The organism is Glutamicibacter sp. Je.9.36 (assembly GCF_051129975.1).
Taxonomy (GTDB): domain Bacteria; phylum Actinomycetota; class Actinomycetes; order Actinomycetales; family Micrococcaceae; genus Glutamicibacter.
Map to the genome: position 1 here is coordinate 228,648 of NZ_JBCPSN010000006.1, position 55,813 is coordinate 284,460.

Sequence of the window (55,813 nt, forward strand, 5' to 3'; positions counted from 1 at the left end):
CACCAGGTGTACCTTGATGCGCGGGCCGTGGAAGAAACGCGCGGCGCAGGATTCCTCGCTCGCCGTTTCCCATCGATCACCGCCAAGCTCGCGAATTGCACCGTGGGCGGCGCCGGCCTGGACATGGCTCATGACCTGATTCCGGTGGTAGCGGCCCAGCACTACTTCATGGGCGGGATCTACACCGACACGTCAGGACGAACCTCTGTCCCCTGTCTTTATGCGGCCGGCGAATGCGCCAACACGACAGTTCACGGTGCCAACCGCCTAGCCAGCAATTCCTTGCTGGAGGCCATGGTTTTTGCGCGGAACGCCATTGCCGCCATGGCCGGCGAAGCTCCCGACACCGGGTGCGATATCAGCAGGCTGGTGGTCCAGGAGATCAGCGCGCCAACTCCACAAGCACCCCTGGATCTTGACCAGTTGCAAACGGCAGCCAGCAGCAAACTTGGCGTCTACCGGACCGGCGTGCAGCTCGAAGAAATAGTCCAGCTGCTAGCAACGAGCGCGCCTGTAGCTGCCACTGCGCGCGAGCAATCGGAACTGCGCAACCTGTGGATCACCGCACGGATCATCGCCGCAGGTTCCATGGCACGCACCAAAAGCCTGGGTGCGCACCATCGCTTGGATTCAACCGAATTCACCAGCAGCCAGCCAGATGAGGGCGTGCGCTATGGCTGGACTCTGCACCCAAGCGAGCTGGACAATGACAACCTTTTGAGCAAGGAATTGAACGCGTGAACACTTCGACCCATCCGGTACCGAACGCCGCCATGGACCGCATCATCGAGCTGGCGCTCGCCGAGGACAATCCGCGCGGCGACATCACCGCGCTGACCATCGTTCCCGAAGGTGCGACAGCGACTGCTGTGGTGCAGGCCCGCCAGCCAGGCGTACTCTCCGGAGGTGCGGTATTCACCCGGACAATGCAGCTAGTGGATCTGCAGCTGGAGGTAGAGCAGGTGATTGCCGACGGAAACACGTTTGCCGCCGGTGACAGCCTGCTCAAGGTCACCGGGCCGGCGGCGAGCTTGCTGACCGCTGAACGCGTGGGGCTCAATCTCCTGCAGCGCATGAGTGCCGTCGCCACGGCGACCGCTGAGCTCGTCGGCCTGGTTGCGCATACCAAAGCCCGCATCGTCGATACCCGGAAAACTACGCCAGGCCTTCGCGTCCTTGAACGCTACGCAGTGCGCTGCGGTGGAGGAGTCAACCACCGGGACAACCTGTCGGATGCTTTCATGGCCAAGGACAACCACCTGGCTTTGCTGGATAACGGAGAGCAGCTTACCGCTGCCCTGAAGTCGGTACGTGCGCGGCTGGGGCACACCACGTCGATGGAAGTTGAAGTGGATTCAATTGCGCAGATTCCAGCAGTGCTCTCCGCCGGCGTGGATATCATCATGCTGGATAACTTCGATCCGGCGGACATTCCCGCAGCCATTGAACTGATCAACGGGCAAGCGGTGGTCGAAGCCAGCGGAAATATCAACGCCGCAACAGTCGTGGCTGTCGCTGAAGCTGGTGTTGATGTCATTTCCTCGGGGGCCATTACGCACTCGGTGAAAGCGATTGACCTTGGACTGGATATGGTTATTGCATGATCTACATGGATGCCGCATCCACTGCGCCGCCTCGCCAAGACGTTCTCGACATGCTCAATCCGTTGCTGACCAAAGATTTCGGCAATCCGGCATCTTTGCATGAAGCAGGGCAGCAGGCCAAGCGGGCTAACGACTGGGCAAGAACCCAGGTGGCTAGCCAGCTGGGCGTGGCAGCAGAGGAAGTCTATTTCACTTCCGGCGGCACCGAGGGGGCCAATGCTGCCGTGATCGGGGCGGCCTTGGCCAACCCCCGCGGACGCGTGGTGGTCTCCAGTTCCATTGAGCATCCAGCGGTACTGGAAGCCTGCAAGTACCTTGTTGAATTCCACGGATTCGAACACCGCATCATCCCGGTATCGGCCACGGGGCTGGTCGATCTGGATGCGGCCGGCGCGCTGATCGATGCAGCTGTTGCCGTGGTTTCGGTGATGGCAGTGAACAATGAAGTGGGCACCATTCAACCGGTTGTGCAGGTTGCCCAGCTGGCCCGCAACGCTGGGGCGATCATGCATACGGACGCCGTGCAGGCTGCCGGCTGGATCGATCTCAAGCCGTTGTGCGCCGCTGTGGACGCATTGAGCATTTCCGGGCACAAGGTCGGTAGCCTCAAGGGCAGTGGAGCACTGTACCTGTCCGCCAAGCATCGCTTTGTGCCGCTGCTGCACGGTGGCGGACAGCAGGGCGGAATGCGTTCGGGAACCGAGAACCCGGCCGCTGCCGTGGGCATAGCTGTGGCATTGCAGGCAGCGAGCGCACAGCGCGAAGCAGGACTGGGCGCGAGCTTTGGCCCGTACTTGGTTGAACGGATTCTCAAGGAGCTCAATGCCAAGCATCCGGGCAGCGTCCAGCTGACAGGGGATCCGGAACATCGTGTTGGAGGCATAGTCTCCTTCGTTTTCCCGAAGACCGCGGGCGAAACTGTGCTGATTGAATTGGCCCGCAGGGGAGTCCTATGCTCTTCAGGTTCTGCTTGCGCAGCAGGCTCGACCGATCCTTCGGCGGTACTCACTGCGATGGGCTATGAAGAAGAACTGGCCCATACAGCTGTCCGTCTTTCGTTCACGCGCACCGCGAAAGAAAATGAGATCAGCCAGGTGGCCTCGGCTGTAGTTTCCTGCGTCTCCGGGCTCTTGAAGTAGCCAATTCGATAATCTCTGCAGGCTCGATTAATTCTGCGAGCCGCAGCAAATATGCCGCGAGTACTCTTCGCATATGGTCGTGCACTAGTGCTTCGGGAACGGAATATTCCCCAAAAACTGTGAAGGCAAGTTCCAACTAATGGGGAATATCCGAGTTCGCCTGATTAGCAGTCGTCTGTCTCCGGCTGATCGCCGGTGGTGGCTGCGGGTAGTGCCCGGTGGCGTTCGGCGCGCTTCAATCCTGCCATTCGTCCGCTAGCGGCACCGGCCAGTGAAGAGCCGAGATTCTTCGCTTTGGATACGCCAGCTGATGCCCCGGACAGGCTGCCTTTCACCAAGTTGCTATCGCGCACGGAGCCCGCCACTTTTTGCGCCTTGTCGAGGGCGGACGCGCCTGCTGAGGTCAGTGTCGTGGAAAGGCCGTGTTCAGCCTCGGCCGCGTCCAAATCATGCAGCGCAGCCAAGTACTCTGCCGCGTCAACCAGCGGTGGCGGGAGTTCGCGCAGATGCTGCTTGAGCCTACTGGACTGCACCTTGAGCGTGACAAAAGTCAGCCCACCAGAGACCACTCCGCCAACGACGGGAACAATCTTGCTGACACTCTTGGCGAAGCTTTGCTTGGTGACATTAACGCCAATCAACTTCAGCGTTTGTTTCATCGGGCCGTACCATGCTGTTTTGGTTAGAGCCTGTTTCGCGAGATTCTTCTGGATAGCCGGTCCAGCTACCTGGAAAGCAAACCGGCCGACCGTGGTAGACGCACCGCTGACTCCCATCATCACGCCGAGGAAACCGGCGAGTTTTCCCAGCGTTTCATCGTCGATGTGTTCCACGTCGTCCAGGAAGGATTGCCAGCCGTAGGTGTAGGCGATCTTCTGCATGACCCTGAATGCATGGATGTAGAACTGGGTGATGTCCGCCGGGATCGTACCGAACATGAAAAGCCCACCAGGCAATCCACTGGCAAATGACAAGGCAGTGGACTTGCGAGTTTCGAAATCAATGGAATTGGAAGCAATATCGTCAAGGATCTCTGGCCCGATCCCGGCTGCAGCTGGGTTGGTCGAGACTGCGCGTTCTATCTGCTCGCGGCTCAATCCCCTTTTGTGGAGCTCTGCAGTGAGAAAGTGCTCGCGGTCGATTTTCACACCCCTGAGCCGGATAACTTTCTTGAGGAAAACGGTAGCGAATTGCTCGGCATCCAGATTTTGATCCTTGAGCATGCTGGCAAGGGTCTCGTCAGCATCTGGACCAGACTGCGTAGCACTTGGATCAGCAGTGCCTAGCTCGGCCTCCTGCTGGCTGGCAAGATCCGGCTTCTCATTCGTATTCTCCTGCAATCTATTTCCCCCAAATGTATGTGCTGGAAACCAGCGGTGCGAAGTGTAGGCGAGTCGCTCACAGCTTATCCAATACGCGCCAGAAAGCAGGATCCTAGAGGAACCATGAAGCGGCGAAACCACCTGCGAATTGGTGATCAGTGAACCTGTCGTTGTTCGACACAACAGATGGAGGCCCGCACTTAAGAGTGGTGTTGCTGCACCACAGCCCAAGAAAACGGTAAAAGAGAGATAGACGATTCATTCGAAAATGAATCGTCTATCTCTCAATCTGCGGATGCGCTGGTGTGGTCCAACCAGCTAGCGCAAGTACGTGCCGGAGACCCAGCCGTTCTTCCCGGCATACTTCACCGGGTACCAGCCGGACTTCTTCGAGCCGCGGATGGTCACCGTCTTTCCTTTGGGAATAGTGAGGATGACACGCTTGCTTGTTCCCGCACCACTGCGCATGTTCAGGTTCGCGATGGTCTTCTTAGACGAGGACTTTGAGCTCTTGGGCTTGGTGGCCTTCGGTGCAGTCCCGGAGGAGGAGAAATTGCTCAGGTAGGTGCCCGAGACCCAGCCATTCTTCCCTGCGTACTTCACCGGGTACCAGCCGGACTTCTTTGCGCCGCGAATGGCGAGCTTCTTGCCATTCGGAATAGTCAGCACGACGCGATGGCTGGTGCCTGCCCCGGCACGCATATTCAAGTTCGCAGTGGTCTTGGCAGACTTGGCATTGCTGGTGCTCTTCTGAGGCGAGCTCTTCTTCGAATCCTTCTTCGGTGCTGCCGGCATCGAGATGTTCTTCAGGTACTTGCCCGATACCCAACCGGTTTTCGAGCTGTAGCGAACCTGGTACCAACCGGACTTCTTGGATCCGGTCAGTTGGACGCTCTTGCCTTTCGGGATGGTCAGCAACAGGCGGTTCCCGGCGCCTGCCCCGGTGCGCATATTCAGATTCGCGGTGGTCCGCGCCGTGCCCTTGGTCTGCTTGGGAGTGCTCTTGGCTTTCTTGCCAGAAACCCCATAGTAGGATTCGAGGCTCTTGGCGCCAGAGTTCTTCACGCTCTTGGCCAAGGAGGTACCCAGGTAGCGGAAGTGCCACGGCTCGTAGGAGTAGCCCGTGACGGATTCCTGGCCCTTCTGGTAGCGCATGATGAAGCCGTACTTGTGTGCGTTCTTGCCGACCCACTTGCCCACGGGAGTGTTGGCGAAGCAGGCCTGCAAACCGCAAGCGCCGTTGGCATTTCCCACGTCAATGGCCAGGCCAGTCTGGTGCTCGCTGGTGCCCGGTACAGCGGAGATGCGTGATGCGTAGCTCTTGCCATAGATGCGGGTGTAGTAGTTGAACAGCTCAGCCTGGCGGTTGTATGAACGATAACCGCTGACAGCCCGGATCTTGACGCCGTCCTTCGCAGCTGCCTTGGCCATCTTGCTGTAGGCCTTGGCCGCCGAGGACTTCAGCCGGACATTGGTGCCCTTGACCGCTACCGTCTTCGGTGCGTACTTAACGGGACTGAGCGGGTACTTCTTGTTGACGAAGACGTCATCCTTGCTCGGATTGCGCTGGATTTTCTTGGCGGCAATCTGCAGTCCGCTATCAACTGCCAGTGCCTGAGCCTGTACCGCTGAAGTTGCTGGAGCAGGGGCTGCGGCTAGTGCCGGGGTTGCCGGAAGCACTGTTGCCAGCAGTGCGGCCGACAGGACGGCAGCCATTGAAGTCTTGAACGCCCGAGGCAGTTTCATGGAACTCTCCGATAGAGGTGACAAGCGATGCGACCATCATTCCATCATCTATCCATGACTCGTTCAAGACGTTACTGCAAACGTTAGAGAAGGAATAGTCTCGTTGGACCCATCTTTTGAATCAACTAGCGGGGCAGTTCCGCCCTTGGCGCCAGAGGCCGGCAACCAGTGGCTGCTGGCGGTGCGGAGATGGATAAACGGCCTCCCACTTGAGGCACCGCAAGTTTTTCCGGGGCCATGACAGCAGGGTCTTCGCAACTGGGTTTTCCAGTCGGCCAGGCGCGCCGCAAGGAGCACGGCCTGGGAAAATGCTCGCTGAACATTGCTTGCAAGAAGTCGCAATCCTCACGCCAGCCGCCAGGAAAATGCCCCGTTCATGGAGTCAAGTTGGTGGAAGAACACGAAGGGCCAATTTTTCTAGCTCGGCGAGATTTGGTAGGTTTGCGTGCATGCGTATCCGTCCAGAAGTCTTCGATGACCGAGCTGCGGTGTATGCAATAACCCATGCTGCGTTCTCCGGCATCGATCCGATGGTTGAGCCTGAGGAAGTCGGACTGCTGCAGCGTCTATTCGACTGCGACCAGTACGATAACCGTTTCTCAATCGTTGCCCTGGATGACACAACGGTCATTGGGCACGTCATCGCTACATGGGGAGAAGTGGACGGGGAACCCTTGCTGGGACTCGGCCCGCTAGCAGTCGCCCCGGAATACCAGCACCGAGGTGTCGGGTCGATCCTGATGCAAGAAATTCACGACAAGGCCGAGCAAGAAAGCATCAGCGGTATCGTTCTGCTGGGCGCCCCTGGCTACTACCGCCGCTTCGGCTACGAAGCGGCGCAAGGTCGCGGGATCCTGCCCACGCGCACCTCATGGGGCGAGCACTTCATGGTGCGGGTCTTCGACGATAACCGCCTGCCGCGAGGCAACTACCGCTATGCCAAGCCGTTTGGCGTCTAAGCGCTAATTTTCGCTGGGAATTTTCCCATATCTATTGTCACTAGTGCTCTTCGGGCGTAAACCTGTCTTATGGAACCACATGAAGAGCTTCGCGAACTGTCCTTCACCGTGTCGGGAATCATTTCCAAATCGATCAGGCAAGTATACGAAGCTGTGGCTGATCCAGAACAGCTTTCCCATTACTTCACTACCGGCGGAGCAGTCGGGCACATGGAAAACGGTGCTACCGTAACCTGGGACTTCCATGATTTCCCCGGCCCGTTCCCGGTCAAGATCGTGGAAGTGGAAGAGCCAAAGCGCATTGTCCTGCAATGGGGCGGCCAGCAATCCACCGCTGCCGATGGCATGAATACCGTGACGTTCGAATTCGCTTCTCTGGAAGACAGCACCCGAACCAAGGTGACCATCAGCGAGGCCAGCTGGGTGGCGACCTCCGAAGGAGCCAAGGCCGCCTTTGGGAATTGCGAGGGCTGGACCGGGATGCTGGCCGCGATGAAGGCGTGGCTGGAATACGGGATCAACCTCCGCGAGGGGTTCTACAAATAGCCGGGATCGGCAGCTAGCGGCGGCGCTGGTAGTAGACGTGCGTGGCAAGCGTCGTCTCGCGACGCGACACGCGGTCCATATGCGTTTCTATATCTTCAATGCTGATCGGTTCGCCATGCCCAAGGCGGATGGGCGCGATATGCAGCCGCAGCTCGTCGATGAGGCCGGCTCGCAAGAACTGCACAATGGTGTTTGCCCCACCGGCGATGGCCACTGGATTCTCTCCCGCCGCTTCCTGGGCTTCGGCGAGGGCTTCCTCAATCCCATCGGGGACGAATTGGAAGCTGGTCCCGCCCTCCAGGCAGAGCATCGGCTTGGGGTGGTGGCTGAGCACGAAGACCGGGGCATGGTACGGAGGGGTCTCTCCCCACCACCCGATCCAGTCGGCGTCTTCCACCCCGGCTGGAGGGCCGAACATCTTGCTCCCCATGATGAAAGCCGAGGCCTGGGTAATAGCGGAAATTTCCGCCTGGTTCTCTTCGAGGCGCTCAAACTGCCAGCGGTGCAGGGCTTCGGCTCCCTCGCCCAGCGGATTATCCATGCTCTGATGGGGTCCAGCGCAGAATCCGTCCAGGGAGACGGTGACATCGCAAACTACCGAGCCCATGGCAAATGCCTCGATTCAACCTGTATGCCGGAGGGAGAGTGGCTACTCCTACAATGAACCTGCCCGGAGGCAGAATCAAGCCCAGACTCGAGACAATGCAGCCGGACGCCTAGCTCTCCACGTCTTTTGGCACACCGGCAACATTCCACAGCGACAAGTGGTATTTCCGGATCAGCGCTGCTTCCAGGAGCAGGGCCGCCTTGCGGTGGATGCAGGTGACCCATCGGCCTTCAAGATTCAAGCGGTCGATGGCCAGGCGTGCCACTTGCTGGATTGAGCGGGATTCACCGCGGTCCGCCTCGATTGCCAAGTCCCGCAGCCACTGGGGATCCGCTAGTCCTTCGTCAAAAGCGTATTTGCCCATGCCGGAGGTCGCGCCCTTGCCGCTGGAATAGATCTTCAGTCTTCCGCGAAGTCCCTTTCCGCTGCGTTCGCCAGCCTGGCCCACGTAGATTGGCTCATGGTCCGAGGCGCCCGCGCGGCGGAACATGTAGACGCCCGGGGCCACTGGAGCCGAGTCCGCGGTGGCTTCAAAGGAATCCCACGGCGACCAGTCCAGGGATTCAATGACCTGGTCGTCAATGGGCGTGAGGGAAATTTCCAGCCCCGGCGCGCCGGCGAACTGAAGCTGGGTCTGCAAAGCGGCGGAGACATGCCAATTGCCACCTGGCTGAGGCGGCTTCTGGATGGCTCCCTTGGGACGATGCTGGCGCAGATAGCTGCGCAACTCCTTGGTTTCTACGCCAAGGGTGCTGGCAGCTTCTTCCAAGCTGAATAGCTTTTCGTCCTTCAAGAGTGTTCTGCCTTCTGTGCGCCGTGATTGAACAGTTGATGCTGAATCAATTTAATCCCATGGAATGCCCGGGAGCCCTGAAGGAGCTGCCTATGGCATGTCCTTCCGGGCGGGGGCAAACGCTACTGCACCGCTTCACGCAGTTTGGTGCTCAAGCGTTCCAACTCATGGAATTCTTCTTCGGTCAGTGCGGTGCCCAGCAAATTGTGCAGATGCTTGACGTGCTCCCTTCCGATTTCCTGCTGGAGCTTGCGGCCTGCTTCGGTCAGCGAGAGCTGCATGGCACGGTGGTCATCCGGGTCGGCCTCGCGAACTACCAGCCCCTGGTCTTCCAATCGGGTGACCATGCGGCTGAGGCTGGGCTGCGAAATCAGCAACTGCTTGTTCAGGTCGACCATCCGGCTTTTGCCGCCGGGGCAGGTGCGCAAGTTGAACAGCACGTCGTACTCGCGCATGGACAGCTTGCCGAACTCCGGCATTGCGGTGATCTGGCGCATGACCGCCACCTGTGCCCGGAAAAGCGCTTCCCAGGCATCGGTGGCGACCTTCAATGAGGCTGCTGGATTACTGGTCCCGGTCACTTGCTACAGGCTCCTTGGTGTTTGCTTGCTCAGCTTCCAGTTTAGCGTCGCGAGCAGCAACCAATCCCGCATGGGTAGGAGCCGGGGTAAGGTCCTTCGGTGCCCGGGAATCCATTTCCTTGCGCAGTTCAGGCAGCACGTACTCGCCGAACAGGTCCAGCTGGTTCAGCACGGTCTTCAGCGGCAGGCCGGCATGGTCGATGAGGAACAGCTGGCGCTGGTAGCTGCCGAAGTACTCCTGGAAGGACAGCGTCTTCTCCAGCACCTGCTGCGGGGAGCCAACGGTCAGCGGGGTCTGGGAGGTAAAGTCTTCCAGCGACGGGCCGTGGCCGTAGACCGGGGCGTTATCGAAGTACGGGCGGAATTCCTTGACTGCCTGCTGGGAATCCTTGGCCATGTAGAACTGGCCGCCCAGGCCAACCACGGCCTGGTCGGCGCGTCCGTGCCCATAGTGCTCGTAGCGCTCGCGGTACAGGTTGATCAGCTGCTGGTAGTGCTCCTTTGGCCAGAAGATGTTGTTGGCGAAGAAGCCGTCACCGTAGTAGGCGGCGATTTCTGCTACCTGCGGGGTGCGGATCGAGCCGTGCCAGACGAATGGTGCCACGTCATCGAGCGGGCGCGGGGTGGAGGTGAAGTTCTGCAGCGGGGTGCGGAACTTGCCTTCCCAGTTCACCACGTCCTCATCCCACAGGCGGCGCAGCAGGTGGTAGTTCTCCACGGTCAGGTTGACCGAGTCCTGCATGTTCTTGCCGAACCATGGGTAGACCGGCCCGGTGTTGCCGCGGCCCAGAGCCAGGTCCACTCGGCCATCTGCCAGGTGCTGGAGCATGGCGAAGTCCTCGGCGATCTTCACCGGGTCATTGGTGGTGATCAGCGTGGTCGTGGTGGAAAGGATGATGCGCTCGGTCTGGGCGGCAATGTAGGCCAGTGTGGTGGTAGGGGAGGAGGAGAAGAACGGGCGGTTGTGGTGCTCGCCGATGGCGTAGACGTCCATGCCGATTTCTTCGACCTTCTTGGCGATCGCCACCGATGCGTCGATGCGCTCTTTTTCGGTAGGGATGCGGCCGGTAGTCGGGTCGCGGGTGATGTCGCTGACTGAGAATACTCCGAATTGCATGTCCACTCCTGTTTTCCTGGTGCAAGCGTTATGTCCTGCCACCAATTTATATGCGTATGCATGTAATAACAAGTTGATGCGTCAAATATTCCCGGGCCCCTCGGAGATGTTTCTTCCTGGGGTGCACCGGCTGCCTGGTGCCCGCCGCGCTCCCGGCAACGTGCAATGAGTCACTGAGCAACGCGCCAATGAGCCAATGAGCCAATGAGCAATGAGTCAACGGCGGGTGGGGATGAAACCGCCGCCCCAGAACAAGTTGCCTTGCTCGTGGGCCGGTTCCAAGGAGGGCTGCCCTGGCGCGCACTGGCAGTTGCGTCTGTGCTTGCGCAACTGGCGCAAAGCCCGTCGCAGCTGGCGCGCAGTCAGCGTGGACCCGGTATCCGTACCGGACTGCTGCTCCTGGATGCGAGCGAACAGGATGGTGCATGTCGGAATCTGGGTTGCGTTCATGAGTTGGCCTTTCGTAGAAGTTCGTACGACAGCCAACAGGCTCCAGCTAACTTGAGGTCAAGCGGCCGGACCTGAATAATTCCTCATATGACATCCTCCAGCGACTCCGCAGTTCCAACAAGGAAAAGCCAATTAGGCATCGGGGATCTCGCTCGGCGCGCGGGAGTATCAGTGGCCGCGATCAGGTACTACGAGTCGCGGAACCTGATTTTCTCCACGCGGACCAACGGGAACATGCGCGTGTTCCCCAAGCACACGCTGCGCAGGCTGGCGATTATCGCTGCTGGCCAGCGCGTGGGCCTGACCCTGGCTGAAATCGCCGGCACGTTGGGCGAGCTGCCCGAAGACCGGGCGCCGCGGCAGAGCGAATGGGAGCAGCTCAGCACGCATTGGAAGCAGATCATCGATCGCCGCATGCTCCAGCTCGAATCGCTGCGGGATTCGCTGGATGGATGCATCGGCTGCGGATGCCTGTCGATCAAGAATTGCTCGCTGGTCAACCCCGGAGACGAGGCTGCCGCGGAAGGCGAAGGCTCTCGCTGGATCCGCAAACTCGATGCGAACTCCAGCCACGGGGTTACCGGCGCCGTGGAGTGACGATTCCGCCCTGATAGGCGATCAGCGCGGCCTCCACGCGGTTGCGCGCACCGAGCTTGAGCAGGATCGCGGTCATATGCCCCTTGACTGTCGCCTCGGTGAGCACCAGCCGGGCGGCAATCTCCGCATTGGACAGGCTCTGGCCCACCAGCGCCAAGACCTCGCGTTCTCGCACGGTCAAGCCATGGACCAGGGCACGGGCCCGGGCCTGCGCGGCGGTGTCGATCCCGCGCACCTTGTCGATCACCCTCCGGGCAATGCGCGGGGAGAGCGCCGCGGCGCCTTCGGCCACCGCATGGATGGCGCCAAGCAGTTCCTCGGGTCCCGAGCTCTTGAGCATGAATCCGCAGGCTCCGCCGGACATGGCCCGGTCGATGTATTCCTCCTCGCCGAAGGTGGTCAGGACCAGCACCTTGGTTTCCGGAACCTGGCCCAGGATGGCTTCCATGGCTCCCAGTCCGTCGAGCTGCGGCATGCGGATATCCATCAGGATCACCGAGGGGTCCAGGCGCGCGGCCAGCTCGATGGCGCGCACCCCGTTCTCCGCTTCCCCGGCAATGACGATGCCCGGGTCGCTGGACAGGATCGCGCGCAGCCCGGCGCGGATCAGCGCATCGTCATCCACCAGCAGGACGCTGACGGGGGTATCCATGCTCATCTGCAGTTCCTTTGGCTAGCCGGCGGGGTAGAGGTGGTCGGTGGAAACCAGTACGTTATCGGCGAAGCACAAGCGGAACATCTCGCTGCCCAGATCCAGCAGCCCGGTCCGGGCCGCAAAGTAGCGGCACTGCGCATCCCCTGGCCGTGCCGGCTCGTCGATCACGGGAAGCGGCTCATCCAGGCCCGGGGCGTGGACCAGCGAAGCAACCTGCCGTGCGTCCATGCCCACCGAGAGCTTCTGGAAGTCCGAGGGGTGCAGGGCGGTGGCCTGGTAGGTGGCATGCTGCAACAGCAGCAGGGCCGCGGCAATCACCGTGACGGCGAGGACCGGCATCAGCACCAGCATCGAGGTGCTCGTGCGCTTCACCGGCGGCTGCACCCCGGCAGGCGCCGGGTGCGGGGATGCCTGGGCAATGGAAGCGCGCAGTTCGAAACGCTCCTTGGTGCGGTGCACCGCCAGCGAGCCTCCGGCAGCTTCGAGGGTGCCGCGCAGCGAAGCTATCCCGGTGGCCCCAACCCGGCTGGGAGGCAGGGGGCCATGCAGCGGATTGGAAATGCTCAGCACCGCCTGCTCCGAACGCGTATCGAGATCGAGGTCCACCTCGGCGTGCGGCGCGTACTTCGCCGCATTGGTCAACGCCTCCTGGGCCACCTGGTGCAGCACCGCGGCCCACCGGATGGATCCGGGGGCCTGGGGCGAGGGGCCCTTCCGGGAGAAATTGATCGTCATGCCCTTGGCCCGGGCCTGTTCGACCAGCTGCTCCAGCGATGAACCTGCCGGGCCCAGCGGCGCTTGTTCGCCGTCCTCGTGCAGCACCCCGATGATCTGGTGCAGATGCTCAATGGACTCATCGGCCTGCTCGCGGATCCGCTTTGCCTGTTCGTAGGCCGGCGTGCCCTTTTCCAAGGACACCTGCAGCCCGCCGGTGGACAGCGCCAGCAGCGCCAGATCGTGGCCCAGCTGGTCATGCATGGCTTCGGCAATGCGCGCCCTTTCCCGCAGCTCGGCTTGCACCACCACATGCCGGCGCTCCTGGCTGCGGAACAGCACCGCATTGCGCCGCGCCCGGCCCGCCCACCAGGGCAGCAGTGCAAAGAGCACCAGGCCGGTAAGGATATTCAGTGCGAAGGCCAGCAGGCTCAGGTGCGAGGACCATGCCAGCGTCACCCCGGAGGCCAGCGTTCCTGCCCCGAGGGCCAGCAATCCATGGGCCAGCGCGGACACATGCCGTCCGGCCAGGTAGCTGCAGGCCGCGGCCAGGGGAGCGAGCACAACCCAGGCCCCGTTCGTGGAGAGGGGAACCAGATAGGCGCACAGAGCCAGCAGCAGCAACAGGACCGGCTGCTTCCACGAGGTAGTCATGATCAACATGCTACGCAGAAACGGCGCAGCCAGACACCGACCAAGGTAGGGGTTGGGGCCGCGCGTTGGCCGACTTCCAGCCGGTGCGCGGCGGCCCGGGCGAATCCTAGGGTTGAGCGCAGAACCAAAGGAGCACACCATGATCGCACTTGAAGCGCTGAGCAAGGACTTCGGCGCCACCCGCGCAGTCAATGCGCTGACCGCCACCATAGAACCCGGGCAGGTGACCGGATTCCTCGGACCCAACGGGGCCGGCAAATCGACCACCATGCGGATGATCCTCGGACTGGACGCGCCAAGCAGCGGGCGGGCACTGGTCAATTCGGTTCCCTACGCGCAGCTGCGCTACCCGCTGCAGGTTCTCGGAGCGCACATCTGCGGCACGGCGGGGCACCCGGGGCACACCCCGCGCACCTTCCTCGCATCCCTGGCGCAAAGCAACCGGATCCCGGCAACCCGGGTGGATGAGGTGCTGGCCGACGTCGGGCTGCAGTCCGTGGGCGCCCAGCGGATCGGCGGATTCTCGCTGGGCATGCGCCAGCGCCTGGGCATTGCCGCGGCGCTGCTGGGCGACCCCGAGATCCTGGTCCTGGACGAGCCGATGAACGGGCTGGATGCCGAAGGGATCGTCTGGATCAGGCAGCTGCTGCGCGCCCGGGCGGATCGCGGCGGGACCGTCTTCGTCTCCAGTCACCTGATGAGCGAGGTGCAGCAGGTCGCGGACCAGCTGATCCTGATAGGCCGTGGAGAGCTGATCGCCCAAGCCCCCACCAGGGAGCTGATCAGGCAATTCACCCAGCAGGTCATTACGGTGCGCTCGCCGCAGCTCGCGGCGCTCGCCGGGCTCCTGCAGCGACCGGGCATCGAGCTGAATGCTGCCGAGGACCGGCTGGAGGTCATCGGCCTGCCGCTGGAAAATGTCGGTGGGCTGGCCTTCGCCCATGGCATCGAGCTGCATGAACTGAGCGTTGCCCACGGATCGCTGGAAAACGCCTACAACCAATTGACGCATGGCATGGTGGAGTACTCCGCCGAATCAGCTAGGGGAGCGGGAAGCAAATGAGCACGCTGCAGATCAAAGAATCCGCATCCGGATACCTGGGCGCAGGGCTGCTGGCGGCGGCCCGCGCCGAGGCCGCTAAATTCTTCGGGCTGCGGTCGCTGCTCTGGCTTTATGGCTCGGGAATCACGCTGGTCATCGCCCTGGGGTGGCTGCTGGGTGCCAGCGCGAAAGCCAGCGGGGACAATGGCTTCGACACGGCGATGCCCGCCCCGCTGATGGTTTTCGCAACCCTGCAATTCGGCCAGCTGTTTTTCGCTGCCGCCGCGGCCCTGCACATCACCAGCGAGTACTCCAGCAGCACCATCACCACCTCCTTGCAAGCGGTACCGCGCCGCGGGCTGCTGCTGGCAGCGAAGTCGCTGCTGCTCGCCGGGCTCGGTTTCGCTGCCGGGGTGGCGTTGATCGGAGTGGGCACCATTCCGGCAGCGCTCAGCGCGGGGCCGTACGGGGCATTCGACGTCTCCGATCTGGTTTCGGCCTGCCTGGGCGCCGGAACCTACCTGGCGCTGCTGAGCTTGATGGTGCTCGGGCTCGGGTTGCTGTGCCGGAACTCGGCCGGGGCAATCGTCTCGGCGATCATGCTGGTCATCGGGCTGCCGCAGATCCTGCAGCTGATTCCATTCCAGTGGGTGCAGACGGTGGCTGACTACCTGCCCAGCAATGCGGCGACGTTCATGGCCACCGGCGCCACCGAACCCTACGGGCCGACGGTGGCGCTGCTGGTGCTGGCAGGCTGGGCCGTGGCCCTGCTCGGAGCCGGATATGTTTCGCTGAAGCGGCGCGACGCCTAGCCGCAGGCAGCGCACAGCGGGGTATCGGGCGTGATGCCCGATACCCCGCTGTACGCACTTTTCTGGCGTTGCTAGGTCTTGGGCCGAAGCTGGGCCCGGTCCCGCCATGCGGCGGTGCTCCACAGGGCGAGCGCCACCAGCGCTGGCTGGAAGAAGAGCCGGGCAAGCCGTTTCCCGTCGGTGTCCAGGCCGAACGCGTCGCGTCCCTCCTGCCACTGGGCGAGATTGCCGGGGAACACCGCGACGAAGAAGAGCGCCGCGATCCAGCCCACGGCGACCCGCTTCTTGAGCAGCGCCAGCAAGGAAAGTCCCAGGCCGATTTCGGCGACACCGGAAAGGATGACCGTCAGGTCCGGATCCAGCGGGACGAAGTCAGGGACCTGCGCGCGGAATTCCTCGCGGGCAAAGCTCAGGTGGCTGACCCCGGCGAAGACCAGGAATGCCCCGAGCGCACTCCGTGCGCCGTGCCGGGCAAATCCCAGGGGTTTCGCCGCGGGAGACCTAGTCATCGCTGACGCTGACCAGGACATCGATGTTGCCGCGGGTGGCATTGGAGTAGGGGCAGACCTGGTGGGCCGCGTCGGCCAGTTCCTGGGCCAGCGCAGGTTCCATGCCGGGAATGATGACTTCCAGCTCAACCGAGAGCTTGAATCCGTTCTCTCCGTCGCGGTTCAGGTGGACTCGGCCGCCGACGCTGGAGTCCTCGATCTTGACCTTGCGGCCGCGCGCCACCATATTCAATGCCGAGTGGAAGCAGGCGGCGTAGCCCGCTGCGAACAGCTGTTCCGGGTTGGTGCCGGCTCCCGAGCCGCCCAGCTCTGCCGGGGAGGCCAGGGCCAGATCGAGCTTGCCGTCCGGGGTCTGGACGCGGCCTTCGCGGCCTTGGCCGGTGGACAGGGATTCAGCGGTGTACAGGGTTTCCATGAAACTGCCTTTCGATGAGGGGGAAATCTGGTAGCTATTTTCCGGAGGGTTGGTCCGGAGCAGGGATTTGCTGCATGGAGGCGGTGATGCGGTGCAGGGATGCCAGCAGCGCTTTGGCGCTTTCCATATCCGGCAACCCGGTGCCGCAGGCAATCTGCGCCGGGATATGCGCCAGTTCCTTGCGCAGGGATAAGCCAGCGGGGGTCAGGCGGACGTTGACGACGCGGCTGTCCTGGTCATCGCGCTGGCGTTCGATGAAGTCCTTTTGTTCCAGCCGGCGCAGCAGCGGGGACAGGGTCCCGGAGTCCAGCTGGAGCATCTCGCCGATTTCACGCACCGGCTTATCGCCTTCGGACCACAGCGCAACGAGCACCAGGTACTGGGTGTAGGTCAGCTGCCAGGGGGCGAGCAGCTCGGTATATGCGCGGGTGGTGGCCCGGCTGGCCGAGTAGAGGGAGAAGCACACCATGTCGTCAACTATTGCCATGGAATAATGATTGCACGCAATTCAATTGTGCGCAACTTAAATTATTGATTCGCCAGGCACGGCGCTGCGCGGACCGCAGAACGGGGGCTTGGAATCGGATTTGGAATTGGAGCCGGGCCGGCACTGGAATCGGGGAAAACGACGGGTCGGAGCACCGGCAGGGATCTTGTCCCGCCGGCTGATGGGGTCATGTTTCGCGCCCTTGCAGTGGCGTCGCTAAGCTGGGAGCCATGAGCATCGGCAACTACCTGGCGAAGGCCGGAGGGCGCACCTGCCCCCGCCTGGCGGTAGTCCGCTCGCTGCTGCTGATCAGCGCGGTGCTTTTCGGCTTGTTCTCGATGCATGTGATGCATCATGGAGCCTCGGCGCAATCCCCGGCCACGGCCACGGTCCCGGCCCCGGTCGCGCAGGCGTATCCGGCTCACACCCAGCCCGCGCACCATGCTCCGCCAGCCGATGCAGGCGGCGGAGAGCAGGGCTGCACCGACTGCCCGATGGGCCATGAGATGGCCGCCGCCGGTTGCGTCTTGGCGCTGCTGGCCATGCTGCTGTTCCTGCGGCCGCCGCAGACCGTAGCCGTTCTCCGGACGGTGTTCCCGCGGACCTTGTGCGCGGCACCGGAACTGCGGGGGATCGCACCGGATAAACCCGATCTGGTTGCGTTGGGGATCTGCCGAACGTGAGAGCTTGGCCGGTCGATGCACTGGCCTCCAGCTAGTTCCGGCGCCGCCGCAGGCGGGCGCCGCTCACGTTCCAGATCCACCAGGAGAATCACCATGAACAAGCAGACCCTCATTTCCAGCGCCCTCGTACTGGGTGCAACGCTCGCCCTCGCCGGATGCGCAGGGGAACCATCAAGCACCGAGGCGCCCAGCGCCTCGGCCTCCGGTTCGCATTCCGGGCATTCCATGGACCAGTCCGCATCGGCCAACGACGCCGATATGGCCTTCGCCGCGGGCATGAAGGTGCACCACGAACAGGCGATAGAGATGTCCGGCATCCTGCTGGGCAAATCCGGGATTCCCGCCGAGGTGGCATCCCTGGCCGAAAGGATCCAGGCTGCGCAAGCCCCGGAGATCGAACGCATGGACCGCTGGCTTTCCGAGTGGAATATGCCCGGCGGGATGGATCACGGGGGCATGGACCACGGCGACGGGATGGTCCCGGAGGAGGGCATCAAGGCGCTGGAAGACGCGACCGGCTCCGACGCTGCCCGGCTCTTTCTCGAGCAGATGATCATGCACCACGAAGGCGCCGTGGAGATGTCCAAGACCGAGATCAGCGAGGGAAGCTACCCGGCGGCCATCGACCTGGCCCAGCAGATCGTTGATTCCCAGACCAGGGAAATCACTGAGATGAAGCAGCTGCTTGAGACGCTGTAGCCCGGAATTGGAGACAGGAAGATTGGGAGTGGCCATGTCCGAGAAACTTGCCGGCGGCAAGAGCTACCGTGCCCGCATTGCGGCCAGGGGCGCCGGTTCGCTGCTCGCGCTGGCCGTGCTGGCCGGATGCAGCACCGCCACGGCACCCGTCGCGCAGCCCGAGCCTACAGTAGTTGCAGCCGAGGACACCGGTCAGTTCCTCGCCGAACTGGGACTGGAAGGACTCGACGCCAAGGCGGCCATCGACCGGCTCGATCGCTTGCCGCAGGAGCAGCGGCCGGAGAACTTCACTGCCATGGTGCAGCCAACGCAGCTGGTGCTGGCCGATGCGTCGGGACGCACCGCGAACCTGCCGCTGCCGGAAGGCCAGTACTATCTTTCGGCCGCGCCCTATGTGGACCAAACGCACAGCTGCCATTTCCATAGCCTCACCACCTGCCTTGGGCAGCTGCAAGGCAAGGAGATGGAGGTCAAGGCCGTGAACGCCGAGACCGGCGAGATGCTGGTGGACCAGGGCATGGAAACCTTCGACAACGGATTCATCGGCCTCTGGGTTCCGCGGGGAATCACGCTGGACCTTGAATTCACCTACCAGGGGAAGAGCGCCAAGACCACGGTGTCTACCGCCGGGCAGTCCAGCGCAACCTGCCTGACGGAGCTGCGGCTGGTCTAGGGCCAGCCGCCGCGGACAGCGCGCAAACGGACTCGGGCCTGCAACCACGAAGGTGGTTGCAGGCCCGAGTCATGGCGTCGCCAAAGCCTAGTCGTTGGGCTTGGGCGGTGCCTGCTTCATCAGCTCTTCGAAGGCCCGGCGTTCCTTGCGCGAGACCGGGATCTGGCCGGTCAACGGGTTGACGACCTGGCCAGCGGCTTCGGCAGGCGCGGGGGCAGCCGCAGGGCTCTTCCCGGCATCCGCGGTCCTCGGAGTTTCCCCGGCCGCGGCTTCTGGCGCAGCGCCCGGAACGATCTTGGCGCTGGCGCTGTCCATCGCCCGGGACAGGTCCTGGGCAGCGGTATGCTGCTGCGCCGAATGCTTGCGCGCGCGGCGGGCCTTGGCGTTCTTCTCCTTGCGGGACTCGACCAAGCGGTAGAGCACCGGCACCAGGATCAAGGTGAGCACGGTGGACGAGACCAGGCCGCCGATCACCACCACTGCCAGTGGCTGGGAGATGAATCCGGACTGGCCGGTCAGGCCCAGGCCCATCGGCACCAGCGCGAAGATGGTAGCCAGGGCGGTCATCAGGATCGGGCGCAGGCGCTGGCGGGCGCCGTGCATGATGGCATCCTCCAGGGACATCGCCGGACGCTCGGCGCTGTCCTGGCGGTACTGGTTGATCAGGTCGATTAGCACAATCGCGTTGGTCACCACGATGCCCACCAGCATCAGCATGCCGATCAGCGAAGGCAAGCCCAGCGGGATCCCCGAGATCAGCAGCAGGCCGATAGCGCCGGTCGCCGCGAAGGGAATCGACACCAGCAGGATCAGCGGCTGGATCAGCGACTTGAAGGTGGCCACCATGATCACGTAGACAATCGCGATGGCCGCCAGCAGCGCCAGGTACAGCTGGTTGAAGGACTCGGCCTGCTCGGTCGCGGCGCCGCCGATCTCCGCGGTGGCGCCCTCGGGCAGCTGCACCGAGTCCAGGCTCGTGGCGACGTCCTTGGACACCTCTCCGAGCATGTTCTCCACCGGAGCCAGGGTGACCGTAGCGATACGCTCGCCGTTGGAGGTGGTGACCTGCTGGACCACCTTGGCACGCTCAACGGTGGCCAGATCCTGCAGTTCCCTGATGCCGGCGGCGGTAGGGATCTGCAGCTCGCGCAGCTTCTCCAGGCTGTCCAGGTCCATCCCCTCGCCGATCTGCACCGTCATGTCGGTGTAGTCCAGGCGCAAGGTGCCTGCAGGAACAGGGGAAACCTGCGAAGCGACCATGCCAGCGAGCTGGGTCTCGGTCAATCCCGCCTCGGCAGCCTTCTGCGCATCGATATCGATGGACACCTGCTCGCGCTCGGCAGAAAGGTTATCGGAGATTTCGGTGACGTTCGCGGTACCTTCCAGTGCTTCGCGCATCGTGGAGGTCGCCTCGCGCAGGATCCCCTCGTCCGGGGCCTTGATCTCGATGGTGACATCGCTGGACATCATGGCCGAGGAGTTCGAGCCGAAGCTCAGGTCCAGGTCCTCGGCCAGGTCCAGGCCTTCCACCTGCTCGCGCACCGTGTTCGTCAGCGCTTCCTGGTCGGCATCGGCATCGGTGATCACGGTGAAGCTTGCGGTATCCGAGCCGGAGGAGAACATGGCAGCCATGCCGCTGGCGGTGCCCACGGTCAGCTGGACATCTTCGATTCCCTCGATATCAGCGAGCCCGGTCTCGATCTTTGCCGCTTGCTTTTCGGTGGTTTCCATGGAGGTGCCCGAAGGCATCTTGGCGGTGATGGAAATGGAGTTCTCGCCGGTGGAACCCAGCAGATTGGTGTTCAGCAGCGGGGTCATGGCCACGGTGCCGGCAAGGACCAGCACCGAGGCCAGCAAGGTGATGACCGGGTGCTTCTGGGTCCCCTCCAGCACCGGAATGTAGGCACGCTGCAACCACGACTTGTCTTCGGCCACATGCACGGTATGGGTTTCGCCGCTGCCCGGGCGGTGCGGCAGGAACCAGTACGCCAGTACCGGAACAATGGTCAGCGATACCAGCAGCGACGCCAGCAGTGCGATGGTCATGGTCAGCGCGAACGGGCTGAACAGTTCGCCGGCCATGCCGCCCACCAGGGCGATCGGCAAGAAGACCGCCACGGTGGTCAGGGTCGCCGCGGTAATGGCGCCGGCCACTTCCTTGACCGCCAGCAGGATCGACTGCGCCTTGGATTCGCCATGGGACAGGTGGCGCTTGATGTTCTCGATCACCACAATCGAGTCATCCACCACGCGGCCAATGGAAATGGTCAAGGCGCCCAAGGTGAGCATGTTCAGCGTGTATCCGAAGGCATTCATCCCGATGAAGGTGGCCATCAGGGACAGCGGAATGGAGATCGCGGTGACCAGGGTGGAGCGTACCGAGAACAGGAACACCAAGATGATGATCACCGCGAAGCCCAGGCCCAGGGCGCCTTCCAGCGCCAGGTGCTTGATCGAGTCCTCGATGAAGGGCGCCTGGTCGAAGATCGTGGTCAAGGTGGCCTTGTGGCCCAGCTCGGACTCCAGCTCGGCAAGCATTGCGGTGACCGCGTGCGAAATGGCTACCGTATCGCCATCGGGAGTCTTGGTGACCTGGATGGACAGGGTCTCCTCGCCGTTGGTGCGGGTAATGCTGGTGGCCTCATCGGCCTTGACCGAGACCTCGGCGACGTCCTTGAGCAGCACCGGACCGCCATCGGTGACCAGCGGAATCTCCTTGATGGCCTCCAAGCTGTCCGGGGTGGAGCCGGCAATGACCGGCAGTTCCAGGCCATCGACGTCCATGTTGCCAATGGGCATGGGGGAGCCGGCGTTCTCGATGCCGTCCTTCAGATCCGTAACGGCCAAGCCGGCATCGCGCATCTGGTCGTCTTTCGGGATCACCGCAATGTGCTGGGAGGCGCCACCGGAGACCGAGGCCTCGCGGACCCCCTCGATCTTCTGCAGCTTGGGCAGCGTCAGGCGCTCCACGTCGTCGTTGAGCTCTTCCAGCGACTGGTCCGAGGAGACGGCCAGGGCCAGGACCGGGAAGTCCGCGATGGAGCCGGCGAAGGCGGTGGGCTCGACATCCTCGGGAAGCTGGGCCTTGGAATTGGCAATGGCCCGTTCCACCTGGGTCCGGGCACGATCCATGTCCGTGCCGTATTCGAAGGTCAGCGAGATGCGGGTGAAGCCGGTCTGCGAGGTAGCGGTGGAGGATTCCAGGCCCTCAACTGCCTGCAAAGCGGTTTCCAGCGGCTCGGCCACCTGCTCGTCGATCACCTCGGGGCTGGAGCCCATTTGGGTTGCCATGACCGAGATCTGGGGGAATTCCAGGGCGGGGATCAGCTCCTGCTTGAGCGATCCCATGGAAATCACGCCGAAGACGGCGGCGAAAACCGTGATGAGCGCAATGAGCGCCCGGTTTTTCAATGACAAGATGGCCAAGCGCTGCATGCGGGTGTGGTCCTAGCTGTGTCGCAGTGGGAAGGGCTGATCTCAACTTTAGTTGGTTGCCATTGCTCAACAGTCACCGGGAGATGTAAAGCACGCAAAATCATCCCAATGGATTACCCCGAAGCGGCCTGGGGCAGCCCCGCCCGCACGTGCCAATGCTGCCGATGCCGCGGCGCGCGCAGTGGTGCTGGAGCGCCTGCCCGATTCTTAAGGGAAGGCGGCGGCTGGTGGCCGCATGGAATACTGGGGACATGAGTCTGCAGATGCCGATTGCGGTGCAAGCCACCGCACAGCAAGGGATCCGGCGGCTGATCAGGATCCGCTACCGCTATTTCAGCTACGCCCTGCGCTACGCCGACGGGCGGGAAGTCTCCGGCCTGGGCTGGGCCGAGGCCGATAAATTGCTGCAAGGGCACCGGTATCCCGCTGACGCCTCGTGCACGCGCCACGGCGCCGAACGCCATTGCCCCGACCTTGGCGCTGGTGCTTGGGTGGACTACCCCTACGGCGAGCCGCTGGACCGGCCATAGCCCGACCAGTGCCCGGATACGCGAGAACCGCCCACCAATGCTGGTGGGCGGTTCTCGTTGTGCTTGGTGCCTACAGTCCCAGGGACTTGTCGGTGGCTGCCTTGACCTCAGCGTAGAGTGCTGGGTTCTCGTTCAGCTTCTGGCCGTAGGAAGGAATCATGTCCTTGAGCTTCGACTCCCAGCCTGCGAACTGCTTGGGGAAGCAGCGCGACAGCAGCCCGACCATGATCGGGGTAGCGGTCGAAGCGCCTGGCGAAGCGCCGAGCAGGCCGGAGATCGAGCCGTCCGAGGAGGTGATGACCTCGGTGCCGAACTGCAGCACGCCGCCCTTCTTGGCATCCTTCTTGATGACCTGCACGCGCTGGCCAGCGGTGATCAGCTCCCACTTGGAACCATCTGCATCCGGGAAGTACTCGGCCAGCGCCTCGTCCTTCTTGGAGCGGGACTTGAGAACTTCCTTGATCAGGTAAGTGGTCAGATCCAGGTTGTCCTTGCCTACAGCCAGCATCGGGATGATGTTGTGCGGACGCAGGGACAACGGGAGATCCAGCTGGCCGGTGGACTTCAGGAAGTTCATCGAGAAGCCGGCGTAGGGGCCGAACATCAGCGAGCGCTTGCCGTCGACAAAGCGGGTATCCAGGTGCGGTACCGACATTGGAGGAGCGCCCACCGAAGCCTGGCCGTAGACCTTGGCGTGGTGCTGGTTGATGACGGTCTCATCGGTGCAGCGCAGGAACTGACCGGAGACCGGGAAGCCGCCGAAGCCCTTGATCTCGTCGATGCCAGCCTTCTGCAGCAGTGGCAGTGCGCCACCGCCGGCACCGACGAACACGAACTTGGCCTTGACGTTCTTGACTGCGCCCGAAGCGTTGTCCTTGACGCTCAATTCCCAGCCGGCGCCCGAACGCTTGATGCCCTTGACCTTGTGGCCGTAGTTCACCGAGGCGCCAGCGGCGCCCAGCGAGTCGGTCAGGTCGCGGGTCAGGCGGCCGAAGTCGACATCGGTACCGGAGACAACGCGGGATGCGGCAACCTTCTGCGAGGCATCGCGGCCCTTGGCCACCAGCGGGGTCCACTGGTTGATGGTGTCCAGGTCGTTGGTGATTTCCAGTTCCTCGAACAACGCATTGGGCTTCAGTGCCTCGTAGCGGGTCTGCAGGTACTTGGAGTGGTCCTCGCCGATGACGAAGGACATATGCGGCAGGGCGCTGATGAAGCTGTTGTCGGCAACGCGGTTGTTCTCGACGGCCCACGAGTAGAACTGGCGGGAAACCTGGAACTGCTCGTTGATGCCAATGGCCTTGGCCGGATCGACCGATCCGTCAGCCTTGGCAGCGGTGTAGTTCAGTTCGCACAGTGCCGAGTGGCCGGTACCTGCGTTGTTCCAAGGGGAGGAGGATTCCTGCCCGGCCTTGTCCAGGTTCTCGAAAAGACCAATGGACCAGGTTGGTTCCAGCTGGTTGATCATGGTGCCAAGGGTGGCACTCATGATGCCGGCACCGATTAGTACTACGTCAAAAGATTCGGTTGACGTTTCAGAAGGCACGAGGATCTCCATCGACAGTGATACTTTGCTCTCTCCCAGAGTAGACCTATATCCCCGGGGGTTAGAAATCGTTAACTGGGTTAACGGTCACTAACTTGAGATAGACGGCGAGTTTGCCATCTGCACATCCGCGTAGCACTCATTGAGCATCGGCGAGGGAGGATAGAAGGTGACGTTGCCGTTAAACGCCAGCGCAGAGATCGGAAAGACTAGTGGGAGCGCGGGCAGATCCGCGTTCAGGGTCTTGAGGATATCGGCATAGGCGGCGGTCCGTTCCTCCCCGGAAGGGATGGAACGGGCCAGCATGATCTGTGAGTCAAGTAACGTCGAGGTGTATCCGAACTCATTCTCCTTGGCCGCCAAAATGCCGGAAAGGAAGTCGTCTGCCGAACGGTAGCCGCCGGAGAAGCCCAGCAGGTGCAGTCCCTCGAAGTCCTTGGACTGCACGGTCTGCACGTAGCCGTCGGTCCATGCAATCGGGCGCGGCTTGATGCGGATCCCCACTGCGGCGAGGTCCTCGGCGATCTGCGCGAAGGTGCGTTCAGGCAGTGGCAGGTAGTTGCGCGAAACCTGCAGCGGGTAGGCGAACTCGATCTGTTCGCCCTTGTAACCCAACTCGGCCAGCAAGGTCTTGGCCTTCGACGCATCGTGGTTCGGCGTATCTTCCGGTGCCGGAATGCTCAAGGCAGAGGGCAAGAGGGTCGAAGCGTGCTTGGACCCTTGCAGGAACAGCTTCTCAGCCAGCGAGCTGCGGTTGACCGCGTGCGCAATGGCCATGCGGAATTCCGGCTTGGCCAGCCACTTATTGCGCTGGTTCATGCCGAGGTAGAGCACGGAGAAGGGATCGCGCTGGACAACCACCTTGGCATTGCGAACCAGGGTGCGCATGATGTCCACCGAGACCATGTCGAAGCCGTCGATTTCATCGGCCAGCAGCGCGCCTTCGCGGTTGTAGGGCGAAGGAACAGCGGAGATCAGCGCAACTTCGGGATGCGCGGTGTTATTGGACAGCCGCGGTTGATTCCAATAGTCCTTGAAGATCTCCAGGCGCACCACATTGTCCTCATGGGAAACGAAAGTGTATGGCCCGGTACCCACCGGGTGGGTGGAGAGCGACTCGGCCGGGTTCTGCCCGGGTCCGCCGGTCAACGCGCTGGGCGCGGCGATGGCCATGCCCGGCAAGGTCAGCGCTTCGATCAGCCCTGGCAGCCGGCGGCGCAGGTTCAAGGCGACCAGGTACTTGCCGGTTGCCTTGACCGATTCGAAATAGCTTGCGGAACCGGCTGCGGACTTGCCCTCGAAGAGCTTGGTGTCGAACTTCTTGGTCAGCTCTTCAAGCTGCTTGGTGCGCAGCTGCTGGGTGGCCAGTTCCTCTTCGCTGGCGTCGGCAGCGCTCTTGAACTCTTCTTCGAGTTCCTTGGCGGTTGGAAGCTTGGGGATGTCGCTGTCGAAGTGGAAAACATTGGCAAAGCCCTGGCTGGAAGAAGCGCGCAGCTGCGGGGACAAGTTTTCCCAGCGGTTGAAGTTGGCGACAACTGCTTCTGCGGTCAATTCGGTGCCGTCGTGGAAGAGCACGCCTTCGCGCAGGGTGAAGGTGTAGCGCAAGCCATCAGGGCTTTCGGTCCAGGATTCGGCCAGGCCGGCTACGGCGCCACCGGTATCGGGATCGATATCGACCAGCGTCTCGTACACCTGGCGGGTGATCCGGAAGGATTCGTTATCTGCCACGATGGCCGGATCCAGCTTGACCGGGGGAGCGGCTGCTGCCAGGCGCAGGGTCCGGGGAATGCGCGGTGCGCTGGCCGAGGCTGTGGGCGAAGCGGAGGACGCGGGCCCCGGGTTTCCGGTGCAGGCGGTCAGTGCCAGTGCGGTAGTCGCCAATGTACCGGTCAGCAATGCGCGTCGTGATACGAGTTTCAATGGCAATTCGGGCACTGGGGTGACTCATCTTCCTATGGCAGGCGGTACTGCTTCGCGCAGGGAACAAGCAAGTAAATGTGCGCAAAGGTATTTATCAAAGATAGCGCACCACGGCCACGGCTCCGGGAGCCAAAACTCCCGGAGCCGTCAACTGTCGCTAAATTGTTAGCTGCGGTGCACGAGGTTCTCGCCGTCGTTGCCCGCGGCCCAGGCCTGCACCTGCTTCTTGAGCAACTTCACCATGCGCGGGAAGAACGCCTTGGTGTTGCCGCCGTTGTGGGGAATGACCAAGGCATTGGGGTGCTGCCACAATGGGTGATCGGCCGGCAGGGGTTCTGGATCGAATACATCCGATGCCATATTCAAGCGGCCCGAAGCGACTTCTGCCACGATTGCCTCGGTATCCACCACCGGGCCGCGCGCGACGTTGACCACGGTTGCACCGTCGGGAAGCTTAGCCAGCAGATCAGCGTCAACCAGATGATGGGTGGAATCGTTGAGCGGCACGATCAGGATCAGCACTTCGATCTGCGCCGCGCGCGCTGCGAGATCCGAAGTTGCGAAGACCTCGCCATGCTCATCGGTGCGGGCCGTGGAGCCGAAGCGCAGGAGATTGACCTCGAAGGGCTCCAGGCGCTTGCGGATCTCTTCGCCGATGCCGCCCACGCCAACCAATGCCACCGTCCGATCAGCCAAGCCGGGCCACTGCTGGGGATTCCATCGGCCTTGTTGCTGGTCTCGGACCGCGTGCGGGTAGCCGCGCAGGGATGCGATGGCCAGGCCGATGGCCATCTCGGCGGTAGCCGCCGCGTGGACGCCGGCCGCGGTATTGATATTTGCGCGATCGCCAATCAGGTCAACCATTCCGTCGAAGCCGGTGGTCTGCGTCTGGACGATCTTGACGTTCGGTGCCTTGCGGATGTTCTTCAGCGTCTGGGGATTCGACATATAGGGAAGGATGGCAATGTCGATTTCTTCCAGCGCAGTTCCGGGGGTGCTCTCCAGGTCCCAGAGCACAGCTTTGAGGTTTTCCGGGATCGGACCGACCGCATCAATCAGATCTTGTGTCGGGAATGAAATCGTTCGTTGGGTGCTCATGGAAACACTGTACAAACCCGATCCGCGCTTTGGTAGTAACCCCTAGTCATGTCCTGTAATGAAGGTCACCGCAGAATACTGGCCCCCGAATTTGCGCTGAGGGAAATTGCTGGTAAAGTTTTATCTCGTTGCGAAAGCGCGAAGCCCGAAAAGCTTCTAGAACATCGCAGCGGGCGCCTCTAGCTCAATTGGCAGAGCAAATGACTCTTAATCATTAGGTTCCGGGTTCAAGTCCCGGGGGGCGCACGAACAATTTGTTCGGTTCACCAGACAACTTGTTTGCATAAATAAATACGCGCTTTTAGCTCAATTGGTAGAGCAAATGACTCTTAATCATTAGGTTCCGGGTTCGAGTCCCGGAGGGCGCACAAAACAAAGGTCAGGCTTCGGTCTGGCCTTTTTGTTTATCCCGGTGGTTCTTCTTCACGTTCAGGACGGCGCTCGGCAAGGACAAGGGGCCATGGTCTCCAGGCAACCACGGTGTTCGCATCCGAAGCTCGGGCGTTGATCGCACTCTTCAAGATATGAACATCAAGTGAGTTCAGCACGTCGATAGCGTTCGAGCAGGCTCATGACTCCCTCGCATGAACACAGCCACGATAGATGGCTTCGACTCATTAGCTGGCTCGATGATTGGCTTAACTTCGACCTCGATAGCCTCAGGGGTCACCCACTAGGGCGAGGGAATCCAGCGCAACCAGAGCTGTTACTGTCTTTTTGACCTAGTCCTGCGAGGTTTTTGCCGCCACGGTTTCGACCACCACATTGTTGTCGGTCTTCACGGTGACGCTTGTGAGTTCAGGGGATTCGTGGCCAACCGTGATCAAGACCAGATTCGCATAGGCCTCCAGGTCTTCTGAAGACCAACCATCCTCTACGGTAATCACAAGCTTGCCTTCGGACGGCGAGCTCCAACGGATCGTGTCACCTTGCGCGCTACCAGGGAAAGCGTCGAAACTATGAGCACCATTTCCATCTAGGTACTGGGTTATTTTTTCATCTGCCCATTCCTGGCTGACTTCGCTCATCGTCTTTGGCGTACTTTGGGTGTTGGCTGTCGACCGTGGGGTAGGGCTCGGCGTGTTCAGCGCCTGAACAATAGGGGTTCCGGCATTTGCTTCAGCAGTAAGCTTCGCGTCGTTCTTCAGCAACGTGGGGCTAGTCGCTGAAACCACGAGTACGGCCACAAGTGCGACAAGTACAACAAATACAGAGACGTTCCCGAGAATTCGTTTGGCCGAGCGCGACATGATTCCTCCAAGTGATGGTTGATAAAAGCCTAGCCTCAACTGACGACACTATGAACCTAGTAGCTTTCGCCGGCCATGGTCACTAGGGCGGGCACTGTTGACAGTCTGCAATCGACTGCATGCTTCGCTGGTGTTTGCCGTTCGATGCCTGGATAGGTTGCCATGCCGTCGCGATAGTAAGTGGACAATCATTCCATTGCTTTCACCACCCGGATGGTGAGAGCCGAACCCATGCCAAGACTGCCTGCATTTCAGTGCTCGACGACTACTGCAGAACAAGATGTCATGTGTGTTTTAGATTACTTTCAAGCCGGACAAATAGTGATATTATGAATCTGACTTGGACTTTTATGTTCTCAGGTCGGGTATTGGCCGATTTTTGCTTTTGCACCATTTCTGCCTATGATTGTCTACGTCGCAAAGACGAGTTCTGAAAAAGAACTAGTCAGAGCGAGGAAGCGCTTTTAGCTCAATTGGTAGAGCAAATGACTCTTAATCATTAGGTTCCGGGTTCGAGTCCCGGAGGGCGCACAGTAGATCCGATCTGATTCGTCAGGTCGGATTTTTTGTATACCGCAAAGAAAAGAGGATCAGCTCATGAGTACTTCCGAAAAGACTAACCGTCTGTCCATCGGTGACCAGGCCCCTGATTTCACCTTGCAGGACGCTGCTGGCAAGTCTGTTGCCTTGGCTGATTACCGCGGCAAGAAGACCATCGTGTACTTCTACCCAGCCGCATCCACCCCGGGCTGCACGAAGCAGGCCTGCGATTTCCGCGATTCACTCGAATCCTTGCAGTCCCTGGGTTACGCAGTTCTGGGTATTTCCCCGGACAAGACCGCCAAGCTGGAAAAGTTTGCCGCCAAGGAAGAACTGAACTTCCCGCTGCTCTCCGACGAGGACCACGCAGTGGCTGAAGCCTACGGCGCCTGGGGAGAAAAGAAGAACTACGGCAAGGTCTACGAGGGGCTGATCCGCTCCACTATCGTGCTCGATGAAGAGGGCAAAATCGCGCTGGCGCAGTACAACGTTCGTGCCACCGGCCATGTGGCCAAGCTGCGCCGTGACTTGGGCATTGATCCCAAGTAGACCCCTTGTTTGGCTGATTTCATATCAGGCAGAACTTCCGCTACACTAAATGAGGTCGCCTTCGAGGAAACAGTGTTTCCGGTGTAGCGCTAGCGAGTATGGCGGAATTGGTAGACGCGCTGGATTTAGGTTCCAGTGTCTTCGGACGTGAGAGTTCAAGTCTCTCTACTCGCACCAACTGAACCCTGCGGTCTGATTCCATCGGCCGCAGGGTTTTTGCATGCATCCGCAGCGGTTGACCAAGCGTATGATCCAAATAAGGCAAGCGGCCGCGATCCGAGGAGGAGGGGCACCATGGCAGCCAAGGAACTGCCCACCATGTATGGGCTTTCTGAATCCGATCCTGGCCAGGACCTGATCAAGCGGGCAGGCATCGCCCCAGCCAATCTGGAGCAAATCGACCGCATCATGGCTGAAATGGGCCGGATGCGCCAAATCGAACGCCGCATCATGCGCAGCTCCCAGCAATTCATGAAACTGAACGAAACCGACATGCGGGCGATCCGCAAGATGATCTCTGCCAAGCATGCGGGCCAATCCGTCACCCCGGGTGCGCTGAGCCAGTATCTGGGAATTTCCAGCGCATCGGTCACCAAGATGATTGACCGCTTGGAAGCCCACGGCCATGTGCGGCGCACCAGGCATCCAACCGACCGGCGTTCGCAATGCGTCGAGGTCACCGAGGAAACCCACCTGGCAGCACGGGAGCAAGTGGGGCGGCACCATGCCAAGAGATTCGAAGTGGCCAACGCGATGAGCCCCGAGGAGCGGGAGGTAGTGATCCGGTTCCTTGCCGGGACCTCCGATGCCTTGGAAAGCAGCCTCGATTCAACCGCTGCCGGCGAAGCGGAGTAGTCCCGGGGACGTGCCGGACACTCAGCCAGCTACCTGCTTTTCCGCAGCGCGCACAATGTTCTTGATGGTGGCCGGGAAAATGGCCCCATGGAACGGGTATACCGCCCACCAGTAGCAGCGTCCGGCCAAGCCCCGCGGGAAGAACACCGCTCGCTGGATCAGTTCGCTTCGCCCGTCAGCTCGCTTGTCGATCCGGTAATCCAGCCATGCTTGGCCCGGGGCGCGCATCTCCGCGCGCAAGCGCAGCAAGCTGTTTTCCTCCAGGGATTCCACGCGCCACCAATCCACCACATCTCCCAGTGCCAGCGTGCTGTGCGAGCGGCGTCCGCGCCGCGACCCCACGCCGCCTGCCAGTTTGTCCATCAGGCCCCGCAGCTTCCACAGGGCCGGGAAAGCGAAATACGGTGATTCCCCGCCGAGCCGATGCAGCACGCTGAAGAGCTGCGCCTCGGTTGCCGTGGTGCTGATGCGGCGGATGTCGGTATAGGCCTTGCGCCCGGACCAATCCGGATCAGAGGGCAGCGGTTCGGCGGGTGCCGAAATCGGCTGGGCGGTAGCCCAACTGGTTTGCACCGCGTCGGCGTCCATCTTCTCCAGTGCCAGCTGCACCGCCCGCGGATAGTCGCACAAGCCCTGGGCCGGCGGGGCAATCAGCTTATCGATGTCCCGCGAGCCCATGACGCAATCATGCTGCAGCGACTGCACCAGCGCGGAAGCCAAGGTGCGCGGCAGGGGCGTCACCAAATTGACCCAGTGCGAAGCCAGCCGCGGGGTCAGCAGCGGCAACGGCCAGACTTTCGGCTCGCGCAGGCCGGCCACCTGGGCGTAGATCTTCATCAGCTGCGCGTAGCTGTAGGTGCCGGGGCCGCCGATGTCATAGGTTCCCTGCGCGGGCTGAGCCAGCTCGGCGCAGGCGGCCAGGTAGTGCAAGGTGTCGCGGATGGCGATGGGCTGGACCTGGTTCAGCACCCAGCGCGGGGCCGGCATCACCGGCAGCACATCGCTCAGGTGCCTGACCATTTCGAAACTGGCCGAGCCGGAGCCGATCACCAGGCCCGCCTGGAGCACCAGGGTGCTGGCGGCCGCTGACAGGATCTGCCCCACGGCCACGCGCGAAGCCAGATGCTCGCTGAGTTCGCCGGCAGGATGCAACCCGGAAAGGTAGACCAGCTGGCTGACCTCCTGTTCGCGTACGGCCTGCGCCATGACCTGCGCGCACGCTTTTTCCTGGGCCGCGAAATCCCGGGTCCCGGACATCGAGTGCACCAGGTAGTAGAGCAGGTCCGCGTCCTGGCAGAGCTTGGCCACGGCGTGCTCATCTTGCAGGTCTCCCTCGACGATCTCGACTTGGCCGCGCCACGGGGTATCGCGCAGGCGCTGCGCATCACGGGTGAAGACCCTGACCTGGTGCCCGTTGCGCAAGAGCAGGGGCACCAGCCGTCCGCCGATATATCCGGTTGCTCCGGTCACTGCTATCAGGCTCATAGAGTTCGAACACCGCGCTTGCGCCAGGCGATCACCATGGATCCGAGCAGGAGCAGCGCGGCGCAGCCCAGCGCGGCGTACCCGGCCAGTTCAGACTGGTTGGTTCCGGCCAGCCGGCTCACGCCGATCCAGCCCAGGCCCCAGGCGATGGCCAAGGCGGTGAAGATCCTGCCCGAGTAGGCGGTGGTGCCCATCCCGATGGCGGCTGCGACTACCAGCAGTGCCACCGCCGCGCCTGGTGCCCAGGAGGCGTCCTGGCCAAAGCCCAGGGAGAGCAGCCATGCCGAGGTGTTGGCGATGCTGGCTACGCAGACCCAGCCCAGGTAGATGCCGAAGGTCAGCCACATGATCCAGTATTCGGTGCGCGAGGCCGGGGTGCCTGACACCATGATGGTCAGCATCCAAGCCAGGCACGCGACGAGGATGAAGATCACCGCGACGCTGGCGCCCAGCCAGCCCAGCTGGACCACGGTAATCCATGCGGCGTTCAGCAATGCCGAAAGCAGCGCGGGAATCCGCAGCTTAGCGGCCCAGGCCGAGCGGCGTACGGCGGGGGTGAGCTGGAAAATTCCGTAGACGGCCAGCCCGGCGTAGATCACGCTCCAGATGGAGAAGGCCGGACCCGCGGGGGCCAGCAGCGTCGAGTCAGCGCCCAGATAGCCACCGGCTGCCTGCTGGACCGGAGTTCCGCCCAGGGCCCCGCTTCCGATGAATGAAACGGCAATGGCCAGGACCAGGGCAATCGCCGTGAACACCGGCAGTGCCCAGGATGTGGCTGACGCGGGGGCTCGATAGGGAAAATTCGGGGAATCCGTGGAACTGCTCATCGTGTGCTCCTGATGTCGGTTGAAAATTTTTCCCGCTTCGAGTCGACAAAACGAGATAGTTAAACCATGATGTATCTAGAAAAGCTAAATATCAACTAGGTGAGAGAAGTTATCATGGATTGTTCACGTCCGCTGATTGCCTCGGAAGTGTTTCGATTGCTGCTCAAGCTCCAGCGGTCCTATGCACTGAGCGAAGCGCGCCTGCGCCACAGCCTCGACCTGAACGATACAGATTTGCGTGCGGTGAACCTGCTGCGTTCCATGCAAACGCCCAGCTCCGGGGAACTGGCCCGCGAACTGGGAGTGTCATCGGCAGGAATCACCTCGGTGCTGGACCGGCTCGAAGCCCGCGGGATGGTTGAAAGAAGGCACCATGCCGCGGACCGGCGGCGCACCCTGGTGGCACAGGGACCCAATTTCCCGGTGTCCACCGGGCCAGGGCAGGTGCTGCTGCGCAAGCTGCACACGTTCTACGCGCAGCTGGACGAGCCGTCCCGCAGGAATCTGGGCGCGCTGCTCGACGATGCCCGGCGAGAGCTGGCAACGCGGGACACCGCGACCAGCGAAGAGAACCAAGCAAACCCCACCACATCCTTTCAGTAGGGAACCATGAGAATGCACACCACCACACACCAGGCCCCGCCGGCCGCAGCGGCTGGCGCGCCAGCCTCAGGCGGGCTCATCGATGCACCCACCCGGCGCGCCATCAGCGATCGGCTGGAATTGCTGGCCACGCAGGCCCAGCGCCGCAGCGCCGCCTACTCCGCGCAGACTGCGCTGCTCTGGTCCCGGATCTCCGAACGGCTGGCTACCGGCAAGCTGATGCGACCGGGGCTGGTAATGCTCGGCTACCGGGCCTTCGGCGGACGCAATGAGGCCCGCGCCATCGACCTGGGCTGCGCCTTCGAGCTGCTGCACGCCGCCTTGCTGATCCACGACGACGTGGTGGACCGCGACTTCGTGCGCCGCGGGGAAAAGACCATCTCGGCGCTCTACCGCGACCACGCCATCGCCAGCGGCCGGAACCGGGCCGATGCCGAGCATGCGGGCAATTCCGTGGGCATCATCGCCGGGGACCTGCTGATCAGCGAAGCGATCAAGCTTGCGGCCAGGGCCTCGGCCGGAAGCGACAGCGAAGCCGGGGTGCAGCAGGCCTTCTTCCAAGCCATCGAGCAGGCAGGGGCCGGAGAACTCGAGGACCTGCTCTACTCGCTGGGCCCGGCTCCGGCGACCACCAGCCAGGTGCTGCGCATGGAGCAGATGAAAACCGCGGCCTACTCCTTCCAGCTGCCGCTGCAGGCAGGGGCACTGCTGGCCGGGGCGCACCCCGGACAGGCCGAGGCCATCGGCGCGGTGGGCTGCCAGCTCGGGGTGGCCTACCAGATCATCGATGATGTGCTGGGCACCTTCGGGGACCCGGCACGCACCGGCAAGCCGGTGGAATCGGACTTGCGCGAATTCAAGAGCACCATCTTGCTGGCCCTGGCCAGCGAGCAACCCGAATTCGCCAAGCTGCTGGGCGGATTCCGCGAAGGAACAGTGGATGCCGGCCGGATCCGCCAGGAATTGGCCGCGCAGGGGGCCGAGCGCTTCGCCCGGCAGCTGGCCCAGCAGCTGTGCTCGCGGGCCACCGGCTCCGCGGCCTTCCTGGATCTGCCCGAAGAAGCCCGGACGCTGCTGCGCGAATGCACCGGCCTGATCCTGGATCGAAGCAGCTGAACGCCATGAAACCTGACAATTCCCCACACAGCACCGCAGGCACCGCTGCCTTGGAGCACTATTCGCGCACCGCCCAGCGCAGCGCCAGAGTGGTGCTGGGCGAATACTCCACCTCGTTCTCGCTGGCCTGCAGGCTGCTCGATGCCGCCAGCGCCAGGCACATCGCCAATATCTACGCGCTGGTGCGCCTGGCCGATGAAATCGTGGACGGGGTGGCCTGCCAGGCCGGCCTGGACAACCAGGCCATCGCCGCGTGCCTGGACGAGCTGGAAGCAGAAACCCTGCGCGCCATGGAACGCGGGTACAGCACCAATATGGTGGTCCACGCTTTCACCATTTCCGCCCGGGCCACCGGCATCCACGCCGAGCTCACCGCCCCGTTCTTCGCCTCCATGCGCGCGGACCTGGGCACCGGGCAGCATGATGCGCGCAGCTTGCAGGACTACATCTATGGCTCGGCCGAAGTCATCGGGCTGATGTGCCTGCAGGTCTTCCAGGCGATGCCCGCCGCGCCACAATTGACGCCTGCCGAGGCGCAGTGCGCCAAGCACGCCGCCCGCAGCCTGGGCGCGGCCTTCCAGAAGGTCAACTTCCTGCGCGACCTGGCAGAAGACAGCGAAGATTTGGGACGCAGCTACTTTCCCGGCCTGGACCCGGCAGGATTCGATGAGCCAAGCAAGGCGCTGCTGGTTGCACAGATCGAGCAGGATCTGGCCCAGGCCCGTGCCGGCCTGCCCTACCTGGCCCCGTCAGCTGCCCGGGCGGTGCGCCTGGCCCATGACCTGTTCCGCGAACTGAACTCCCAGCTGGACAAGGCCCCGGCCTCCCAGCTGCTGCGCACCCGCATCTCGGTCTCCGCCCCGCGCAAGGCGCTGATCGCCGCCCGCGTGCTGCTGGGCACCCGGGGCACCACCGGCCGCAAGCCAAGAATGGAAGTAGCAAGCAGATGAACCACGCACAAAGAGAAGTCGTAGTCATCGGGGGCGGATTCTCCGGCCTGGCCAGCGCCGGGTTGCTCGCCGCCCGAGGCTGCAAGGTCACCTTGATCGAGCAGCAGCCGCATCCAGGCGGACGCTCAGGGCGCCTGGAGCGCGACGGTTTCCGCTTCGACACCGGCCCCTCCTGGTACCTGATGCCCGAGGTCTTCGAGCACTGGTTCAAGCTCATGGGCACCAGTGCCAGCGAACAGCTGGAGTTGCGCGAATTGGCCACCGGCTACCGCACCTTCTTCCAGGGCCGCGAAGAACCGGTGGATGTCGGAACCGGCGCCGCGGCCAGCGGACTCTTTGAAGCCCTGGAACCGGGCAGCGGCCCAGCCTTGGGGCGGTACCTGCGCACCGCGAAGGAAGGCTATGAATTGGCCTTGGAGCATTTCCTCTATGACGATTTCAATTCGCTCACCTCCCTGCTGCACCCGCGGATCCTGCGCCGGACCCCGCAACTGGCCCAGCTGCTGGCCTCCAGCTTGGAAAGCCATGTGGCCCGGCGCTTTTCCAGCAATGAGATCCGCCAGCTGCTCGGATACCCGGCGGTGTTCCTGGGCTCCAGCCCGAGCCGCACCCCTGCGCTCTACCAGCTGATGAGCCACCTGGACCTCACCGACGGGGTGAAATACCCGATGGGAGGCTTCGCTGCGGTGGCCGATGCCATGGCTGAACTGGCCCGGAAACACGGAGCGGACATCCATCTCTCAGCCACCGCAACGGCCATTGAAACCAGCGCAGGAAAAAATCCCCGGGTCAGCGCGGTGCGCTGGATCGACGCGCACGGCAGGCAGCAGCTCACCCCGGCGACCCAGGTGATCGCAGCCGCCGATGTGCGCCACCTGGAAGGCCAACTGCTGCCCGAAGCGCTGCAGACCCATACCGCCAAGAGCTTCCAGCGCAAGGACCCCGGCCCCAGCGCGGTGCTGCTCTGCCTGGGCATCAGCGGCAAGCTGCCGCAGCTGGAGCACCACAACTTGCTGTTCACCACCGACTGGAAAGAGAATTTCTCGAGGATTCGCCAAGGGCGGATGCTGGAGGCGGAAACCAGCATCTATGTCTGCAAGCCCAGTGCCACCGACCCCTCGGTGGCCCCGGAGGGTTGCGAGAACCTGTTCATCCTGGTTCCGGCTCCGGCCATGCCCGAATGGGGGATTGGCGCAGCCGATGGTGCAGGAGATGCCGCGGTGGAAGCGGTGGCCGACGCGGCCATCGACCAGCTGGCCGCATGGGCTGGCATCACGGATCTTCGCGAGCGGATCGTGGTGCGCCAGAGCATCGGCCCGGGGGACTTCGTCCAGCAGTACGGCGCCTTCAAAGGCGGTGCGCTGGGCCTGGCCCATACCCTGGGGCAAAGCGCCATGCTGCGTCCGGGCAACCGCAGCGCCAAGGTGGGCGGGCTGCATTATGCCGGCAGCACCGTGCGCCCTGGAATCGGCGTGCCGATGTGCCTGATCAGCGGGGAACTGGCTGCCAAAGCGGTGCTCGGGATCAAATCCGCGGGGCCCATGGACGAAAACTTCGCGGCCACGGTGCGGCAGGAGGCCGGAGCATGATCTACCTGGGCATCTTGCTGGCACTGCTGGTCTGCATGGGGCTGCTGGACGCGAAGGGAAAGCTCTTCATCTTCCGCCACCCGGTGCGCGGGATCCTGGCCCTGGGGCTGGGCACCGGATTCTTCGTGCTCTGGGATGTGCTGGCCATCAGGCAGGGCATCTTCCTGCATAAGGAATCGGAGCTCATGACCGGAATCATGGTGGGCGAGCAGTTCCCCTTGGAAGAAGTCTTCTTCCTGGTCTTCCTGTGCTATTGCGCCATGATTGCCTTCACCGGGCTGCCGGTGCTGGCCGGCATGCTGCGCAACCGAAACCCGAAAGCATCCAAGCGCACGTTGGGGGAGAACCATGTTCCTTGAATTGAGCCTCTGCTTTCTTCTGGCAGCCGTGGCCGTCTTTGCCGCCGGGCTGGCCGCCAGCAAGCAGCGCCTGCGCTCGGTAGCCAAGCCGCTGGGCGCCGCCATGGCCCTGATGCTCCTGCTCACCGCGATCTTCGACAACCTGATGATCTACGCCGGGCTGTTCGGCTACGGCAGCGGGACGCTGTCCGGGGTGCATCTGGGCCTGGCCCCGATTGAAGACTTCTTCTACGCCGCCTGCGCGGTCTTCCTGGTTCCCGGGCTGTGGTGGCTGCTCGGTGCCCGCAGCCACAGAAAGGACGCTTCATGATCCGCGGAATCGTAGCGAGCTCACGCCCCATCTCCTGGGTGAATACCGCCTACCCGTTTGCCGCCGCCTATCTGCTGGCCGGCGGCGGGATCGATTGGCGCCTGGTCCTGGGCACGGTGTTCTTCCTCTTCCCCTATAACCTGCTGATGTATGGCGTGAACGACGTCTTCGACTACGAGTCGGACCTGCGCAATCCGCGCAAGGGAGGAATCGAGGGGGCGCTGCTGTCCAAGCAGAGCCATAAGGCTCTGCTCATCGCCTGCGTCCTGTGCGCCGCGCCGTTCCTCGCGGTGCTCGCGGCGGCCGGGGACGGCGCAGCCAACCTCGTTCTGGCCGTGTCCATCCTTGCGGTGCTGGCCTACTCCGCACCGCGGCTGCGCTTCAAGGAAAGGCCCGGGCTGGACTCGCTGACCAGCGCGGTGCACTTCGTCTCCCCGGCGGTCTACGGGTGGGTGCTGGCTGGCGCCAGCGTGCAGGCCGAGCAGTGGCTGGTCTTCTGCGCATTCCTGCTCTGGGGGATGGCCAGCCATGCCCTGGGCGCCATCCAGGATATTGTTCCCGATCGCCAAGGCGGGCTGTCCTCGATCGCCACCGCCTTGTCGGCCCGCACGACCATCTACCTGGTCTTGGCCGCCTACCTGCTGGCCGGAGCGCTCGTGGCGGTGGGCCTTTCGGGCCTTGGCCGCTGGGCGGCGGTGCTGGCCCTGGCCTATGTGCTCAACGTCCTACCCCATCTTGGAATCAGCGATGCAAGCTCGGGTACGGTTAATCGAGGATGGAAGAGATTCCTGTGGATCAACTACCTGTGCGGTTTCCTGCTGACCATGCTCCTGATCTTTTCGGCACTTTTCACCTACTAGACCCGGATGGGATTCAAGGATTTCAATGGACGTCATTTTGCTTTCGGATCAAGGCCAGCCTATTGGCACGCGCCCGAAAGAATTGGTTCACACCACGGATACCGTGCTGCACCAGGCATTCTCCTGCCATGTGCAGAATCAAGCCGGCCAGGTGCTGGTGACGCGTCGCGCCCTGTCCAAGGTGACCTGGCCAGGGGTCTGGACGAACTCCTTCTGCGGGCATCCCCAGCCCGGCGAGAGCTTCGAAGAAGCCATTACGCGCCACGCGGCCCATGAGCTCGGCTTCAAGGTCAGCCGCATCGAATCGGCGCTGCCGGACTTCCGCTATCGCGCCGTGGATGCCTCGGGCATTGTGGAGAACGAAATCTGCCCGGTCTTCACCGCGATAATCGACAGCGAGATCTCTGCGAACCCGGACGAAGTCATGGACTACTGCTGGGTGGATCCGGCACAACTCGGTGAAGCCCTGCGCGCCACCCCGTGGGCCTTCAGCCCGTGGCTGGTGATGCAGGCTGCAGGGATGTCCCTGTACCAGGCCAAGCAGGGCTGATTCCGGGTCCGCCGCGTGGAATCCCGTGCTGGATGATTCCTGTGGAATTGTCCGGGTCATTGGCTATGCTCAATTGCATGGTGCTTCAAGTAATTTCTTCCGGTATCCAGCGGCACGGCGCGGCCATCCATGCCTTGCGCAGGGCCAGTGTGGTCGCCGGCGGCCTGGTGCTGGCTTCGTCCCTGGCCAGCTGTGCCCCGCTCCAGTTCGAAGCATCCGCGCAAACTCCTGGCGTGAGCCCGCTGATCGCGGCCTTGCCGAAGTATGCCGACAACCTCCAGGAAGTCGAAGGGCGCCAGGAATGGGCGGATCAGAAGATCTTCCAGTACCTCAATGGCCAGGGCGCAGCAGGCTTCCATTCATTCGCCGAGGATTCCATCCAGTACGCCACCGTGGGGTGGCTCTCTCCGGTCCAGGGCGTGCTCGCCATTGTGGTGGAGGGCAGTGATTGGATCGCGGAGGGCAGTGCTGCCGGCTATGCCGAACGGGTCATGACCTCCGTCGGCTACGAATCAATCGAGTTGGACCGGGTTGAGATCCTCACCGTCGAAGGGCAGCTGCTCGCCTCCGACTACCGCGGGAATCATCCCGGGGCTTTGTAAGCGAAAAGGCCATCTCGCCGCATAGCTTCCAATGGAGCTAGCTGGCGGGATGGCCTTTGCTATGGCGAATTCTCTTGCTGGTTATACGAAGTTCTCGGTGCCTTCGATGGTGTTCATGAAGTGGTCCATGAAATCAGCGAAGTCCTCTGCATCCGATTTCTGGTCAATGGTGGCACCAATGCTGATGGCATCATCGACATGCAAGTCGATGCTCGGCGCTTCGGGAATGCTGAAGCGGAACACCCGGCCCGAAGAGATCGCGATTTCGTAGCCGCCATCGCTGAGCTCGGCGAGCTGGTTCACATTCGTATTGTTGATGTTGATCGCATCCTCGGATGCTTCCAAGCTGCTGGCATTCACTGGCGCAATAATCAGTTCCGCTGGTTGGCGCCGATATCCAATGACCTTGAGCCCTCCGGAGCCGGCGATGCCGGTGCCCGCCACGAGATTGTAGCTGGCGAAGTTGGGGATCTGCGAGTCGAAGGCCTCATGGAGGCGGGCCTTTACCTGCTGGGTTGGATTTTCGTCTGGGCGCTTGTCCATAACCAATACTCTACCGATAACTTTGGACAATTTGACCAGTCGCAACATTTATCGAAATGTGTCATCGGCACGTCATGGGTTATCTGATTGGTCATATTGACTTCTAGAATGGGATTAATGAGCCAGGATGCTAATTCAGTCGTCAAGCCATGCGCCCGTGTGGCCATCGACGGAACTCATGCCTTTCCCGGCTCAACGCTGCAAGCGAAACCAACTGCCTGGCAGGTGGCTTCCTTGGAGCAAGGGGTGCGCAGCGCGAGCGATGCGCATTCCCGGCAGCTGGTGCTTGTCTCCAGCTAATCCCGTTTCGACAGGCGCTTTTGGTGCCTGGGGAGCGAAAAGCCAAGGCTTGTTCGCGGTGTCGCGTCCAAGGCTTGGACATCCATCTCATATAATGAGATAAACAGGGTGTCTAGTTGCTCTTTGCCGTGAGGTGGAGAAAACTAGAGGCATGCAAACAAACACCGATGTACTACTAGTTATCAGGCGCGGAGCCTGAGACACTGTCCAACACCACGGACAGTACGTCGGTAACGCGCAAGCCCCCTTTCGTCAGTAGTGACGGCCGCGGGGCGTTTTTTATGCGCAAACGAAGAGATAGATATGGAAAGGATCCCGATGAGCAACTCAACACCCGCCAATCCGGCGTCGGTTGCGAAGTCAATCAATCGAACCAAGGATGCCGCCGCCGCTGTCTCTTCCGTCGTGGAGGCTTCGAACCCGGTACAGGGTCCGAATAATATCGTTGCTCCCACACAGATGACGGGCTCACAAGCCATCGTCCGCTCGCTGGAAGAACTGGGCGTCAAAGACGTCTTCGGATTACCAGGTGGGGCCATCCTTCCCACCTATGATCCACTGATGGATTCGACCAAGATTAACCACATCTTGGTCCGCCACGAACAGGGTGCCGGCCATGCCGCACAGGGTTACGCCATGGTGAGCGGGGAAGTGGGCGTATGCATCGCTACTTCCGGACCAGGCGCAACCAACCTCGTCACCGCACTGGCCGATGCCAATATGGACTCGGTGCCAATGGTGGCAATCACCGGTCAGGTCAATAGCGCTTTCATTGGCTCTGACGCATTCCAGGAAGCAGACATTGTCGGCATCACGATGCCGATTACCAAGCACGCTTTCCTGGTCACCAACGCGGAAGACATTCCGCGCACGCTGGCCAGCGCGTTCTACCTGGCGCAGACCGGCCGTCCCGGCCCGGTGCTGGTGGATATCACCAAGGATGCCCAGCAGAGCGACATGACCTTCTCATGGCCGCCAAAGGTCGACCTGCCGGGCTACCGCGTGGTCACCCGCGGACACAACAAGCAGCTGCGCGAAGCCGCCAAGCTCATCGCTTCGGCAACCCGCCCGGTGCTGTATGTCGGCGGTGGCGTGATCAAGGCCAACGCCCATGAGCAGCTCAAGGAATTCGCGGAATTCATCAACGCGCCGGTGGTCACCACGCTGACCGCACGCGGTGCCTTCCCGGACTCGCATGAACAGCACGTGGGCATGCCAGGCATGCACGGTGCCGTCTCTGCAGTCACCGCACTGCAGCAGTCGGATTTGCTCATTACCCTCGGGGCCCGCTTCGATGACCGCGTCACCGGAGTGCTCTCCACCTTCGCGCCGAACGCGAAGGTGATCCACGCCGATATCGATCCTGCGGAAATCTCCAAGAACCGCGTGGCAGATGTGCCGATCGTCGGCTCGCTGGATGAAATCATCCCGCAGCTGCACGAGGCCTGCGCCTCGCGCTTCGAGAACGAAGCCCAGCAGGATCTGGCCGGCTGGTGGGGACTGCTCAACCGCCTGCGCGAAACCTACCCGATCGGCTACACCGAAACCCACGACGGGCTCTCGGCTCCGCAGAACGTCATCGGGCGCATCGGCGAGCTGACCGGTCCAGAAGGCGTCTACGTGGCAGGCGTGGGCCAGCACCAGATGTGGGCAGCGCAGTTCGTCAAGTACGAGCGCCCGCGCTCGTGGCTGAACTCTGCCGGCCTGGGCACCATGGGCTACTCGGTTCCTGCCGCCATGGGCGCCAAGGTGGCGCAGCCGGACCGCGTGGTCTGGGCCATTGACGGAGATGGCTGCTTCCAGATGACCAACCAGGAACTGGCTACCTGCGTGATCAACCGGATCCCCATCAAGGTTGCCATCATCAACAACTCGTCGCTGGGCATGGTCCGCCAGTGGCAGACGCTGTTCTACGATGGCCGCTACTCCAACACCGATTTGAACACCGGCCACGGAACCGCCCGGATTCCGGACTTCGTGAAGCTGGCCGACGCCTACGGCTGCGTGGGCCTGCGCTGCGAACGCGACGAGGATATCGATGCGACCATCCAGAAGGCATTGGAAATCAATGACCGTCCGGTAGTCATCGACTTCGTGGTCTCGGCCGACTCCATGGTGTGGCCAATGGTGCCATCGGGAGTCAGCAACGACCAGATCCAGATTGCCCGCGGCATGACCCCTGAATGGGAAGAGGAGGACTAGAACATGGCAAAGCATACGCTTTCGGTACTGGTTGAAGACGTTCCCGGCGTGCTCACCCGCGTCGCCAGCCTCTTCGCCCGCCGTGCCTTCAACATTCACTCGCTGGCCGTGGGCCCCACGGAAATTGCCGGCATCAGCCGCATGACCGTGGTGGTGGACGCCGAAGGGGATTCCCTGGAGCAGGTCACCAAGCAGCTGAACAAGCTGGTCAACGTCATCAAGATCGTGGAACTGCTGCCGGAAACCTCGGTGCAGCGCGACCACATCATGATCAAGGTGCGCGCCGATGCGGCGACGCGACTGCAGGTCACCCAGGCCGCGGAGCTGTTCCGCGCATCGGTGATCGACGTATCCACGGACTCGCTGGTCGTCGAGGCCACCGGCAATGCGGCGAAGATCGAAGCACTGCTGGCAGTACTTGAGCCATTCGGCATCCGCGAGATCGTCCAGGCCGGAACGCTGGCCGTGGGACGCGGAACAAAGTCGATGAGCGACCGTGCCCTGAAGACGCTGTCCGCCTAAGCGCACAACGACTTCAAGAGACACGAACTACAAATTTAGGTATTTGGCACCTAGCTTAGAAGAAAGCAAAAGTGCCTAAGCACAAGACTTCTTTACCAGAAGCACAAATAAGGAGAATTACAGTGGCTGATCTGTACTACGAAGACGACGCAGACCTCTCGATCATCCAGGGCAAGAAGGTAGCTGTCATTGGCTACGGCTCCCAGGGCCACGCCCACGCACTGAGCCTGCGCGACTCGGGCGTCGAGGTTATCGTCGGCCTGGCTGAGGGCTCCAAGTCCCGCGCCAAGGCCGAGGCCGAAGGCCTGAAGGTAGCTACCGTTGCCGAGGCAGCGGCTTGGGCAGATGTCATCATGATCCTGACCCCGGACCAGGTCCAGGCCCAGGTCTACACCGAGTCGATCGCCGAGCACCTCGAAGAGGGCAACGCATTGTTCTTCGGCCACGGCTTCAACATCCGCTTCGGCTTCATCCAGCCACCAGCCAACGTCGACGTTGCACTGGTTGCTCCCAAGGCGCCAGGGCACACCGTGCGCCGCGAATTCGAAGCCGGCCGCGGCATCCCTGACCTGATCGCCGTGGAGCAGAACTTCACCGGCGGCGCCAAGGAACTGGCACTGTCCTACGCTGCAGGCATCGGCGGCACCCGTGCCGGCGTTATCGAGACCACCTTCACCGAAGAGACCGAAACCGACCTGTTCGGCGAGCAGGCTGTGCTGTGCGGTGGCACCTCCCAGCTGGTCCAGTACGGCTTCGAGGTCCTGACCGAAGCTGGCTACAAGCCGGAAATCGCCTACTTCGAGGTGCTGCACGAGCTGAAGCTGATCGTCGACCTGATGTGGGAAGGCGGCATCGCCAAGCAGCGCTGGTCGATCTCCGACACCGCTGAGTACGGCGACTACGTCTCCGGCCCACGCGTGATCACCCCAGAGGTGAAGGAAAACATGAAGGCTGTGCTGGCTGATATCCAGTCCGGTGCATTCGCCAATCGCTTCATGGAAGACCAGAAGGCCGGCGCTCCGGAGTTCAAGGAACTGCGCGCCAAGGGCGAAGCCCACCCAATCGAGACCACCGGCCGCGAACTGCGCTCGCTGTTCTCCTGGATCTCGGATGCATCCTCGGATGACTACGTAGATGGTTCGGTAGCCCGCTAATCATGCGGCTGCCTGCATAATCTGCACACAATAAATCGACCTCGGTTGCTTTCCATTTGGGAAGCAACCGAGGTCGATTTTTTAGTCTGCTGGGTCGGATACCAGCCAGGCAGGCTTAGAGCTTCGAAGCCCGGTAGCCGGCCTTGCGCGCATCAGCTGCAGTCTTGAAGCATTCTTCTGGCTTCGTGATGTTGTAGAAGCGCTGTCCCTTGACGTGGTACTTCCACTCCTTCTGGCTGCCGGTGCGGTTGCCCTTCACCGGGTAGCCCGCAGGGCAGTTCTTCGCCTTGCCGCTCATCTTCACGGAACGCTTGGCGGCCGCCTTCTTCACCAGCAAGGTCTGCGTCTTCTGCACGGTCGAGGTCTTGCCCTTGAACTGGTACTTGACCGTGGTGGTGACCTTGTAGGTGCCCGCTGCAAGCTTGACGGACTTCTTCTTGCTGGCGACGGTCTTCTTGCCCTTGACCACCTTCAGCAACGCCGACTTGATCTTCACGTTCTTTGCCTTGGAATAGCTAGGCTTGATAGTCGCCTTGGCTGAACCCTTGACCGTTTTCGTGCCGATTTTCTTGATGGTTACCGCAGGAGCCTTTTTCTTCGCAGCAACGATGCTGGCAGATGAAATGCTGGTGGGCAACGGAGCGGCCGAGGCCGCGGAGACACCGGAGAATACAAGTGCTCCCGAAGCGATGACAGCGAGTGAACGCTGAACTAATTTATTCAATTTCTCCCCATGGAAAGTCGAGCGAGCATGGGCACTGATCGGTCCCATGTGCTGATTCTAATCTGGACTGGGAATAGAAACTATGTCTGGACGCGATTGTGATCGATTGCGGCTATTGCCGTCAAAGCGTTACCCGAGCAGTCGAGTGTTTTCCCAATGATTAGTTGAAGCCTTTGCTAGGCTCGGGCAAAACCATGCAAAGGAGTGCGCCCGTGCCACAGGAAAGCAACTACGACGATTTCGCCCAAGACTACGCTGACGAGAACGAATTCAGCATGCTGAACGCCTACTATGAGCGGCCGGCCACCTTGGAACTGGCGGGAGAGGTTGCTGGCCGGAACATCCTGGATATCGGCTGCGGCGCCGGTCCTCTGTCCGAACAACTCATGAGCCGTGGCGCGAGCGTCTCGGGCTTCGACACCAGCCGGGCCATGGTGGATCTGGCACGCCAGCGGCTGGGCGAGGACGCGGACCTGAAAGTGGCGACATTGGGGGAGAAGCTCCCGTATGCCGACAACAGCTTTGACGATGCCATTGCTTCCTTGGTGTTCCACTACTTGCCGGACTGGGGCTACGCCTTGGAGGAAGTCCGCCGGGTGCTCAAGCCCGGCGGCCGGCTCATCATGTCGGTGAACCACCCGATTCTCTACCCCTTCAACCACCGCGGCCAGGACTACTTCCAGCTCACCCAGTACACCGACGAAGTGACTTTCAAGGGAAAGCCGGCCGAACTGACCTATTGGCATCGGCCTTTGCACAAAACCATGACGGCGCTGATCTCCGCGGGGTTCGCGGTGGAGCGTGTCTGGGAGCCGCCGTATATCAAGGATGCGCCCGAAGGCGTGATCCCAGAAGCCTTGCGTGAACGCGACGCGTTCTTGAGCTTCCTGTTCTTCTCGCTGCGCTCGACGCGCTAGCAAGCGAGGCGCAAACCAGCCGCTGCGGACTAGGACTAGACGCCGATGTTCCTGCCAGAACGAGGGCGACCTGCAAGAAACACCCAAGTCCCCAGGAGCAGCAGTGCTGATCCGAGCCAGACGCTCCACCAGGGGAAGCCCGGGATCTCAGGAGTGGAGCCGAGGGCTTCCAGATCTGCACGCGGGGTAGGGTGCACGCGTTCTCCGGTGACCAGCATGCGATGCGTATTGATGCCTAGGGGAGTGCAGGTGACCAGGGTGGCCAGATCCTTGTCGAATTGCGGGGTCAGCGCCTTCGTTTCATCCGGCTCTACCGTCTGCGTTTCAACCACCCGGTACGTCAGTACCTCATTGAAGACTTCAATGCTGAAGGTCTCGCCGATTTTCACCTGGGGCAGATCATTGAACAGGTTGGCCTCAGGCAGCCCGCGGTGAGCGGTCAGCACCGCATGCATGGACTGCCCGCCCACAGGCAGCGCGGTGCCCTGCAGGTGCCCGACGCCTTTGAGCAAGGTCTGGTCATCGGTACCGTGGTAGATCGGCAGGTCGATGTCCACGGACGGAACACGCAGCCGGCCGATGAGCCCCTCGCTGTTGACGTTGAGCAGAGAATCGTACTCGGTATCTTCCCGCACCGATCCGTTGCTGGTAGGGATATTGCTGCCCGGAGCCAGCAAGCCGCCGCCAACCAGTTCCTCGTTGTACTCCCGGGCCCGATGCAGCTCCTGGGAAATCGTGGAGCTGCCCTCGTGGGACACGTCGCTGGAGATTTCCTTGATGATCTTGGATTGGTTGTATTGCGAGAACCAGCTCGCCGCTGGCGGGTACAGCAGCATGAGCGTACCGGCCAGGAAGACGACGGCGATCACCAGCGTGGACACCGGGACGCGCCAGCGGTTCCTGTGCTGCGGGGGAGGGGAAAGCGTGGAACTGGGTGTTGAGCTCATGATTTCTGCCTATGAAGTCTTGGGAATCAGGAAGTTCAGAAAGAAAATGGTGGGAGTCCCAAGCAATGCTTAGTTCTCCCACCATCTACTGGCTACCCTGGTGCTGCATCAAGCAGTACGCGGGTTAGCCCTGGGTGCGCGAGCGGCGGCGCTTCACCAGTACCGCACCACCGGCGGCGGCCATCAGGCCAAGACCTGCAATGGTGAACAGCACGGTGCCCGAGGCGCCGGTGAGCGGCAGATCAGGACCGGTCGGCTTGTGGTTGGTGATGGTCTCGATCAGGATCTGGCCGTTGGTGACAACCAGTTCGCCGGACCACGGATCAGCTGGAAGCACATATCCGGCTGGCGCCTTGGTTTCCTTGACCCAGTAGCTCGATTCCATGTCATCCTCGATGCCCAGGTGCAGTTCCCACTTGACGACCCCGTCTACCGTGGTTCCGGTAGCCAGAGGCGAACTGGTGGGTTCGCCCTCGGCATCAGGTGCAGTTCCATAGAGCTCGAATTCCGCGCCGTCCAGCAGGACGCCGTTCTCGCCTTCAGCCTTCTTTTCCAGCTGCAAAGTGCCCAGGTTGGTGTTGGTGGTGCCATCAGCTTCCGTGCCATTGATGTTCACGGTCGCGGTGTTCTCGATGACTCCGCCTTCAGGGATGGAGTTGACCTTGGTTTTCAAGACGGTCGTCACGGTAGTCGCTCCAGCCGCATCGAGTTTGGCGAGGCCCGCCCCGGTGAAGGTGATCACCGCATTGTCGGCCGAGATGGTGTAGTCGTCAGTAGGAACAAGTTCCCCGGTGCCTATCGATACCGACTCCCAGGAGATGAAATCGAGGTTCGCCGAGAGGCTATCGGTCAGGGTGTAGGACTTGTAGGGAAGATCCGAGTCAGGGACATCGGTGACCAGTGTCCAGGTGACCTCCTGGCCCAGGACCTTGGCGCTATCATCCACGGTCTTGGTTTGCTCGATGGTGTTCAGCGTGTTCTTCGGATAGACATGCACGTCGTAGTTCCAGGTGCCGTCGGCATTCGGATAAGGAATGCTCACGTAGAACGGTGCGGCTGCGGCATCGATCAGGTTGTTGCCCGAATCGGTTTCGGTGACCAGGTACAGTCCCAAGTCCAAACCGCTGAAGGTAGCGACACCTCCCTCGGTTACCTGCGGGACACCGGCGGCCAGGGTGTAGCCTGTTGGCAATGCGCCGCCGGCGGATTCTGGTGCCAGGGCTTCTGCCAGTTCCCAGCCGTCGGCCACGCTCAAGTCGATTGGAGCGCCGTCGAACAGCACCTGCTGCAAGGTGAATTCAACGCCGTCCAGGCCCAAGCCCGCGCCGGGATCCGGAGTCAGCAGTGAGCCGTTGTTGAGGCCTTCAACAGGGTCCGCTGAAGACTTGTGGACCGAGATGCTGCCGGGGGTACCCGGCGTAATATCCGAAAGTTCGTCAGCGGATGCGGCGGCTACCCCAAATAGCCCCATCCCAGCAAGGGCCATGGCACTTGCTCCGGCAATCAGCTTGCCGAGTCTGCGTTGCGTGAACACGATTACTCCTTTTGTGCGAGTGATTTTTACGCCTACCCAAGTTCAGCGTGGTTGGTGAATTGGTTGAATCTAGCCGAGGTTGCGGCTATGACGGATACGGAAGGCCTGTGCACCCCAGATGCCCAGCCCCAGTACCAGGATTGCGCCGCCAATCAGATAAATCTGATCTCGGCCGATGCCACCGGTCAGTGGAAGCACGGGACCGTCCTGCTGCTCATTGGTAATGGCAGCAAGCTCGATCCGCAGTGCGTCGCCGGTGACGTCGAACTCATGGACCTGCTCGTCCTTGACGTAGCCCGGAGGAGCGGTGGTTTCCTGAAGCGTATAGCTGCCCCACTTCAGGTTTGCCAAGGCGAATTTGCCCTTGGCTGGATCCATATCCGGTCCGGTGCAGCCTTCGGCCATGCAGTCGGTGACCGCGATGGCTTCCGATGCCTCGCCCAGTGGTCCGGTCAGGGTCCATTCGGCACCTGCAAGCAGGTCGCCGTCAACGGTGGTCTTGGTCCAGCTGGCCGATCCGGGAAGGGCCGCGTTCACGATGGTGCAGGTGGCCTCCTGGCCAAGCTCCAGCGTGATCGCCGCGCCTTCGCCGCTTCCGGTGCCGACGCAGCTCCAGGTGCCTGGTTCATAGCCTGCGGCGGTGCCTTCCTCGGCCAATTGGTAGGTTCCCACGCCCACCGATGCTTCGGTGACGGCCGTTTCTCCGGTCTTTCCTTCGATGCTCCCCGCGGTGCCCGAAGCGCTCAGCGTCCAGTCATCGGTGGTCGAGGTTCCGTTGAAGTCCTCGTTGTCCACCACCTTGACCAGCGTCAAAAGCTGTTCGCATTCCACGGTGTTCACGATGGCCACCACATTGGGCGAGGGAGTCCCGGCCATGGTGTGCGTGGCGGATAGCCCTTCGACACCGTCAATGGTCGAGCTGGTCACCTGGCACAGCTCGGCGAGCGTGCCGGTGAGGGTTTCCTCGATGGCCACCTCGTCCCCGATCAGATGCCCGGAACTGGTTGCCCCGAATTCAGCTGCTTGGCCATCAATGCTCAGCTCCGCGTCTCCTGCCGGCTGCTCGCCGTGAGGGTACTCGGTGCCGTTGACCACCCAGGTCTTGGTGACCGTCAGGTCAATTTCCTGGGTGTTGGTGAGCACGCACGTGGCCTTGCTGCCGGCAGTGATGGTGATGGTGTTGCCATCGCCAACCACCGCGCCCTCGCAAGCCAGGTCCGTCAGCTGGTAGTTTTCCGGGCCGGTCTCGGAGATGGCGTATTGGCCGGCAGCTACCGGCACATTGGTGACGCCTTCGCTGCCGGTCACTCCGGACAGATCCGTTGAGCTGCCATCAGCTGACAGCGTCCATTCCGTGGCCGCCGCCTCGCCGATGACTTCCTTTTCCAAGGTCAGGGTGGTGCAGGTGACGGTGTTGGTCACCGTGTAGGAGTTCAGTCCAGGTTGCAATACATGGTCACCCAGATCCCCCGAGGGGGCATTGGTGCACCCTGCGGGCAGCTGGGCCACCGACTCGCCGATGGTGATTTCATCATTGGCCTCGTAGTCGGTGCCATTGCTGTACTTGGCGTAGCCGGTACCGAACTGCGGCGAGGTTTGGCCGGTCAGTTCCAGCGTGGCCGCGATGCCGTCGGGCTGCTGGCCGTTTTCGTATTCCTCGCCATCGATGACCCAGTTCTTTTCGACCTGCACGCTGGAGCAGGTGCTCGGCACGGCAAGGGAAATCGGGGCGATCCAGTCACCCAAGTTGGATGTTTCCGGAATCGAGGAGGAGGAACGCAGATTCAGCGTTCCGTAATTGCCGGTACAGGTAGCTTCTCCAAACAGGGCAGTCAGGTCCACGCCGATTTCCGCGAAGCCGCGTACCGGGATGGTGCTGGTTCCGTCGAAGCCGGTGATGGGCTGGGTATTCGTCGCACCGACGAAACCGCTCAGGGTTTGCTGCTGCACCCACGTTTCCGTGCTCGCGTTCCACATGTAGGCACCGGTGAGGATGAGATTATTATTGCCATCCTGCTCGATGCTCAGGCGAAGGTCACCGTCGCTGCGAATCGGCGTGGGAATCACCGCGGGGTCGTTCTTCTCGGCGTTGAGCTCAACGATGTAGCGGATGGTGCCGGTGCTTGTCCCTCGCTCGAATCCCAAGAAGGCGAAGACATGGCCATCACTGGTTGTCGAATAGGCGTAGTTGCGGCCTATATCTGCCTGGCCGGAGGCTTGGCCCGTACCGTTGACTTGGTTCGCAACCCACGGCCAGCTTCTTTCGCTGGCACCACGGGTGAACTGTGTACTGTCGTCGAAACCATCGTTGCCCGATGGTTGCGTCAAAACGGTGGTCCAATCGTCCAGGGCCGCGTCGTTGGCGCACAGGTTGCCATCAAGCTCAAATCCCCCAAGAATCTGAGTTGATGCCTGGGCGGCACTGCAGACGTCCCCTAATGCCATCGGTGCGAGCAGTTTGTTGTCAGCCTCGCTGGGCGAGGCCGTCGGTGTCGGCGTCGGTGACGGCGATTCCGATGGCTTCTTGGCAATTTCCGTAGGCGATGGCTCAGCAATTGCCGGGGCTTGCGCAGATGCTGTCGCGCTTTTCGACGCTGGAGCGCTAGAAGGTGCCTCGGAGGCTTTTTCCTCTTCGCTTGCCGATGCCTCGGCTCGTGGCGTTTGAGCAACCGGCGCCTCGGATTCAGGTTCCGGCGCGGCCTTCGGCGACTGCGTTACCGTCGGCTGGGTTTCAACCGGCGGCTTGGACGCTTTCGCTTTTGGCGCTGGGGTTTCGGAAGAAGCCGCGGCAGCGGAAGGCTCAGTCGAAGAGGGTGCAGGGCTCGTGGGCGTCGCTGAAACAAGAGTGGCCGCCGGATCGGTTCCAGCAGCCGACGGGGCGAGTTCTGCTTCCGCTGAAGATTCGCTCACCGAAGTAGCGGAAGCTGGCACAAAAGTTCCGGCGAATGCCAGAGAGAAGACAATTCCGGCGCTAATTGCAACGCTGGAAAAGGCGCTTTGCGAAGTGCAATGTTTTTTTGCTCCCCAGAGCAAGGACTTTTTACCTGTACGACCGTTTTTGCGGTGCGCAGACTCATCCCCAACATGATAGTCAAACACAAAAACCCCAATTTTTGTGGACTTTGGAGGGAAACTCCTGCTCCAAGGTGTGCGTCAAAGACAAGCACACAAAGCCATCCGACCACCAAGTTCGAACGGTTTTCCCCCCAGATACAGTGCGGACTCCCCAAAGTCCTTGCATGTATTGGCATCAGCCTACAACTCAATTGCCGAAACTGCTACTAAAAATAACAGCGACTTTAAATTTGCTATTAAACAGCCGGTTACATGACGGATTCAGGGCTCGTGCTGCACCGAGGAATACGCTTTTATGCCAGTTTTTCAACACCGAAATCAAAAGTCATCAAGCTTGTGTTGGGTAGCCAGGGGGACCACTGTGGGAGGCAATCATCAATTCCCATGAATCCAGTTCTGGTCGAAGGGAAACCGCGAAACAGGCGGACAGGGACGACTCGGTCTGCGACAGCCAGTGCTCGCGGAGCACAAGTGTCCTGGTGCGCTTCTGTCATCGAACTGCGCGATCGGCGCATCGCCTGCTGGCACTTTCCGTGGAAGCGTCGATTTTCAAACGAAGATACCGGGCGAGGAGTGAGCGCTTCGAAGCCGGGCATCCGGGGGAGGCCCGGCTATGGAGCAGAATTCACATTCTAGCTAATTAGTGAAAGTTTTCACAAAGTGACGCTCAGGCTGCGTAATATGCGTGAATTCAACGGTTTTCAAACGATTCCAGCGTTAGGGTGGAACATGTTGGCGGTTATCAACCATCGCCAATCTGCCAGCATCAGCCCAAGAAATCGCAAAGGTGCCACACCCGTGTCTGACAACAAGCCAATCGTACTTCTGGCCGAACAACTCTCCCCAGCAACCGTTGCTGCTCTCGGCCCCGACTTTGAAATTCGTCAGACCGACGGAGCTGACCGCTCCCAGCTGCTCGAAGCCATTGCCGAGGTAGATGCAATCCTCGTTCGCTCCGCAACCCAGGTGGATGCCGAAGCTATCGCCGCAGCAAAGAACCTGAAGGTTATCGCCCGTGCCGGCGTGGGCCTGGATAACGTAGACATCAAGGCAGCCACCCAGGCTGGCGTCATGGTGGTCAACGCTCCAACCTCCAACATCATCTCCGCGGCTGAATTGACCGTGGGCCACATCGTGTCCCTGGCGCGCCGCATTCCTGCTGCCAACGCATCGCTGAAGAACGGCGAATGGAAGCGCAGCGCCTACACCGGCGTTGAACTCTTCGAGAAGAAGGCCGGCATTATCGGCCTGGGCCGCATCGGTGCACTGGTTGCTGCCCGCCTGCAGGGCTTCGGCATGGAAATCGTTGCCTATGACCCATATGTCACCCCTGCCCGCGCGGCACAGCTGGGTGTCACCTTGCTGACCTTAGACGAGTTGCTGGCTGAGGCCGACTTCATCACCATCCACATGCCAAAGACCCCGGAAACCCTGGGCATGCTGGGCAAGGATGCCTTCACCAAGATGAAGAAGTCCGCATACGTGGTCAACGTGGCCCGTGGCGGTCTGGTGGATCAGGATGCGCTTTACGAAGCATTGAAGAATGAAGAGATCGCAGGCGCCGGCATTGACGTGTTCGTCAAGGAGCCAAGCACCGATCTTCCATTCTTTGAATTCGAGAACGTCACCGTCACCCCGCACCTGGGCGCTTCAACCGATGAAGCACAGGAAAAGGCTGGCGTCTCGGTAGCCAAGTCGGTTCGCCTGGCACTGGCCGGCGAATTGGTCCCGGATGCTGTGAACGTTGCTGGCGGCGTCATCGATGAGAACGTGCGCCCTGGTATCCCGCTGATTGAGAAGCTGGGCCGTATCTTCAACGCATTGACTTCCGGCTCCCTGACCAGCATTGACGTTGAAGTTGCCGGCGAGATCGCTTCACTGGATGTCAAGGCTCTGGAGCTCTCGGCACTCAAGGGCGTCTTCATGGACGTAGTTTCGGATCAGGTCTCCTACGTGAATGCACCGGTCTTGGCTGAACAGCGTGGAGTTGCCACCCGACTGATCACCACCCCTGATTCGCCTGAGTACCGCAACCAGCTGACCATCAAGGGGTCCACCAACGAGGGCACCCAGCTTGCTGTGGCAGGCACCTTGACTGGGCCTAAGCAGATCGAGAAGCTCGTAGGCATCAACGGCCACGAAATCGAAATCCCTATTTCGGATCACATGATCGTGGTCCGCTACGCGGATCGTCCAGGCGTCGTTGGCTCGCTGGGCAACGTGCTGGGGGAGCAGGGCGTCAACATTGCCGGTATGCAGGTATCGCGCGATGAGAAGAAGGCGGAAGCGTTGGCTGTGATCAATATTGATTCGGCACTGCCGCAGGGCGTTCTGGATGTTGTGGGTGCGGCGATTGGTGCGAGCGTCGCACGAGAAATTGATCTGGCCGACTAGCCAATAGAATTTCTGATAGTAGCCCTCGCGAAATTTCGCGAGGGCTACTAATTTATGTGGTTCGCTCGTAACTCGGGTATTTCATGGCGATCTATGTCAATAAAATTCATTAAAGTCGAAAGAATAATCTAAACTGGGAATATAAAGTGCTCTATCCTCCGCTCCGAACCATCACCACGTCCTAAAATCTAACGTCCCATGTGGAGTTAGATATGTTGATATGAGTGCTGATCAGCCTCGGGTACCGCCAACTTTCTGAAAACCGTCCCGAGCAGTTCGTCTCCGCCACCGTTGTCCACCGACCTGCGAAAGGGCCAGCGACCCGGTCCTGACATCCATGCCAGGGGCCGCTGTCAGGACCGCTGCGATCATCATCGCCGAGACCTCAGGCAAGACCTTCACCAGTGCTGCCGCACTGTCCTCCTACGCCGGGCTCGCTCCGACCACGAGACAGTCAGGGACCTCCATCAAGTCCGAACGCGTCAGCCATTCAGGGAACAAGCGCTCGAAACGGGCGCTTTTCTTTTCGGCGTGTACTTCCCTCCGTTTTGATCCGACCAGCCGAGAGTACTATGACCGGAAGCAGGCCCAGGGTAAACGCCATAACCAAACACTCATAGCGCTGGCCCACCGACAGCTGACCGTGCTGTTCGCGATGATCCGGCACGGCTCACTTTATGACGTTCCGGAGCTGAAAATCGCTTGACACAGAACATAGGAGCACCCCCATCCAAGTTACGATCGCCACATTCAGCCCTAGGGGAGTTGTCAGCCGACGGCGATCCAGCACATTCTTTGGCATGAGGATGAAGAACGACACCGTAGCTTCATTGTCACTGGATGCTCTGACATGGCCCATCGAACTAACCAGCCCGAGAATTTCCAGGACTTGAGGGAATTTCTTGGGGTATCACTGGCTTCCGCAGTCGGTGTGGACTATGACACAAACTAGACCTTTGTCCTTGAGTCCATCGAATACCTGAAAACCCGGTTGCAAAATACTTTCTTGTACGAAAATAAACACAGCTTCTCCACATTGCTCTGGTTCTTTGTGCTATCGGTCACCCACAACTGATTTGGGCTCCACAGCAGTGCACCTGTGTTGCATCAGTTCATCATGTGCCGGCGGGCCTGCCGGGGCCTACTCGTGCCTGCATTTACTTAAGACCGAACGCTCTCCGTTTTAAGGAATAACCTCCACACTGGCTATTCAGATGCCTTGTAGTCGCCGTGTGTGAGACCGCCGGAAAGCTGCACGGTGGCCATCCCCAGGATTTCCTCATACAGCTCACGTAGCTTCGTCGTCGGCTCCAGGTCCTCGATTACATGACGGATAGGGGTGATTCAGCAACTGTTATACGCCTGATTGGTGAACCCAAGAACTCGACACGTCACCGCCGCAGGAATGTGTTTCGTGCCTCTTCGAGCGGCTGATTATTGGACGATTTGGCACATTATTCACGTGATCTTATATGCAACTTGGAAAGGTAGCTGCGGTTTTGCGCAGCACCTCGTTTTCCAACGTTAGTTCGCGGATGCGCCGGAGAGTGCGTGACCTCTCTGATTCCGCGAGCTCGACGGCATTTATCTTGAACGCATCGATGATCGATGGAGATTCTTGGCATGTCTTTCTTTCCTGCGCGTACGAGTAGCCGAGGTGAATATGCGTTCGAAGTGTCCACCAAACTTCAGGAGACTCAAGCACGCCCGAAGGTGCATAGTA

The 55,813-nt window shown here is 61.4% G+C and carries 52 protein-coding genes, 4 tRNA genes and 2 pseudogenes (1 of these 58 running past the window's edge); 34 read left to right on the forward strand and 24 right to left on the reverse strand.

Annotation, left to right across the window (positions count from 1 at the left end):
• The 3 genes in view from AAZQ98_RS15350 to AAZQ98_RS15360 are tightly spaced (each overlapping or abutting the next) and all read left to right on the forward strand, a layout consistent with a single transcriptional unit that may run on beyond the window.
• On the forward strand, window positions 1-741 hold the 3' portion of the coding sequence (locus tag AAZQ98_RS15350) for an L-aspartate oxidase (protein WP_434693479.1). It extends 903 nt beyond the left edge of the window; 741 of the gene's 1,644 nt are visible here — the last part of the coding sequence; the start codon falls outside the window, past its left edge; it ends in the stop codon at window positions 739-741.
• Window positions 738-1,604 (forward strand): carboxylating nicotinate-nucleotide diphosphorylase, encoded by an 867-nt coding sequence (nadC, locus tag AAZQ98_RS15355; protein WP_434693481.1) that lies wholly within the window; start codon window positions 738-740, stop codon window positions 1,602-1,604. The genes AAZQ98_RS15350 and nadC overlap by 4 nt, the downstream gene beginning before the upstream one ends.
• Window positions 1,601-2,743 (forward strand): cysteine desulfurase family protein, encoded by a 1,143-nt coding sequence (locus AAZQ98_RS15360; RefSeq protein WP_434693484.1) that lies wholly within the window; start codon window positions 1,601-1,603, stop codon window positions 2,741-2,743. Before nadC ends, AAZQ98_RS15360 begins: the two co-directional genes overlap by 4 nt.
• Window positions 2,744-2,907: 164 nt before the next feature.
• On the opposite strand, the gene AAZQ98_RS15365 is transcribed toward AAZQ98_RS15360, so the two are convergent.
• Both AAZQ98_RS15365 and AAZQ98_RS15370 read right to left on the reverse strand, forming a co-directional pair.
• Window positions 2,908-4,083, reverse strand: a complete 1,176-nt coding sequence (locus AAZQ98_RS15365; protein ID WP_434693487.1) for a hypothetical protein — start codon at window positions 4,081-4,083, stop codon at window positions 2,908-2,910.
• A 300-nt stretch (window positions 4,084-4,383) separates the two neighbouring features.
• Complete coding sequence (locus AAZQ98_RS15370) at window positions 4,384-5,811, reverse strand: D-alanyl-D-alanine carboxypeptidase family protein (RefSeq protein WP_434693489.1); 1,428 nt, start codon at window positions 5,809-5,811, stop codon at window positions 4,384-4,386.
• Window positions 5,812-6,260: 449 nt separating this feature from the next.
• On the opposite strand from AAZQ98_RS15370, the gene AAZQ98_RS15375 reads away from it, so the two are divergent.
• Both AAZQ98_RS15375 and AAZQ98_RS15380 read left to right on the forward strand, forming a co-directional pair.
• Window positions 6,261-6,770, forward strand: coding sequence for a GNAT family N-acetyltransferase (locus AAZQ98_RS15375; RefSeq protein ID WP_400290887.1), 510 nt, complete (start codon window positions 6,261-6,263; stop codon window positions 6,768-6,770).
• A gap of 69 nt (window positions 6,771-6,839) precedes the next feature.
• Window positions 6,840-7,316, forward strand: a complete 477-nt coding sequence (locus tag AAZQ98_RS15380; protein WP_434693492.1) for an SRPBCC domain-containing protein — start codon at window positions 6,840-6,842, stop codon at window positions 7,314-7,316.
• 13 nt (window positions 7,317-7,329) lie between these two features.
• On the opposite strand, the gene AAZQ98_RS15385 is transcribed toward AAZQ98_RS15380, so the two are convergent.
• The 5 genes from AAZQ98_RS15385 to AAZQ98_RS15405 all read right to left on the reverse strand — a co-directional run bounded on the left by AAZQ98_RS15385 (window position 7,330) and on the right by AAZQ98_RS15405 (window position 10,864).
• A complete protein-coding gene (locus tag AAZQ98_RS15385) occupies window positions 7,330-7,923 on the reverse strand; it encodes a dihydrofolate reductase family protein (RefSeq protein WP_434693495.1) in 594 nt (197 codons plus the stop codon).
• A gap of 109 nt (window positions 7,924-8,032) precedes the next feature.
• Window positions 8,033-8,716, reverse strand: a complete 684-nt coding sequence (locus tag AAZQ98_RS15390) for a hypothetical protein (RefSeq protein ID WP_434693497.1) — start codon at window positions 8,714-8,716, stop codon at window positions 8,033-8,035.
• A 122-nt stretch (window positions 8,717-8,838) separates the two neighbouring features.
• On the reverse strand, window positions 8,839-9,297 hold the full coding sequence (locus tag AAZQ98_RS15395) for a MarR family winged helix-turn-helix transcriptional regulator (RefSeq protein ID WP_105658053.1): 459 nt from the start codon (window positions 9,295-9,297) through the stop codon (window positions 8,839-8,841).
• Window positions 9,281-10,414: an LLM class flavin-dependent oxidoreductase gene (locus tag AAZQ98_RS15400; protein WP_434693498.1), complete on the reverse strand. Its 1,134-nt coding sequence runs from the start codon at window positions 10,412-10,414 to the stop codon at window positions 9,281-9,283. The genes AAZQ98_RS15395 and AAZQ98_RS15400 overlap by 17 nt, the downstream gene beginning before the upstream one ends.
• 216 nt (window positions 10,415-10,630) lie before the next feature.
• The gene (locus tag AAZQ98_RS15405; RefSeq protein ID WP_434693500.1) at window positions 10,631-10,864 is read right to left on the reverse strand and encodes a hypothetical protein; all 234 of its coding nucleotides are present in this window, start codon (window positions 10,862-10,864) and stop codon (window positions 10,631-10,633) included.
• 87 nt (window positions 10,865-10,951) lie between these two features.
• On the opposite strand from AAZQ98_RS15405, the gene soxR reads away from it, so the two are divergent.
• Window positions 10,952-11,461 carry a redox-sensitive transcriptional activator SoxR gene (soxR, locus tag AAZQ98_RS15410; protein ID WP_434693502.1) on the forward strand — a complete coding sequence of 170 codons (510 nt, stop codon included), beginning with the start codon at window positions 10,952-10,954 and terminating at the stop codon, window positions 11,459-11,461.
• Here soxR and AAZQ98_RS15415 read toward each other — a convergent pair.
• On the reverse strand, window positions 11,442-12,119 hold the full coding sequence (locus tag AAZQ98_RS15415) for a response regulator (protein WP_434693504.1): 678 nt from the start codon (window positions 12,117-12,119) through the stop codon (window positions 11,442-11,444). The two genes, soxR and AAZQ98_RS15415, sit on opposite strands and share 20 nt — an antisense overlap.
• Before the next feature lie 15 nt (window positions 12,120-12,134).
• The gene (locus tag AAZQ98_RS15420) at window positions 12,135-13,484 is read right to left on the reverse strand and encodes a sensor histidine kinase (protein ID WP_434693505.1); all 1,350 of its coding nucleotides are present in this window, start codon (window positions 13,482-13,484) and stop codon (window positions 12,135-12,137) included.
• A 139-nt stretch (window positions 13,485-13,623) separates the two neighbouring features.
• Here AAZQ98_RS15420 and AAZQ98_RS15425 point away from each other — a divergent pair, with 139 nt between their 5' ends.
• On the forward strand, window positions 13,624-14,547 hold the full coding sequence (locus AAZQ98_RS15425; RefSeq protein ID WP_434693506.1) for an ATP-binding cassette domain-containing protein: 924 nt from the start codon (window positions 13,624-13,626) through the stop codon (window positions 14,545-14,547).
• Window positions 14,544-15,338 (forward strand): hypothetical protein, encoded by a 795-nt coding sequence (locus AAZQ98_RS15430; protein WP_434693507.1) that lies wholly within the window; start codon window positions 14,544-14,546, stop codon window positions 15,336-15,338. Before AAZQ98_RS15425 ends, AAZQ98_RS15430 begins: the two co-directional genes overlap by 4 nt.
• Window positions 15,339-15,409: 71 nt before the next feature.
• On the opposite strand, the gene AAZQ98_RS15435 is transcribed toward AAZQ98_RS15430, so the two are convergent.
• The 3 genes from AAZQ98_RS15435 to AAZQ98_RS15445 are packed head-to-tail and all read right to left on the reverse strand — an operon-like array spanning window position 15,410 to window position 16,749.
• The gene (locus AAZQ98_RS15435; RefSeq protein WP_434693509.1) at window positions 15,410-15,847 is read right to left on the reverse strand and encodes a DoxX family protein; all 438 of its coding nucleotides are present in this window, start codon (window positions 15,845-15,847) and stop codon (window positions 15,410-15,412) included.
• A complete protein-coding gene (locus AAZQ98_RS15440; protein ID WP_105658061.1) occupies window positions 15,840-16,262 on the reverse strand; it encodes an organic hydroperoxide resistance protein in 423 nt (140 codons plus the stop codon). Before AAZQ98_RS15440 ends, AAZQ98_RS15435 begins: the two co-directional genes overlap by 8 nt.
• 34 nt (window positions 16,263-16,296) lie before the next feature.
• Window positions 16,297-16,749: a MarR family winged helix-turn-helix transcriptional regulator gene (locus tag AAZQ98_RS15445; protein WP_434693512.1), complete on the reverse strand. Its 453-nt coding sequence runs from the start codon at window positions 16,747-16,749 to the stop codon at window positions 16,297-16,299.
• 230 nt (window positions 16,750-16,979) lie between these two features.
• On the opposite strand from AAZQ98_RS15445, the gene AAZQ98_RS15450 reads away from it, so the two are divergent.
• The 3 genes from AAZQ98_RS15450 to AAZQ98_RS15460 all read left to right on the forward strand — a co-directional run bounded on the left by AAZQ98_RS15450 (window position 16,980) and on the right by AAZQ98_RS15460 (window position 18,804).
• Window positions 16,980-17,432 (forward strand): hypothetical protein, encoded by a 453-nt coding sequence (locus AAZQ98_RS15450; protein ID WP_434693514.1) that lies wholly within the window; start codon window positions 16,980-16,982, stop codon window positions 17,430-17,432.
• Window positions 17,433-17,525: 93 nt separating this feature from the next.
• Complete coding sequence (locus AAZQ98_RS15455) at window positions 17,526-18,131, forward strand: DUF305 domain-containing protein (RefSeq protein WP_434693516.1); 606 nt, start codon at window positions 17,526-17,528, stop codon at window positions 18,129-18,131.
• 34 nt (window positions 18,132-18,165) lie between these two features.
• Window positions 18,166-18,804 (forward strand): CueP family metal-binding protein, encoded by a 639-nt coding sequence (locus AAZQ98_RS15460; protein ID WP_434693518.1) that lies wholly within the window; start codon window positions 18,166-18,168, stop codon window positions 18,802-18,804.
• A gap of 87 nt (window positions 18,805-18,891) precedes the next feature.
• On the opposite strand, the gene AAZQ98_RS15465 is transcribed toward AAZQ98_RS15460, so the two are convergent.
• Entirely contained in the window at window positions 18,892-22,239 is a 3,348-nt protein-coding gene (locus tag AAZQ98_RS15465) for an efflux RND transporter permease subunit (protein ID WP_434693520.1), read from the reverse strand.
• 251 nt (window positions 22,240-22,490) lie between these two features.
• Here AAZQ98_RS15465 and AAZQ98_RS15470 point away from each other — a divergent pair, with 251 nt between their 5' ends.
• Complete coding sequence (locus AAZQ98_RS15470) at window positions 22,491-22,769, forward strand: hypothetical protein (RefSeq protein ID WP_105661102.1); 279 nt, start codon at window positions 22,491-22,493, stop codon at window positions 22,767-22,769.
• 70 nt (window positions 22,770-22,839) lie between these two features.
• On the opposite strand, the gene AAZQ98_RS15475 is transcribed toward AAZQ98_RS15470, so the two are convergent.
• The 3 genes from AAZQ98_RS15475 to AAZQ98_RS15485 all read right to left on the reverse strand — a co-directional run bounded on the left by AAZQ98_RS15475 (window position 22,840) and on the right by AAZQ98_RS15485 (window position 27,333).
• The gene (locus AAZQ98_RS15475; RefSeq protein ID WP_332499058.1) at window positions 22,840-24,333 is read right to left on the reverse strand and encodes a malate:quinone oxidoreductase; all 1,494 of its coding nucleotides are present in this window, start codon (window positions 24,331-24,333) and stop codon (window positions 22,840-22,842) included.
• Window positions 24,334-24,405: 72 nt separating this feature from the next.
• Window positions 24,406-26,250, reverse strand: a complete 1,845-nt coding sequence (locus AAZQ98_RS15480; RefSeq protein ID WP_332595246.1) for an ABC transporter substrate-binding protein — start codon at window positions 26,248-26,250, stop codon at window positions 24,406-24,408.
• Between the two features lie 150 nt (window positions 26,251-26,400).
• Window positions 26,401-27,333, reverse strand: coding sequence for a 2-hydroxyacid dehydrogenase (locus AAZQ98_RS15485; RefSeq protein WP_434693523.1), 933 nt, complete (start codon window positions 27,331-27,333; stop codon window positions 26,401-26,403).
• Window positions 27,334-27,506: 173 nt separating this feature from the next.
• Here AAZQ98_RS15485 and AAZQ98_RS15490 point away from each other — a divergent pair.
• Window positions 27,507-27,579 (forward strand) — tRNA-Lys (locus AAZQ98_RS15490).
• Between the two features lie 49 nt (window positions 27,580-27,628).
• Window positions 27,629-27,701 (forward strand) — tRNA-Lys (locus tag AAZQ98_RS15495).
• A 354-nt stretch (window positions 27,702-28,055) separates the two neighbouring features.
• Here the strand turns inward: AAZQ98_RS15495 and AAZQ98_RS15500 are convergent.
• A complete protein-coding gene (locus tag AAZQ98_RS15500; protein ID WP_434693525.1) occupies window positions 28,056-28,583 on the reverse strand; it encodes a hypothetical protein in 528 nt (175 codons plus the stop codon).
• A 458-nt stretch (window positions 28,584-29,041) separates the two neighbouring features.
• Between AAZQ98_RS15500 and AAZQ98_RS15505 the strand changes: the two genes are divergently transcribed.
• From AAZQ98_RS15505 to AAZQ98_RS15520, 4 genes are all read left to right on the forward strand, one after another.
• Window positions 29,042-29,114 (forward strand) — tRNA-Lys (locus tag AAZQ98_RS15505).
• Between the two features lie 66 nt (window positions 29,115-29,180).
• Window positions 29,181-29,672, forward strand: coding sequence for a thioredoxin-dependent thiol peroxidase (gene bcp, locus AAZQ98_RS15510; protein ID WP_434693527.1), 492 nt, complete (start codon window positions 29,181-29,183; stop codon window positions 29,670-29,672).
• A 92-nt stretch (window positions 29,673-29,764) separates the two neighbouring features.
• Window positions 29,765-29,849, forward strand: a tRNA-Leu gene (locus AAZQ98_RS15515).
• A 117-nt stretch (window positions 29,850-29,966) separates the two neighbouring features.
• Entirely contained in the window at window positions 29,967-30,527 is a 561-nt protein-coding gene (locus tag AAZQ98_RS15520; protein ID WP_434693529.1) for a MarR family winged helix-turn-helix transcriptional regulator, read from the forward strand.
• A gap of 21 nt (window positions 30,528-30,548) precedes the next feature.
• Here AAZQ98_RS15520 and AAZQ98_RS15525 read toward each other — a convergent pair whose 3' ends face one another.
• On the reverse strand, window positions 30,549-31,997 hold the full coding sequence (locus tag AAZQ98_RS15525) for an SDR family oxidoreductase (RefSeq protein ID WP_434693531.1): 1,449 nt from the start codon (window positions 31,995-31,997) through the stop codon (window positions 30,549-30,551).
• Window positions 31,998-32,008: 11 nt separating this feature from the next.
• Window positions 32,009-32,839 carry a tryptophan-rich sensory protein gene (locus AAZQ98_RS15530; RefSeq protein WP_434693532.1) on the reverse strand — a complete coding sequence of 277 codons (831 nt, stop codon included), beginning with the start codon at window positions 32,837-32,839 and terminating at the stop codon, window positions 32,009-32,011.
• Window positions 32,840-32,953: 114 nt separating this feature from the next.
• Between AAZQ98_RS15530 and AAZQ98_RS15535 the strand changes: the two genes are divergently transcribed.
• From AAZQ98_RS15535 to AAZQ98_RS15575, 9 genes and pseudogenes are all read left to right on the forward strand, one after another.
• Window positions 32,954-33,442, forward strand: a complete 489-nt coding sequence (locus tag AAZQ98_RS15535; RefSeq protein ID WP_434693533.1) for a MarR family winged helix-turn-helix transcriptional regulator — start codon at window positions 32,954-32,956, stop codon at window positions 33,440-33,442.
• A 12-nt stretch (window positions 33,443-33,454) separates the two neighbouring features.
• A complete protein-coding gene (locus AAZQ98_RS15540) occupies window positions 33,455-34,558 on the forward strand; it encodes a polyprenyl synthetase family protein (RefSeq protein ID WP_434693534.1) in 1,104 nt (367 codons plus the stop codon).
• A gap of 5 nt (window positions 34,559-34,563) precedes the next feature.
• A complete protein-coding gene (locus tag AAZQ98_RS15545; protein WP_434693536.1) occupies window positions 34,564-35,508 on the forward strand; it encodes a phytoene/squalene synthase family protein in 945 nt (314 codons plus the stop codon).
• Window positions 35,460-37,097 (forward strand): annotated as a pseudogene (gene crtI, locus AAZQ98_RS15550) (phytoene desaturase family protein); the annotation flags it as partial. The gene AAZQ98_RS15545 and the pseudogene crtI, both read left to right, overlap by 49 nt.
• A complete protein-coding gene (locus tag AAZQ98_RS15555; protein ID WP_434693538.1) occupies window positions 37,094-37,456 on the forward strand; it encodes a lycopene cyclase domain-containing protein in 363 nt (120 codons plus the stop codon). The pseudogene crtI and the gene AAZQ98_RS15555, both read left to right, overlap by 4 nt.
• Window positions 37,446-37,766, forward strand: coding sequence for a lycopene cyclase domain-containing protein (locus tag AAZQ98_RS15560; RefSeq protein ID WP_434693540.1), 321 nt, complete (start codon window positions 37,446-37,448; stop codon window positions 37,764-37,766). Before AAZQ98_RS15555 ends, AAZQ98_RS15560 begins: the two co-directional genes overlap by 11 nt.
• The gene (locus AAZQ98_RS15565; protein ID WP_434693541.1) at window positions 37,763-38,626 is read left to right on the forward strand and encodes a prenyltransferase; all 864 of its coding nucleotides are present in this window, start codon (window positions 37,763-37,765) and stop codon (window positions 38,624-38,626) included. The genes AAZQ98_RS15560 and AAZQ98_RS15565 overlap by 4 nt, the downstream gene beginning before the upstream one ends.
• A gap of 25 nt (window positions 38,627-38,651) precedes the next feature.
• Window positions 38,652-39,176: an isopentenyl-diphosphate Delta-isomerase gene (gene idi, locus AAZQ98_RS15570; protein WP_434693543.1), complete on the forward strand. Its 525-nt coding sequence runs from the start codon at window positions 38,652-38,654 to the stop codon at window positions 39,174-39,176.
• A 77-nt stretch (window positions 39,177-39,253) separates the two neighbouring features.
• Window positions 39,254-39,778: a hypothetical protein gene (locus tag AAZQ98_RS15575; RefSeq protein WP_434693545.1), complete on the forward strand. Its 525-nt coding sequence runs from the start codon at window positions 39,254-39,256 to the stop codon at window positions 39,776-39,778.
• Window positions 39,779-39,859: 81 nt separating this feature from the next.
• On the opposite strand, the gene AAZQ98_RS15580 is transcribed toward AAZQ98_RS15575, so the two are convergent.
• Window positions 39,860-40,321 carry a hypothetical protein gene (locus AAZQ98_RS15580; protein ID WP_105658083.1) on the reverse strand — a complete coding sequence of 154 codons (462 nt, stop codon included), beginning with the start codon at window positions 40,319-40,321 and terminating at the stop codon, window positions 39,860-39,862.
• A 117-nt stretch (window positions 40,322-40,438) separates the two neighbouring features.
• Between AAZQ98_RS15580 and AAZQ98_RS15585 the strand changes: the two genes are divergently transcribed.
• From AAZQ98_RS15585 to ilvC, 4 genes are all read left to right on the forward strand, one after another.
• Window positions 40,439-40,621, forward strand: coding sequence for a hypothetical protein (locus AAZQ98_RS15585; RefSeq protein WP_434693546.1), 183 nt, complete (start codon window positions 40,439-40,441; stop codon window positions 40,619-40,621).
• 318 nt (window positions 40,622-40,939) lie between these two features.
• On the forward strand, window positions 40,940-42,823 hold the full coding sequence (locus tag AAZQ98_RS15590; RefSeq protein ID WP_105658084.1) for an acetolactate synthase large subunit: 1,884 nt from the start codon (window positions 40,940-40,942) through the stop codon (window positions 42,821-42,823).
• Window positions 42,824-42,826: 3 nt separating this feature from the next.
• Entirely contained in the window at window positions 42,827-43,345 is a 519-nt protein-coding gene (ilvN, locus tag AAZQ98_RS15595; protein ID WP_105658085.1) for an acetolactate synthase small subunit, read from the forward strand.
• 122 nt (window positions 43,346-43,467) lie between these two features.
• Complete coding sequence (ilvC, locus tag AAZQ98_RS15600; RefSeq protein WP_013348730.1) at window positions 43,468-44,499, forward strand: ketol-acid reductoisomerase; 1,032 nt, start codon at window positions 43,468-43,470, stop codon at window positions 44,497-44,499.
• A 115-nt stretch (window positions 44,500-44,614) separates the two neighbouring features.
• Here the strand turns inward: ilvC and AAZQ98_RS15605 are convergent, their stop codons facing one another.
• Window positions 44,615-45,271 carry a sunset domain-containing protein gene (locus AAZQ98_RS15605; RefSeq protein ID WP_434693549.1) on the reverse strand — a complete coding sequence of 219 codons (657 nt, stop codon included), beginning with the start codon at window positions 45,269-45,271 and terminating at the stop codon, window positions 44,615-44,617.
• A gap of 164 nt (window positions 45,272-45,435) precedes the next feature.
• On the opposite strand from AAZQ98_RS15605, the gene AAZQ98_RS15610 reads away from it, so the two are divergent.
• Window positions 45,436-46,140 (forward strand): class I SAM-dependent methyltransferase, encoded by a 705-nt coding sequence (locus tag AAZQ98_RS15610; protein WP_434693551.1) that lies wholly within the window; start codon window positions 45,436-45,438, stop codon window positions 46,138-46,140.
• Window positions 46,141-46,175: 35 nt separating this feature from the next.
• Here the strand turns inward: AAZQ98_RS15610 and AAZQ98_RS15615 are convergent, their stop codons facing one another.
• The 3 genes from AAZQ98_RS15615 to AAZQ98_RS15625 form a co-directional block, all read right to left on the reverse strand.
• Window positions 46,176-47,087, reverse strand: coding sequence for a class C sortase (locus AAZQ98_RS15615; RefSeq protein WP_434693553.1), 912 nt, complete (start codon window positions 47,085-47,087; stop codon window positions 46,176-46,178).
• Between the two features lie 124 nt (window positions 47,088-47,211).
• On the reverse strand, window positions 47,212-48,621 hold the full coding sequence (locus AAZQ98_RS15620; protein WP_434693554.1) for a SpaH/EbpB family LPXTG-anchored major pilin: 1,410 nt from the start codon (window positions 48,619-48,621) through the stop codon (window positions 47,212-47,214).
• Between the two features lie 69 nt (window positions 48,622-48,690).
• Entirely contained in the window at window positions 48,691-51,531 is a 2,841-nt protein-coding gene (locus AAZQ98_RS15625) for a SpaA isopeptide-forming pilin-related protein (RefSeq protein WP_434693557.1), read from the reverse strand.
• Window positions 51,532-52,494: 963 nt separating this feature from the next.
• On the opposite strand from AAZQ98_RS15625, the gene serA reads away from it, so the two are divergent.
• Both serA and AAZQ98_RS15635 read left to right on the forward strand, forming a co-directional pair.
• Window positions 52,495-54,090 carry a phosphoglycerate dehydrogenase gene (serA, locus tag AAZQ98_RS15630; RefSeq protein ID WP_434693558.1) on the forward strand — a complete coding sequence of 532 codons (1,596 nt, stop codon included), beginning with the start codon at window positions 52,495-52,497 and terminating at the stop codon, window positions 54,088-54,090.
• A gap of 322 nt (window positions 54,091-54,412) precedes the next feature.
• Window positions 54,413-54,796, forward strand: a pseudogene (locus tag AAZQ98_RS15635) (transposase); the annotation flags it as partial.
• Window positions 54,797-55,813 lie beyond the last annotated feature (1,017 nt).

Bases quoted from the DNA above. Each gene is read 5' to 3' on its own strand.
- idi (WP_434693543.1), top strand. From the start codon at position 38,652: ATGGACGTCATTTTGCTTTCGGATCAAGGCCAGCCTATTGGCACGCGC.
- AAZQ98_RS15360 (WP_434693484.1), top strand. From the start codon at position 1,601: ATGATCTACATGGATGCCGCATCCACTGCGCCGCCTCGCCAAGACGTT.
- AAZQ98_RS15500 (WP_434693525.1), bottom strand. From the start codon at position 28,583: ATGTCGCGCTCGGCCAAACGAATTCTCGGGAACGTCTCTGTATTTGTT.
- AAZQ98_RS15450 (WP_434693514.1), top strand. From the start codon at position 16,980: ATGAGCATCGGCAACTACCTGGCGAAGGCCGGAGGGCGCACCTGCCCC.
- AAZQ98_RS15485 (WP_434693523.1), bottom strand. From the start codon at position 27,333: ATGAGCACCCAACGAACGATTTCATTCCCGACACAAGATCTGATTGAT.
- AAZQ98_RS15415 (WP_434693504.1), bottom strand. From the start codon at position 12,119: ATGAGCATGGATACCCCCGTCAGCGTCCTGCTGGTGGATGACGATGCG.
- AAZQ98_RS15435 (WP_434693509.1), bottom strand. From the start codon at position 15,847: ATGACTAGGTCTCCCGCGGCGAAACCCCTGGGATTTGCCCGGCACGGC.
- AAZQ98_RS15445 (WP_434693512.1), bottom strand. From the start codon at position 16,749: ATGGCAATAGTTGACGACATGGTGTGCTTCTCCCTCTACTCGGCCAGC.
- AAZQ98_RS15470 (WP_105661102.1), top strand. From the start codon at position 22,491: ATGAGTCTGCAGATGCCGATTGCGGTGCAAGCCACCGCACAGCAAGGG.
- AAZQ98_RS15590 (WP_105658084.1), top strand. From the start codon at position 40,940: ATGAGCAACTCAACACCCGCCAATCCGGCGTCGGTTGCGAAGTCAATC.
- AAZQ98_RS15605 (WP_434693549.1), bottom strand. From the start codon at position 45,271: ATGGGACCGATCAGTGCCCATGCTCGCTCGACTTTCCATGGGGAGAAA.
- AAZQ98_RS15380 (WP_434693492.1), top strand. From the start codon at position 6,840: ATGGAACCACATGAAGAGCTTCGCGAACTGTCCTTCACCGTGTCGGGA.
- AAZQ98_RS15430 (WP_434693507.1), top strand. From the start codon at position 14,544: ATGAGCACGCTGCAGATCAAAGAATCCGCATCCGGATACCTGGGCGCA.
- AAZQ98_RS15440 (WP_105658061.1), bottom strand. From the start codon at position 16,262: ATGGAAACCCTGTACACCGCTGAATCCCTGTCCACCGGCCAAGGCCGC.
- AAZQ98_RS15615 (WP_434693553.1), bottom strand. From the start codon at position 47,087: ATGAGCTCAACACCCAGTTCCACGCTTTCCCCTCCCCCGCAGCACAGG.
- AAZQ98_RS15370 (WP_434693489.1), bottom strand. From the start codon at position 5,811: ATGAAACTGCCTCGGGCGTTCAAGACTTCAATGGCTGCCGTCCTGTCG.
- AAZQ98_RS15575 (WP_434693545.1), top strand. From the start codon at position 39,254: ATGGTGCTTCAAGTAATTTCTTCCGGTATCCAGCGGCACGGCGCGGCC.
- ilvN (WP_105658085.1), top strand. From the start codon at position 42,827: ATGGCAAAGCATACGCTTTCGGTACTGGTTGAAGACGTTCCCGGCGTG.
- AAZQ98_RS15400 (WP_434693498.1), bottom strand. From the start codon at position 10,414: ATGCAATTCGGAGTATTCTCAGTCAGCGACATCACCCGCGACCCGACT.
- bcp (WP_434693527.1), top strand. From the start codon at position 29,181: ATGAGTACTTCCGAAAAGACTAACCGTCTGTCCATCGGTGACCAGGCC.
- AAZQ98_RS15385 (WP_434693495.1), bottom strand. From the start codon at position 7,923: ATGGGCTCGGTAGTTTGCGATGTCACCGTCTCCCTGGACGGATTCTGC.
- AAZQ98_RS15520 (WP_434693529.1), top strand. From the start codon at position 29,967: ATGGCAGCCAAGGAACTGCCCACCATGTATGGGCTTTCTGAATCCGAT.
- AAZQ98_RS15580 (WP_105658083.1), bottom strand. From the start codon at position 40,321: ATGGACAAGCGCCCAGACGAAAATCCAACCCAGCAGGTAAAGGCCCGC.
- AAZQ98_RS15465 (WP_434693520.1), bottom strand. From the start codon at position 22,239: ATGCAGCGCTTGGCCATCTTGTCATTGAAAAACCGGGCGCTCATTGCG.
- AAZQ98_RS15420 (WP_434693505.1), bottom strand. From the start codon at position 13,484: ATGACTACCTCGTGGAAGCAGCCGGTCCTGTTGCTGCTGCTGGCTCTG.
- AAZQ98_RS15560 (WP_434693540.1), top strand. From the start codon at position 37,446: ATGTTCCTTGAATTGAGCCTCTGCTTTCTTCTGGCAGCCGTGGCCGTC.
- AAZQ98_RS15530 (WP_434693532.1), bottom strand. From the start codon at position 32,839: ATGAGCAGTTCCACGGATTCCCCGAATTTTCCCTATCGAGCCCCCGCG.
- soxR (WP_434693502.1), top strand. From the start codon at position 10,952: ATGACATCCTCCAGCGACTCCGCAGTTCCAACAAGGAAAAGCCAATTA.
- AAZQ98_RS15405 (WP_434693500.1), bottom strand. From the start codon at position 10,864: ATGAACGCAACCCAGATTCCGACATGCACCATCCTGTTCGCTCGCATC.
- AAZQ98_RS15565 (WP_434693541.1), top strand. From the start codon at position 37,763: ATGATCCGCGGAATCGTAGCGAGCTCACGCCCCATCTCCTGGGTGAAT.
- AAZQ98_RS15425 (WP_434693506.1), top strand. From the start codon at position 13,624: ATGATCGCACTTGAAGCGCTGAGCAAGGACTTCGGCGCCACCCGCGCA.
- AAZQ98_RS15540 (WP_434693534.1), top strand. From the start codon at position 33,455: ATGCACACCACCACACACCAGGCCCCGCCGGCCGCAGCGGCTGGCGCG.
- AAZQ98_RS15460 (WP_434693518.1), top strand. From the start codon at position 18,166: ATGTCCGAGAAACTTGCCGGCGGCAAGAGCTACCGTGCCCGCATTGCG.
- AAZQ98_RS15585 (WP_434693546.1), top strand. From the start codon at position 40,439: ATGAGCCAGGATGCTAATTCAGTCGTCAAGCCATGCGCCCGTGTGGCC.
- AAZQ98_RS15555 (WP_434693538.1), top strand. From the start codon at position 37,094: ATGATCTACCTGGGCATCTTGCTGGCACTGCTGGTCTGCATGGGGCTG.
- AAZQ98_RS15535 (WP_434693533.1), top strand. From the start codon at position 32,954: ATGGATTGTTCACGTCCGCTGATTGCCTCGGAAGTGTTTCGATTGCTG.
- AAZQ98_RS15375 (WP_400290887.1), top strand. From the start codon at position 6,261: ATGCGTATCCGTCCAGAAGTCTTCGATGACCGAGCTGCGGTGTATGCA.
- AAZQ98_RS15455 (WP_434693516.1), top strand. From the start codon at position 17,526: ATGAACAAGCAGACCCTCATTTCCAGCGCCCTCGTACTGGGTGCAACG.
- AAZQ98_RS15545 (WP_434693536.1), top strand. From the start codon at position 34,564: ATGAAACCTGACAATTCCCCACACAGCACCGCAGGCACCGCTGCCTTG.